The sequence below is a fragment of the Pseudaeromonas paramecii genome (assembly GCF_039540575.1).
In the GTDB taxonomy this organism is placed as follows: domain Bacteria; phylum Pseudomonadota; class Gammaproteobacteria; order Enterobacterales; family Aeromonadaceae; genus Pseudaeromonas; species Pseudaeromonas paramecii.
This window is the reverse complement of sequence record NZ_BAABFC010000004.1, coordinates 1-54546: the sequence shown is the minus strand read 5'-3', so window position 1 is coordinate 54546 and position 54546 is coordinate 1. Positions and strand designations below refer to the sequence as shown.

The 54546-nt window shown below is 62.8% G+C and carries 57 protein-coding genes, 1 tRNA gene and 1 pseudogene; 30 read left to right on the top strand and 29 right to left on the bottom strand.

The window, feature by feature from the left end; all coding sequences use genetic code 11:
* Positions 1-737 precede the first annotated feature (737 nt).
* The 7 genes from ABD847_RS04005 to ABD847_RS03975 form a co-directional block, all read right to left on the bottom strand.
* On the bottom strand, positions 738-1268 hold the full coding sequence (locus ABD847_RS04005; protein WP_345010281.1) for an REP-associated tyrosine transposase: 531 nt from the start codon (positions 1266-1268) through the stop codon (positions 738-740).
* A gap of 114 nt (positions 1269-1382) precedes the next feature.
* Positions 1383-1862 carry a hypothetical protein gene (locus tag ABD847_RS04000; protein WP_345010277.1) on the bottom strand — a complete coding sequence of 160 codons (480 nt, stop codon included), beginning with the start codon at positions 1860-1862 and terminating at the stop codon, positions 1383-1385.
* Between the two features lie 581 nt (positions 1863-2443).
* On the bottom strand, positions 2444-3046 hold the full coding sequence (locus tag ABD847_RS03995) for a dual specificity protein phosphatase family protein (RefSeq protein ID WP_345010275.1): 603 nt from the start codon (positions 3044-3046) through the stop codon (positions 2444-2446).
* Positions 3043-3861, bottom strand: a complete 819-nt coding sequence (locus tag ABD847_RS03990) for an inositol monophosphatase family protein (protein ID WP_345010273.1) — start codon at positions 3859-3861, stop codon at positions 3043-3045. Before ABD847_RS03990 ends, ABD847_RS03995 begins: the two co-directional genes overlap by 4 nt.
* Positions 3862-3932: 71 nt before the next feature.
* Positions 3933-5036 (bottom strand): ABC transporter substrate-binding protein, encoded by a 1104-nt coding sequence (locus ABD847_RS03985; RefSeq protein ID WP_345010272.1) that lies wholly within the window; start codon positions 5034-5036, stop codon positions 3933-3935.
* Positions 5037-5038: 2 nt separating this feature from the next.
* Positions 5039-6193: an ABC transporter ATP-binding protein gene (locus tag ABD847_RS03980; RefSeq protein WP_345010271.1), complete on the bottom strand. Its 1155-nt coding sequence runs from the start codon at positions 6191-6193 to the stop codon at positions 5039-5041.
* Positions 6193-8040, bottom strand: a complete 1848-nt coding sequence (locus tag ABD847_RS03975) for an ABC transporter permease (protein WP_345010269.1) — start codon at positions 8038-8040, stop codon at positions 6193-6195. Before ABD847_RS03975 ends, ABD847_RS03980 begins: the two co-directional genes overlap by 1 nt.
* Before the next feature lie 266 nt (positions 8041-8306).
* On the opposite strand from ABD847_RS03975, the gene ABD847_RS03970 reads away from it, so the two are divergent.
* A complete protein-coding gene (locus ABD847_RS03970) occupies positions 8307-9623 on the top strand; it encodes an aminotransferase class III-fold pyridoxal phosphate-dependent enzyme (RefSeq protein WP_345010267.1) in 1317 nt (438 codons plus the stop codon).
* A 54-nt stretch (positions 9624-9677) separates the two neighbouring features.
* On the opposite strand, the gene ABD847_RS03965 is transcribed toward ABD847_RS03970, so the two are convergent.
* Positions 9678-10664: a YeiH family protein gene (locus tag ABD847_RS03965; protein WP_345010265.1), complete on the bottom strand. Its 987-nt coding sequence runs from the start codon at positions 10662-10664 to the stop codon at positions 9678-9680.
* A gap of 94 nt (positions 10665-10758) precedes the next feature.
* Between ABD847_RS03965 and ABD847_RS03960 the strand changes: the two genes are divergently transcribed.
* A complete protein-coding gene (locus ABD847_RS03960) occupies positions 10759-11637 on the top strand; it encodes a LysR family transcriptional regulator (protein ID WP_345010263.1) in 879 nt (292 codons plus the stop codon).
* A gap of 7 nt (positions 11638-11644) precedes the next feature.
* Here ABD847_RS03960 and ABD847_RS03955 read toward each other — a convergent pair whose 3' ends face one another.
* The gene (locus ABD847_RS03955) at positions 11645-12778 is read right to left on the bottom strand and encodes a glycerate kinase (protein WP_345010261.1); all 1134 of its coding nucleotides are present in this window, start codon (positions 12776-12778) and stop codon (positions 11645-11647) included.
* Positions 12779-12916: 138 nt separating this feature from the next.
* On the opposite strand from ABD847_RS03955, the gene ABD847_RS03950 reads away from it, so the two are divergent.
* On the top strand, positions 12917-13249 hold the full coding sequence (locus ABD847_RS03950) for a hypothetical protein (protein WP_345010259.1): 333 nt from the start codon (positions 12917-12919) through the stop codon (positions 13247-13249).
* Positions 13250-13350: 101 nt separating this feature from the next.
* On the opposite strand, the gene modA (ABD847_RS03945) is transcribed toward ABD847_RS03950, so the two are convergent.
* The 6 genes from modA (ABD847_RS03945) to ABD847_RS03920 all read right to left on the bottom strand — a co-directional run bounded on the left by modA (ABD847_RS03945) (position 13351) and on the right by ABD847_RS03920 (position 18616).
* Positions 13351-14094 (bottom strand): molybdate ABC transporter substrate-binding protein, encoded by a 744-nt coding sequence (gene modA / locus ABD847_RS03945; protein ID WP_345010257.1) that lies wholly within the window; start codon positions 14092-14094, stop codon positions 13351-13353.
* Positions 14095-14121: 27 nt separating this feature from the next.
* Positions 14122-14859: a molybdate ABC transporter substrate-binding protein gene (modA, locus tag ABD847_RS03940; protein ID WP_345010255.1), complete on the bottom strand. Its 738-nt coding sequence runs from the start codon at positions 14857-14859 to the stop codon at positions 14122-14124.
* Positions 14860-15177: 318 nt separating this feature from the next.
* Positions 15178-16248: a molybdenum ABC transporter ATP-binding protein gene (gene modC / locus ABD847_RS03935; RefSeq protein ID WP_345010253.1), complete on the bottom strand. Its 1071-nt coding sequence runs from the start codon at positions 16246-16248 to the stop codon at positions 15178-15180.
* Positions 16245-16922: a molybdate ABC transporter permease subunit gene (modB, locus tag ABD847_RS03930; protein WP_345010252.1), complete on the bottom strand. Its 678-nt coding sequence runs from the start codon at positions 16920-16922 to the stop codon at positions 16245-16247. The genes modC and modB overlap by 4 nt, the downstream gene beginning before the upstream one ends.
* Positions 16919-17764 (bottom strand): ModD protein, encoded by an 846-nt coding sequence (modD, locus tag ABD847_RS03925; RefSeq protein ID WP_345010251.1) that lies wholly within the window; start codon positions 17762-17764, stop codon positions 16919-16921. Before modD ends, modB begins: the two co-directional genes overlap by 4 nt.
* A 15-nt stretch (positions 17765-17779) precedes the next feature.
* Positions 17780-18616, bottom strand: coding sequence for a TOBE domain-containing protein (locus ABD847_RS03920; RefSeq protein WP_345010249.1), 837 nt, complete (start codon positions 18614-18616; stop codon positions 17780-17782).
* Positions 18617-18802: 186 nt separating this feature from the next.
* Between ABD847_RS03920 and ABD847_RS03915 the strand changes: the two genes are divergently transcribed.
* Entirely contained in the window at positions 18803-19231 is a 429-nt protein-coding gene (locus tag ABD847_RS03915) for a TOBE domain-containing protein (protein ID WP_345010248.1), read from the top strand.
* Positions 19232-19754: 523 nt separating this feature from the next.
* On the opposite strand, the gene ABD847_RS03910 is transcribed toward ABD847_RS03915, so the two are convergent.
* From ABD847_RS03910 to ABD847_RS03900, 3 genes are read right to left on the bottom strand one after another with little or no spacing between them, the layout of a single operon-like run.
* Positions 19755-20135, bottom strand: coding sequence for a SirB2 family protein (locus ABD847_RS03910; RefSeq protein WP_345010247.1), 381 nt, complete (start codon positions 20133-20135; stop codon positions 19755-19757).
* Positions 20132-22018 (bottom strand): monovalent cation:proton antiporter-2 (CPA2) family protein, encoded by a 1887-nt coding sequence (locus tag ABD847_RS03905; protein ID WP_345010245.1) that lies wholly within the window; start codon positions 22016-22018, stop codon positions 20132-20134. Before ABD847_RS03905 ends, ABD847_RS03910 begins: the two co-directional genes overlap by 4 nt.
* Positions 22019-22615 carry an NAD(P)H-dependent oxidoreductase gene (locus ABD847_RS03900; protein ID WP_345010243.1) on the bottom strand — a complete coding sequence of 199 codons (597 nt, stop codon included), beginning with the start codon at positions 22613-22615 and terminating at the stop codon, positions 22019-22021.
* A gap of 148 nt (positions 22616-22763) precedes the next feature.
* Between ABD847_RS03900 and ABD847_RS03895 the strand changes: the two genes are divergently transcribed.
* From ABD847_RS03895 to fabR, 4 genes are all read left to right on the top strand, one after another.
* A complete protein-coding gene (locus ABD847_RS03895; protein ID WP_345010241.1) occupies positions 22764-24812 on the top strand; it encodes a S9 family peptidase in 2049 nt (682 codons plus the stop codon).
* A gap of 86 nt (positions 24813-24898) precedes the next feature.
* Positions 24899-25189 carry a DUF406 family protein gene (locus ABD847_RS03890; RefSeq protein ID WP_345010239.1) on the top strand — a complete coding sequence of 97 codons (291 nt, stop codon included), beginning with the start codon at positions 24899-24901 and terminating at the stop codon, positions 25187-25189.
* A 142-nt stretch (positions 25190-25331) separates the two neighbouring features.
* Positions 25332-26765, top strand: coding sequence for an MltF family protein (locus ABD847_RS03885; RefSeq protein WP_345010237.1), 1434 nt, complete (start codon positions 25332-25334; stop codon positions 26763-26765).
* A 156-nt stretch (positions 26766-26921) separates the two neighbouring features.
* A complete protein-coding gene (fabR, locus tag ABD847_RS03880; RefSeq protein ID WP_345010235.1) occupies positions 26922-27536 on the top strand; it encodes an HTH-type transcriptional repressor FabR in 615 nt (204 codons plus the stop codon).
* Between the two features lie 1310 nt (positions 27537-28846).
* Here the strand turns inward: fabR and ABD847_RS03875 are convergent.
* Entirely contained in the window at positions 28847-28999 is a 153-nt protein-coding gene (locus ABD847_RS03875; RefSeq protein ID WP_345010233.1) for a hypothetical protein, read from the bottom strand.
* A 253-nt stretch (positions 29000-29252) separates the two neighbouring features.
* Between ABD847_RS03875 and ABD847_RS03870 the strand changes: the two genes are divergently transcribed.
* From ABD847_RS03870 to ABD847_RS03855, 4 genes are all read left to right on the top strand, one after another.
* On the top strand, positions 29253-29495 hold the full coding sequence (locus tag ABD847_RS03870; RefSeq protein ID WP_345010231.1) for a YecH family metal-binding protein: 243 nt from the start codon (positions 29253-29255) through the stop codon (positions 29493-29495).
* 85 nt (positions 29496-29580) lie between these two features.
* The gene (locus ABD847_RS03865) at positions 29581-30375 is read left to right on the top strand and encodes an AraC family transcriptional regulator (protein ID WP_345010229.1); all 795 of its coding nucleotides are present in this window, start codon (positions 29581-29583) and stop codon (positions 30373-30375) included.
* 71 nt (positions 30376-30446) lie between these two features.
* Complete coding sequence (locus ABD847_RS03860) at positions 30447-31082, top strand: LysE family translocator (protein ID WP_345010227.1); 636 nt, start codon at positions 30447-30449, stop codon at positions 31080-31082.
* A gap of 70 nt (positions 31083-31152) precedes the next feature.
* A complete protein-coding gene (locus ABD847_RS03855; protein WP_345010225.1) occupies positions 31153-31737 on the top strand; it encodes a YhgN family NAAT transporter in 585 nt (194 codons plus the stop codon).
* A 6-nt stretch (positions 31738-31743) separates the two neighbouring features.
* Here the strand turns inward: ABD847_RS03855 and ABD847_RS03850 are convergent, their stop codons facing one another.
* Positions 31744-32037, bottom strand: coding sequence for a DUF1145 domain-containing protein (locus ABD847_RS03850; protein ID WP_345010223.1), 294 nt, complete (start codon positions 32035-32037; stop codon positions 31744-31746).
* Positions 32034-32630, bottom strand: coding sequence for a 16S rRNA (guanine(966)-N(2))-methyltransferase RsmD (gene rsmD, locus ABD847_RS03845; protein ID WP_345010221.1), 597 nt, complete (start codon positions 32628-32630; stop codon positions 32034-32036). Before rsmD ends, ABD847_RS03850 begins: the two co-directional genes overlap by 4 nt.
* Before the next feature lie 318 nt (positions 32631-32948).
* On the opposite strand from rsmD, the pseudogene ftsY reads away from it, so the two are divergent.
* The 5 genes and pseudogenes from ftsY to can all read left to right on the top strand — a co-directional run.
* Positions 32949-33890, top strand: a pseudogene (gene ftsY, locus ABD847_RS03840) (signal recognition particle-docking protein FtsY); the annotation flags it as partial.
* Between the two features lie 3 nt (positions 33891-33893).
* Complete coding sequence (gene ftsE, locus ABD847_RS03835; protein WP_345010219.1) at positions 33894-34562, top strand: cell division ATP-binding protein FtsE; 669 nt, start codon at positions 33894-33896, stop codon at positions 34560-34562.
* Entirely contained in the window at positions 34559-35518 is a 960-nt protein-coding gene (gene ftsX, locus ABD847_RS03830) for a permease-like cell division protein FtsX (RefSeq protein ID WP_345010217.1), read from the top strand. Before ftsE ends, ftsX begins: the two co-directional genes overlap by 4 nt.
* A 278-nt stretch (positions 35519-35796) precedes the next feature.
* Positions 35797-36651 (top strand): RNA polymerase sigma factor RpoH, encoded by an 855-nt coding sequence (gene rpoH, locus ABD847_RS03825; protein WP_345010215.1) that lies wholly within the window; start codon positions 35797-35799, stop codon positions 36649-36651.
* 100 nt (positions 36652-36751) lie between these two features.
* Positions 36752-37417, top strand: a complete 666-nt coding sequence (can, locus tag ABD847_RS03820) for a carbonate dehydratase (protein WP_345010213.1) — start codon at positions 36752-36754, stop codon at positions 37415-37417.
* Between the two features lie 41 nt (positions 37418-37458).
* Here can and ABD847_RS03815 read toward each other — a convergent pair whose 3' ends face one another.
* Positions 37459-38487 carry a porin gene (locus ABD847_RS03815; RefSeq protein ID WP_345010211.1) on the bottom strand — a complete coding sequence of 343 codons (1029 nt, stop codon included), beginning with the start codon at positions 38485-38487 and terminating at the stop codon, positions 37459-37461.
* A gap of 225 nt (positions 38488-38712) precedes the next feature.
* Between ABD847_RS03815 and glpX the strand changes: the two genes are divergently transcribed.
* Both glpX and ABD847_RS03805 read left to right on the top strand, forming a co-directional pair.
* Entirely contained in the window at positions 38713-39720 is a 1008-nt protein-coding gene (glpX, locus tag ABD847_RS03810; RefSeq protein WP_345010209.1) for a class II fructose-bisphosphatase, read from the top strand.
* A gap of 131 nt (positions 39721-39851) precedes the next feature.
* Positions 39852-39928: transfer RNA gene (locus tag ABD847_RS03805), tRNA-Pro, on the top strand.
* A 106-nt stretch (positions 39929-40034) separates the two neighbouring features.
* Here the strand turns inward: ABD847_RS03805 and ABD847_RS03800 are convergent.
* Positions 40035-40202 (bottom strand): hypothetical protein, encoded by a 168-nt coding sequence (locus ABD847_RS03800; protein ID WP_345010207.1) that lies wholly within the window; start codon positions 40200-40202, stop codon positions 40035-40037.
* Positions 40203-40344: 142 nt separating this feature from the next.
* Here ABD847_RS03800 and ABD847_RS03795 point away from each other — a divergent pair, with 142 nt between their 5' ends.
* From ABD847_RS03795 to ABD847_RS03785, 3 genes are read left to right on the top strand one after another with little or no spacing between them, the layout of a single operon-like run.
* Positions 40345-40794, top strand: a complete 450-nt coding sequence (locus ABD847_RS03795) for an Rrf2 family transcriptional regulator (RefSeq protein WP_345010205.1) — start codon at positions 40345-40347, stop codon at positions 40792-40794.
* A gap of 37 nt (positions 40795-40831) precedes the next feature.
* Entirely contained in the window at positions 40832-42208 is a 1377-nt protein-coding gene (gene rmuC, locus ABD847_RS03790; RefSeq protein ID WP_345010326.1) for a DNA recombination protein RmuC, read from the top strand.
* 6 nt (positions 42209-42214) lie between these two features.
* The gene (locus ABD847_RS03785; RefSeq protein ID WP_345010203.1) at positions 42215-42400 is read left to right on the top strand and encodes a hypothetical protein; all 186 of its coding nucleotides are present in this window, start codon (positions 42215-42217) and stop codon (positions 42398-42400) included.
* Positions 42401-42420: 20 nt separating this feature from the next.
* Here the strand turns inward: ABD847_RS03785 and ABD847_RS03780 are convergent, their stop codons facing one another.
* Genes ABD847_RS03780 through def form a run of 5 tightly spaced genes read right to left on the bottom strand, consistent with a single transcriptional unit; the run spans position 42421 to position 48042 of the window.
* Positions 42421-43863: a TrkH family potassium uptake protein gene (locus ABD847_RS03780; protein WP_345010201.1), complete on the bottom strand. Its 1443-nt coding sequence runs from the start codon at positions 43861-43863 to the stop codon at positions 42421-42423.
* A 1-nt stretch (position 43864) separates the two neighbouring features.
* Complete coding sequence (trkA, locus tag ABD847_RS03775) at positions 43865-45241, bottom strand: Trk system potassium transporter TrkA (protein ID WP_345010199.1); 1377 nt, start codon at positions 45239-45241, stop codon at positions 43865-43867.
* A gap of 5 nt (positions 45242-45246) precedes the next feature.
* Positions 45247-46539: a 16S rRNA (cytosine(967)-C(5))-methyltransferase RsmB gene (rsmB, locus tag ABD847_RS03770; protein ID WP_345010197.1), complete on the bottom strand. Its 1293-nt coding sequence runs from the start codon at positions 46537-46539 to the stop codon at positions 45247-45249.
* A 39-nt stretch (positions 46540-46578) separates the two neighbouring features.
* Positions 46579-47520, bottom strand: a complete 942-nt coding sequence (gene fmt / locus ABD847_RS03765; RefSeq protein WP_345010196.1) for a methionyl-tRNA formyltransferase — start codon at positions 47518-47520, stop codon at positions 46579-46581.
* Between the two features lie 9 nt (positions 47521-47529).
* A complete protein-coding gene (def, locus tag ABD847_RS03760) occupies positions 47530-48042 on the bottom strand; it encodes a peptide deformylase (RefSeq protein WP_345010194.1) in 513 nt (170 codons plus the stop codon).
* Positions 48043-48146: 104 nt separating this feature from the next.
* On the opposite strand from def, the gene ABD847_RS03755 reads away from it, so the two are divergent.
* The 8 genes from ABD847_RS03755 to ABD847_RS03720 all read left to right on the top strand — a co-directional run bounded on the left by ABD847_RS03755 (position 48147) and on the right by ABD847_RS03720 (position 53723).
* Complete coding sequence (locus ABD847_RS03755) at positions 48147-49223, top strand: LysM peptidoglycan-binding domain-containing protein (RefSeq protein WP_345010192.1); 1077 nt, start codon at positions 48147-48149, stop codon at positions 49221-49223.
* A 17-nt stretch (positions 49224-49240) separates the two neighbouring features.
* Positions 49241-50326: a DNA-processing protein DprA gene (gene dprA / locus ABD847_RS03750; RefSeq protein ID WP_345010324.1), complete on the top strand. Its 1086-nt coding sequence runs from the start codon at positions 49241-49243 to the stop codon at positions 50324-50326.
* 2 nt (positions 50327-50328) lie between these two features.
* Complete coding sequence (locus ABD847_RS03745; protein ID WP_345010190.1) at positions 50329-50802, top strand: DUF494 family protein; 474 nt, start codon at positions 50329-50331, stop codon at positions 50800-50802.
* Between the two features lie 50 nt (positions 50803-50852).
* On the top strand, positions 50853-51422 hold the full coding sequence (locus tag ABD847_RS03740) for a DNA topoisomerase family protein (RefSeq protein WP_345010187.1): 570 nt from the start codon (positions 50853-50855) through the stop codon (positions 51420-51422).
* A gap of 49 nt (positions 51423-51471) precedes the next feature.
* Entirely contained in the window at positions 51472-51975 is a 504-nt protein-coding gene (gene purE, locus ABD847_RS03735; protein WP_345010185.1) for a 5-(carboxyamino)imidazole ribonucleotide mutase, read from the top strand.
* A 38-nt stretch (positions 51976-52013) separates the two neighbouring features.
* On the top strand, positions 52014-52574 hold the full coding sequence (gene tsaC / locus ABD847_RS03730) for an L-threonylcarbamoyladenylate synthase type 1 TsaC (RefSeq protein WP_345010322.1): 561 nt from the start codon (positions 52014-52016) through the stop codon (positions 52572-52574).
* 70 nt (positions 52575-52644) lie between these two features.
* Positions 52645-53466 (top strand): shikimate dehydrogenase, encoded by an 822-nt coding sequence (gene aroE / locus ABD847_RS03725; RefSeq protein WP_345010183.1) that lies wholly within the window; start codon positions 52645-52647, stop codon positions 53464-53466.
* Complete coding sequence (locus ABD847_RS03720; protein WP_345010181.1) at positions 53463-53723, top strand: DUF1488 family protein; 261 nt, start codon at positions 53463-53465, stop codon at positions 53721-53723. The genes aroE and ABD847_RS03720 overlap by 4 nt, the downstream gene beginning before the upstream one ends.
* A 3-nt stretch (positions 53724-53726) precedes the next feature.
* Here ABD847_RS03720 and ABD847_RS03715 read toward each other — a convergent pair whose 3' ends face one another.
* Positions 53727-54269, bottom strand: coding sequence for a gamma carbonic anhydrase family protein (locus ABD847_RS03715; RefSeq protein ID WP_345010179.1), 543 nt, complete (start codon positions 54267-54269; stop codon positions 53727-53729).
* Between the last annotated feature and the right edge of the window lie 277 nt (positions 54270-54546).

The following is a 54546-nucleotide window of genomic DNA, read 5'->3' as shown; positions in this document are numbered from 1 at the left end:
AGGTAGTAATCGAAATAAAATGGAAAGAAATATATTGTGTGGTTTTTTTGCACACCTAACTCATTGGTGAAACTGAGAACTGCTTTGAACTTCTCGGTCGGGCAACCAGTCGTCGGCTCTATATCTATTTCGAATGACCGTCGTGCTACCGTATCCATTAGCTCAGTGATTTTATTTTCTTTCCATAGGGATATTAACTCGGATGACACTCTAGGTCCTGCGTCTATGTTGACGTGCTCCTGGTTTATGTCGTAGCGAGGCTCTGTGGCATACTTATACCATCTACCAATTTTTACAATATGACTGATATCGCCATTTTGACGCACAAAGTAGCTATCACTTACATTGAACGTAACATTGTGCTTAGACCACAACCAGATTTCATAGCGGGAGTTCCCATATTTGCAAACCTTGCCTTTATCAGATATCGGCTTGTCGTGATAGGTAAAGAATTTAATGTACAAGTCATCCCCGAGATATATTACTGGGTAGGGCTCATGACCAGACTTGACGATTCCCATACTCGCCGACTCTTGTGGCTGGGTAGCGTAACTGCTGGCAATCCGACGGCTGGTAGAAGGGACGCAGGCACACACTAAGCACAACGCGGCCACCATGCAGATAATTCTAACCATTTGATTGTATCCCTTTGCCATATTTAGATCCGTTCTAAGGTTGATTGCCATGGAGGTGACAAGCTCTGTAGGTGCGATTAGCGTAGCGTAATCGCACGCATGTTAATGGTTAAACTCCGGCCCACCATTTTCAACGCCGCCCCAATCAGCAGAGTATACGCCGGCGGCAACATGGCGATGAAATGACGAATAGGGCCAATCCTTGACCTTGGCGACCAACCCATGTTTTAACGGGTTGATATGGATGTAGTCCAGATGCTGCCGGTAATCGGTCTCGTCACGAATCCAGTGTTCCCAAAAATGGCGTTGCCAGATGCCCCGCTCGCCCGCCGCTTGGCGTATCTGCGAGATGTATTCTGTTCTTGGCAAGGCGCGGGAGAAACCGCTTTTAATCAGGCGCCACCGCAGGCTGTAGTCGTTATCCCCTGGCGGCAGTGTCCAGAGGGCGTGCAGATGATCCGGCAGCACAACCCAGCCATCGATATGAAATGGATGTTTGGCCTTCACCTGGCGCACCACCTCCCTTAGGGTGTCGATTTCCTGCACCAATAATGCGTTGGCCCGGCGCTCCAGCAGATTGACGGTAAAGAAGTAGGTCGCGCCATCGATTTTGACTCTGCGGTAGTTGGCCATTTCTTTGCCGCCATCTGGGTTGGTGAGTCATGGGCGTGCCCATGGTGGTTGTTTTTGCGCGGGTGCGTGCGCATGTGCCCGGGCGATTACGCTACGCTAATCGCCCCTACGGTCCTAATCGCCCTTACTCCCAATTTTCATGCGTTTTTTCCAGGCAATGTTGGCATTGATTACTTTTGCAGTTACTTTTTCATTAAAATGCGTTACCCACTGAAAAAGATACAATGGAATAAATAGCGCAAATGGGACTAGTTGTTGTTTTATCCCTGCGTCGTCTTGTCTTGGATATAGTAAAAATATAACAAATGAAAATACCATGTAGATCATTGTTATTGTCTCTAAGCTCCAGTATCGGGCTATAATCCAGTTAACTTTTACTTCATGTTGCCTATTGTTTTTGACTGTCTTCAGCATCAGGATTTTAAGTCTCATAGACAACCTATATGCATAGGTCGGGATTTTTGTGGAGACGTTTAGGACGGCTCTAGGTATCCAATTGAAAAGGAGTTTTGTAAGAAGAGTTCCTACAAGAACGAAAAATACTCCAGTAAACCACCAAGATGGATCATTCAGGTTTTTCAAGATTTGTTCCATGAGATTCCTGCTCGTTTAATTTTATTAACTCTACATATCTGCGATTAGCGATAGCGTAATCGCACGGATAAATAGGCCGGTTTCCATATTCTATCAGCGTCCTATCCTATCTGGCTTTGTGCCATCTGGCACCCAGGTTCTTCACGTTTTGCCTTCAAGATCAGGCCGGATAAACCCATCGGCCAGCAGGCGGAACTGCTTAGGCTAACGGGATCAGGCTCCCCTCTGTCTGGCCGAGGAGGTCGCGGTGGGCGGGGCGGCGAGGCAGGGAGCCGAGCCAGTCATCATGATGCCGGGGCCAAACCGGAGAGGGACGGGATTGAGTATCCCGGCCCGGTTTGGCGCGAGGGCAGGGAAGGCCCGAGCGGAGTGCGTAGCCAGGGACGGCGCAGCGGGTGTTGATGACGAGCCCCAAGCCCGGTGCCTCCGCAAAGTGGCAGGCAGGAATGGCTCGATGCCGGTCAAGGCGCAACGGACAACTACAAAATTGAAATCACAGCCCAAGCCCAACGATGACGACAAGGTCGTAACGGCCCAGCGTAAACCACCCCCATCCACCCGGTCGGCGGCGATACGCCCCCTCACAACCCCTGGTCGGCCAGCACCCTCAGCATGCGGTCGGCCTGTTCTATGGCCTGGATCAGGCTGGGTTTGGGGGTTTCGAACCACTCCTCGGGGCGCAGTTCGCGGCGTTGGCGGATATGGTCGATGGCGGCCTGCAGGCTGGGGTAGTGCTCTGGTTGCTGGTGGTGCAGGTAGAGGGCGGCGAGGGCCACGGAGCGGCTGCGGCCGGCGCGGCAGTGCAGCAGCACATGGCCGCGCTCCCGGCAGGGGTAGCTGGGTTTGTCCGGCAGCTGCTGGCAGAAGGCACCCTGCAGCAGGTAGTAGCCGGCCAGCAGCATGGCGGCGGGATTGCCCGGGCCGTCCACCAGCCCCAGCTTATAGCTGCGAATGGCGCCGTGGCCGCCGGCCAGCCGCTCGGCCTCGGGCAGCAGGTAGGGCGCCTGCACATAGTTGATGTCCAGGTTCACCGCGCAGTTGACCACGGCCTGTATCCCCAGTTCCCGCAGCAGGGCCAGATCCCGGGCGGCCTCGTCGCCCCCCAGGTAGAGGTGTTCGCCCTGGGGGCCTATGGCCTCGGCGATGAGGTGAGCGGGGGCGCGGACAAAGTGGGGGGCCGTCATGCAGGGCTCCTTGGGGCAGAGGGTGAGGGGAGGCCGGCCTGGTGGGCCAGGGCGGCGGCGAAGGGGGGCACGGCGGCCAGCACAGGGCCGCCGGCGGCCCAGTCGGCCTGCTCCACCGGATCCCGGGTCAGGCCGCCGGCCTCGCGGACCAGCAACAGGCCCGCCAGGCAGTCCCAGGGGTGCATGTGCAGCTCCAGATAGCCATCGGTGCGGCCGGCGGCCACATAGGCCAGGGCCAGGGCGCCGCTGGCGCCGCGCCGCACGTTGGCCCCCAGCCCCAGCAGGCCGCCGAGGGTGCTGAGGTAGTGCTGGTTGGGCACCCGGGTGTTCCAGCCCAGCTCCAGGTTGGCCTGGGCAAACTCCCGGGTGCCGGCCACCCGCAGGGGCTGATCATTGAGCCAGGCCCCCTGGCCCTGGGCGGCGTGGAACAGCTCGTCGTGCAGGGGATCGTAGATCAGGCCCAGCCGGGTTTGCCCGCCGCTGACGAAGGCCAGCACGCAGCAAAAGTGGGGTATGCCCCGGGCGAAGTTGGCGGTGCCGTCGATGGGATCCAGCACCCAGGTGGCGTCGCCCGGGTGGCCGCCCTGCTCCTCGCCCAACAGGCTGTCGGCGGGAAAGGCGGCCTGCAGGCGCTGGCGCAGCAACCGCTCCACCGCCAGATCGGTCTGGGTCAAGAAGTCCTGGGGGCCCTTGAAGGCGATGTCGTCGGCCTGGGGGCTGAGGAAGGCGCGGCGTGCCAGGGCGCCGGCCTCGCGGATCAGGCGCTGGGCCGTCTGGTAGCGGGCCGCCAGGGCCGGGGAGAGGGTCTGTGACATGGGGTCTCGTGTGCCGAAAAAAGTGAGGCGCGGGGGCGAGCCCGCGCCGGGACTAGGTGCCTGGTGCCGGGTTAGCGGCGGAAGTTGAGCTGCCACAGATCGGCCCAGCGCTGCCGGCTGTCGAAGTCCGCCAGGGCCGAGTCGGCCTGGTACTGCAGCAGCTGGGGCAGCAGGGGATGGATGCCGGAGGCCTCCTGCGGGTGCGGCGGCACGCTGGCGTTGCCGGAGATCTTGCCGTCCACCGTCTGATTGCGGATGCCCTCTTCGGTCATCAGGTAGTGCAGCAGCAGCCGGGCCGTGTTGGGGCTCTTGGTCTTGGTGGCAATCAGGCCGTAGGCCGGGGTGCTGATGCCGACGAAGGGGCGGATGCCGGCGCAGATCCCCAGGTGCAGCTTGCCGCTGGCCACATCCCGGTACTTGGCGGTGGAGATGAGCCCCATGAAGGGGGCCGCCTGGCCGGGGGCGCCCACCGCCTCGCTGGCCGCGCCGTCCGAGTCGGTGGGCAGGGGGGCGTTCTTGGCCAGGGCGGTGACCCAGGCCTGGGTCGCGGAACCCTGGCTGGCATCGAAGGGTTTGCCGTAGTAGGCCTGATAGGCGGCGGCCATCTCGCCATCGTGGTGCTGTTCGAGCTGATTGAACCAGTCCAGGTAGGCGGCCTTGGTGAGGGGATCCTGCAGGGTGACCCGGCGCTGCCAGGTCGGCTCGGTGAGGGCCCAGACGTTGTCGATGGGGCAGTGGGCATAGACCTGGGTGTTGTAGGTCCAGACGGTGGGATCGCCGTACACCAGCAGGGGATTCTGGGCCTGGGGCGGGATCTGGCCGGCCAGATCCGGCGGCAGCCAGCTGGTCACCACCCCCAGGGGGATCAGCTGGGCCACGGCGGCGGTGGGGTCGCCGGTGAGCACCACATCCCCCTGGATGTTGCCGGCGCGGTACTCCCGCAGCAGCTTCTCCATCTGGGCGGCGCCATTGATCTTGAGGCCGGCGGCCTGGACGCCGTAGCGCTGGCTGAACTGCTGGGCCGTCTCCACTATCTTGCCGGAGGGGGCATAGACGGTGATGGGGCCCTCCTGACGGGCGGCCTGGATCAGGGCGTCCAGATCGAAGGGGTCGGCGGCCAGGGCCGGGCCGGTGGCCAGGCTGAGGGCCAGCAGGTGGCGGGGGCGGATCTTCATGATCAGGCAATCTCCATGACAGGCTGAGAACAGGGTGTGCGTGGGGTCGGCGCGGCCGGCCGGGGGGCGGCCAGGCGGCGTCCTTGTGAGTCGAACAGGTGCAGATCCTCGGCGCGGACTCGTAGCCAGAGGCTGGCGCCTTCCGCCCAGCTGGGCGGCGTCTGGGTACACAGGTGCAGCCGGTCGCCGGCCACCGTCAGCTCCAGGATCCAGCTGCCGCCGGTGGGCAGCAGGCTGGTGAGGTGGGCCGAGAGCAGCAGGGCGGGATCCGCCAGATCCGGTTCCCCGCCCAGCACCTGGATGCGCTCGGGGCGGATGCCCACGGCCTCGATGCCCGGTTGCCAGCGGCCACAGGTGCCCAGGTAGCGGGTCAGCTGGCTGGCCAGGGGGCTGGGCAGGCTCAGCTCCACCAGGTTGATGGGCGGGGTGCCGACAAACTCCGCCACGAAGCGGTTGGCCGGGGTCTCGTAAATCTCGTGGGGGGTGCCCAGCTGCTGCAGTTGACCGTCCTTCATCACGGCGATGCGGGTGGCCAGGGCCATGGCCTCCCACTGATCGTGGGTGACGAACAGCATGGTGGTGCCCAGCTGGCGATGGATGCGCTTGAGTTCGGTGCGCATCTCCAGCCGCAGGCGGGCATCCAGGTTGGAGAGGGGCTCGTCCAGCAGCAAGATCTCCGGCTGCACCGCCAGCATGCGGGCCAGGGCCACCCGCTGCTGCTGGCCGCCGGAGAGCTGGGCCGGGTAGCGGTGGCGGTAGGCCTCGATGCCCAGGGTCTGCAGCACCTGATCCAGGGTGGCGCGGCGGCGCGGGGCGTCCTGCTTGCGCAGCTTGAGGCCGAACTCGATGTTCTGAGCCACCGTCAGGTGGGGCCAGAGGGCGTAGCTCTGGAACACCAGCCCCAGGTTGCGCTGCTCCGCCGGCACGAAGCAGCCCCGGGCCCGGGAGTCCACCAGGCGATCCCCCAGGCGGATCTCGCCCTCGGAGAGGGACTCCAAACCGGCGATGAGCCGCAGTGTGGTGCTCTTGCCGCAGCCGGAGGGGCCCAGCAGGCACATGAATTCGCCCTCCTCGATCAGGAGATCCAGATCCGCCACCGCCGGGGCGGCGCCGGGGTCGTAACGCTTGCTGACGTGGTGCAGTGCTATGTCGGGCATCAGTGGCCGAGTCCTTCTGCCAGGTTGGTGTGGGTGAGGCGCTGGGTGAGCAGGGTGCCGACGAGGGCCATCAGGCAGACCAGCAGCACCACCGCATTGGCGGCCTGGGGATAGTTGTAATCCAGCAGGCGCAGGGCGTAGGTGGTGAGCACATCGGTAGAGGGCACCGCCAGTATGACGAACAGGCTGAGGCCGTTGATGCCGGAGATGAAGGGCAGCAGCATGCCGCTGACCAGGGCCCCCTTCTGGATGGGGATCACCACCCGGATCAGGCGCTGCCACCAGCCGGCGCCGGCCATCTGGGCCGCCTCTTCCGGATCCTTGCCCAGCTGCAGCATGGCCGACAGGCCGGCGCGGGAGGCGTAGGGCATCTCGTCGGCGATGAGGGCCAGGATCAGCAGGGTGACGGTACCGTAGAGGGCGGGCAAGGGGCCCCGGGGCTCGGCAAACAGCGACAGATAGGCGGCGGCGAAGGCCACCCCCGGCACCAGATAGGGGAAGAAGGTGAGCTGGCGCAGCAGCAGGCCCAGGGGCCGCCAGGGGCTGCGCACCACCACATAGCCGGTGAGCAGGCCCAGCAGGCCGGCGGCGATGGCCGCCGTGCCGACGATCCATAGGGTGTTCCAGGCGGCGCGCCACAGGTTGGGGCTCAGCAGCACGCCGTGGCGCTCGGCCACGAAGGGCAGATCCCGCCCCAGCCAGAAGTCCAGGGTGAAGTTGGCGAGGCTGAAATCCCCCGGCACCCGCATCAGGGTGGAGAGCAGCAGCACCAGCAGGGGCAGCAGCACAGAGACGACAAACAGCAGGCCGGCTAGCCCCAGGGCGGGCCAGCGCCAGCGCCCCAAGGGGTGGCGGCGGTGCAGGCTGCCCTTGCCGCCCACCGTGATGAACTTGCGCGCCTCCCGCAGCAGCAGGGCGTCCAGCCCCAGGGAGAGCAGCCCCAGCAGCATGATGGCGCCGGCCAGCACGGCGGCGCTGCCGGTCTGGCGCAGGGCTATGCTGCGAAACAGCGAGGTGGACAGCACGTTGTAGTTCACCGGCAACCCCAGCACGTAGGAGACGCCGAACTCCCCCAGCACCTTGGCGAAGATCAGCAGGCAGGCGGAGAGCAGGGCCGGCAGCAGCAGGGGCAGCAGGATGCGCAGGGCTATGGTGAGGCCGCCGGCCCCCAGGATGCGGGCCGAGTCTTCCAGCTGGGCGTCCAGGCGGCGCAGGGCATTGCCCAGCAGCAGTATCACGAAGGGGATGTAGTTGAGGGCCAGGATCAGGGTAATGGGCAGCTCGCCATAGGCCAGCCAGTCCGGCGGCTGCACGCCCAGGGTCTCCAGCCAGCCGGGCTGACCGCCGATGCTGCGGTTGCGGAACAGGGCCAGCCAGGCCATGGCGAAGGTCCAGGCCGGCAGCATGTACGGCACTATCAGGGCGGTGGCCAGCCAGCGGCGGGCCGGCAGATCGCTGCGGGTCAGCAGCCAGGCCAGCAGGCCCCCCACCAGCAGGCAGAGCAGGACCACCCAGAGGGCGATGCGCAGGGTGTGGCCCAGGGGCGTCCAGAACTGGCTCTGGGCCACGGCGGAGAAGAGGGTGCGTTCCAGGTAGTGCCAGGTCCAGGCGCCGGTATCGGCCCCCAGACGGCGCTCGTCGCCAAACTGCACCTGCACCCCGTCCAGCAGCAGGCTCACCACAGGCACGGCGATGAAGTAGCCAAACAGCAGCAGCAGCCCCAGGCCCAGCAGGCTGGTGGGATTTTGCCGCAGCTGCTGCCCCTGATAGCGCAGCCGGTGCCAGTGTTGGCGCAGCGGATAGCCGACACGCCGCCAAAGTGGCAGGGCCGGGGACAGACTGGTCACAGTAGACTCCCGAATTGGTTGCACAGCTGTGCAATGGTTCGGATCCTAGGGGGGCAATGTGACAGGGGCATCACCAGCCTATGACAAGCCGGTGACAGCAAGATGACGGCGGGGCCAGCCTCCCTGGCGTGCATCTTGCTTGGATGTGCTGCAAGCGGCGCTCGGATCCGGGGATTTGGCAAGTAAATGGGATCTGAGGCCGATAAAGGCGCCAACATTGTTTGCTAGGTTGGCAGGATCCACTGTCATTCATCTAGGACCTTCCCATGCGTTACCCCGCCCCCCACAGTCAGGCCATGCTGGACGAGCTGGCCCGTTACGTCATCGCCGAACCCAAGCCCTTCGTGGTGGATCTGGCGGCCAGCCGCGGCATCTGGCTGGCCACCGTGGATGGCCAGCGCATCATGGACTGGTGCGGCCTGTACGGCGCCCGGCTGCTGGGCTACAACCACCCGGGCCTGTCTGAGCCCGACTACCAGGCCCGCCTGCTGCTGGCCGCCAACAACAAGATGGCCAACCCCGACTTTCTCACCCCGGAGTGCCTGGCCTACTACCGGCTGCTGCACCGTCTGGCCCCCCGCTGCCTGGCGGACAAGCCGGTGGAGGTGTACGTGGTGAACTCAGGTGCCGAGGCGGTGGAGAACATGATGAAGTACTTCATCAACCTGCATCAGCAGAAGCTGCACGGCCAGGGCAAGGCGGTGGGGGCGCGGCGCTTCGTCTACTTCGATCAGGCCTTCCACGGTCGTACCGTGTTCGCCCTCAACGTCACCCAGCTGAGCAACGATCCCCTGGCCACCCGGGACTATCACGGCCTGACGCCGGGCAACCTGCAGCTGCCGTTCCCCGCCTGGGACGACCGCTTAAGTGATGCGGACAACGAGGCGGCCATCGACGACTGCCTGGCGCGGCTCCAAGGCTATCTGCGGGAGTATGGCGACGAGATCGCCGGCCTCATCCTCGAGCCCTTGCAGGGGGCGGGGGGCCACCGGCTGGCGGCACCGCGCTTCTACCGGGCCCTGTCCGAGTTGTGTCATGAGCACGGGATCAGCTGGGGGCTGGACGAGGTGCAGACCGCCGGCGGCCAGTGCGGGGCGGTGTTTTGCATCGATCTGTTCGACATCCCGTACCCGCCCCAGGCGGTGTCCACCGCCAAGAAGTTCGGCAACGGCATCCTCTACATGCAGCAGTCCATGCAGGACGTGGGGGTGCTTGACTCAACCTGGGGCGGCACCCTGGCCGACATGGTGCGCTTTGTGCAGGAGTGGCACATCGTCGAGCGCGAGAGCCTGTTGGCGGCGGTGCCGGACAAGGCGGCGCGCCTGGTGGCCGGCCTCAAGGAGCTGGTGGCCCGCCATCCGGAGCGCCTCGGCAACGTGCGGGGCCTGGGGCTGTATCAGGGCTTCAGCCTGGTGCACCCCGAGGACAAGGGCCGGCTCATCGAACGGGCCCTGGAGCAGGAGGATCTCTTGCTGCTGGGAGCCGGCCAGTCCAGCATCCGCTTCCGTCCGCCGCTGGATGTGTCGCTGGCGGAGATAGATCAGATGCTGGCCAAGCTCGACCGGCTGCTGGGGCAGCTGTAAGACGGCCAAATAAAAAACGCACCCGGTCGGGTGCGTTTTTTGTTGGTGGCGGGCTTAGCCGATCAACAGCCGGTTCAGGCCATAGCCGCCCACCATCAGCAGCACAAACAGGCCGGCGGCCAGCAGCAGGGGCTTGACCCCGGCGGCCTTGAGGGTCTGCCAGCGGGTGTGCAGTCCCAGGGCGGCCATGGCCATGGCCAGGGTCAGTTGGCTGGCGATACCCAGCCCCTGGTGCAACATGCCGGGCATGGTCACCCAGGTGTTGACGCCGGCGGCCAGGATGAAGCCCAGCACGAACCAGGGGATGGTGATGCGGGTGGTGCCGGTCTGTTCACCGCTATGGCGGCGGCTCAGGTAGGCGCTCAGCAGCATGATGAAGGGGGCCAGCATCATCACCCGGATCAGCTTGACGATCACGGCGTTCTGCAGCGCCTCACCCCCCACCGACTGGCCCGCCGCCACCGCCTGGGCCACCTCGTGGATGGTGCTGCCGATGTAGATGCCGTACTGTCCCTGGCTCAGGTGCAGGGCGTGGTAGAGGTAGGGATGGCTGAACATGGCCAGGGTACCGAACAGCACCACGGTCGCCACCGCCACCGTGATGTCCCGCTGCTTGGGCTTGATCACCGACTCCGCCGCCATGATGGCCGCCGCGCCGCAGATGGCGCTGCCCACCGAGGTGAGCATGGCCAGATCCGGCTCCAGCTTGAGCAGGCGGATCCCCACCCAGGTCCCCACCAGAAAGACGCTGGCTACCACGATGGCGTCCACCACCAGGGCCTGCCAGCCCACCGCCACCAGCTGGTGGAAGTTGAGGCCGAAGCCGAAGAGGATGATGCCCAGACGCAGCAGCTTCTGCTGGCTGAAGCGGCTGAAGGCCTCCTCGCCGGCGGAGGGGGTGCGGCGTAGCAGGTGGCCGGCGGCGATCCCCAGGACGATGGCCAGGGGCAGGGCGCTTAGGCCCAGCTGGGCGACGGCGGGCACCTGGGCCAGCCCCAGGGCGGTGAGGGCGATGAGGGGGAGCAGCAGATAGAGGTTCATAAGCAAGACTCCATAGGGAAACTGTGGGCATTGTCCCGGCGGCAAGAACTTAAGTAAAATGGATGCTTCTTAAGTCGATCATTAGGTAAATCGAATGATAAACCTGACCCTGCGCCAACTGCGGCTGTTCGAGGCCATCGCCCGCCTGGGCACCCTGACCCGGGCGGCCAACGAGCAGGCCATCAGCCAGTCGGCGGCCAGCCAGGCCATCAAGGAGCTGGAAAGCGGCCTGGGCTATGGCCTGTTTCACCGGGTGGGGCGGGAGCTGGTGCTGTCGGAGGCGGCCCAGGCGGTGCTGCCCCGGGTGCAGCAGCTGCTGGCCCTGGCGGATGGCCTGGGGGACCCCAGCGGTGCGGCCATGGGCGGCCCCTTGCGGCTGGCGGCCAGCGTCACCATCGCCAGCTACCTGCTGCCCTGGCTGCTGGCCCGCTTTCTGGAACAGCATCCTGCGGTGGAACCGGCGGTGCGCATCAGCAACACCGCCGGGGTGATCCGCGAGCTGGAGCAGGGCTGGGCCCTCCTTGGGCTCATCGAGGGGCCGGCCCGGCACAGTCAGCTGCAGCTGACCCCCTGGCGCACCGACCGGCTGGCGGTGTTCTGCCGGCCGGATCACCCCCTGGCCGGCCAGGCGGCGATCGGTCTGGCGGAGCTGGCCCAGGCTCGCTGGGTGGTGCGGGAGGAGGGCTCCGGCACCCGGCGGGTGCTGGACGAGGCGGCGGCAAAGCTGGGGCTGCCGTTGACGGTGGCCCTGGCCCTCAACCGTCAGGAGGCCATCAAGCAGTCGGTGAAGGCGGGGCTGGGGATCGGCTGCCTGTCGGAGCTGTCGGTGGCCCAGGAGGTAGCGCGGGGTGAGCTGTGCCTGCTGGCGACCCCCTTGCCCCTGACCCGCACCTTCAGCCTGGTGAGCTGGCCGGACGAACGCCAGCCGCCCCTGGTGCGGGCGCTGCTGAGCTTCTTGCAGGCCGAGGGTTAGGCCGGGCTCAGCGGCCCAATGCCCAGACGGCGGCCAGATTGCGGGCGGTGCGCCTGAGGTTTTCTTCGGCGCAGAGCAGCGCCTCGGCCAGCTCCATGGGTCTGTCCACTATGGCAAACAGTGCGGCTATGCCCTCGGCATAGAGGGCCTGGTGGCCCGGTCCCAGGCAGCCCGCCAGGGCGATGACCGGCACCCCTTTGGCCTGGGCCAGGCGCGCCACGCCCAGGGGCACCTTGCCGTACAGGGTCTGGCCGTCCAGTCGCCCTTCGCCGGTGATCACCAGATCCGCCCCCGCCAGCACCGAGTCCATCTCCAGGGCCTGCAGCACCAGCTCGATGCCGGGTGTCAGCTGCGCGCCCAGCAGGCCCGCCAGGGCCGCCCCCATGCCGCCGGCGGCACCGGCACCGGGCAGCTGCGCCACCTCCCGGCCCAGTTGGGATTTGATGCAGGCGGCGTAGTGGGCCAGGTTGGCATCCAGCTGGGCCACCATCTCCGGCGTGGCGCCCTTCTGCGGGCCGAACACCTGGGAGGCCCCTTGCGGGCCGCACAAGGGGTTATCCACGTCGCAGGCCACCTGCAGATCCAGCGTAGCCAGCCTAGGATCCAGCCCGCTCAGGTCGATGCTGGCCAGGTCGGCCAAGGCGCCGCCGCCAGGCCCCAGGCTGGCCCCCTCGTCGTCCAGCAGTCGGCCCCCCAGGGCCTGGATCAGGCCGGCGCCGCCGTCGTTGGTGGCGCTGCCGCCGATGCCCAGGATGAGCCGGCTCACCCCCAGATCCAGAGCGAGTCGGATCAGCTCACCTGTGCCGTAGCTGGTGGTGAGCAAGGGATTGCGCCGGGCCAGCGGCACCAGGGGCAGGCCGGAGGCGGCCGCCATCTCCATGACGGCGCAGCGCCCGCCGCCCAGCAGGCCGAAGACGGCGGTCACCGGCTCCCCCAGGGGCCCCGTCACCACCGCCTCCCTGAGCTCGCCGCCGCTGGCCGCCACCAGAGCCTCCACAGTGCCTTCGCCGCCGTCGGCCAGGGGCCGCAGCAGGTACTGGGCCTGGGGCAACACCTGGGCAAAGCCTGCGGCTATGGCCCGGGCCACCGCCGGCGCCGCCAGGCTCTCCTTAAAGGCATCGGGGGCTATCACTATCTTCATGGCGACTCCGGTTGGGCTGAGATAAGGCGCAGGCCCAGTGTAGCCCGGTCAGATCCCTTGCAGGGTGATGGGACGCGGGCTTTAATGCTTGTTCTCAAATGAAAATGCTGGAGGCGGTCGGTGTCTTGGTGCGCGGGTTTGTTTTTGTTGGTCGCCCTGCTGCATGGCGTCTGTACCTGGCAGTTCTTGCTCATCTGGCGCCGGCAGGTGGCCGGCCACTGGCGGGCGTGGGGCTCGCCGGGTTTTTGGGCCCTTTACCTGATGCAGCTGAGCCGGTTCTGGCCGCTGGTGGTTGGCCGGGCCTGTGAGGCCTGCGATTGCGAGGCGCTGCTGCGTCAGCGGAACCGGCTGCGTGTTTGTCTGCTGTTGATGGCCCTGCTGATCCTGCCGTTGGTGCTGCAGGCCAAGGGACCGCCCATCGACCTGACACCGCCGTCCATCCGCGTTCGTCTGCCGCCGATACGGTTTTAACGAGTGGCGCGGCTGAATCCATCTATCTCACGTGGGACTAAATATCTGGTTGGCGGGACGCATCAGCTGGCCACCGGCGTCCTGCCGGTGGCCGGGGTTCGTCAGAGCATGTAGCCGTATTGCAGGATGATGGCCTTGGCCTGATCCCCCTTGAGGAAGGCCAGCAGGGCACTGGCGGCGGGATTGTCTTCCCCTTTTTTGAGCAGGATGGCGTCTTGGGTCAGGGGGCTGTAGAGATCCGTGGGCACCACCCAGGCGGAACCCTGGCGGAGCTGACCGTCCTGGTAGATTTGGGACAGGGCCACGAAGCCCAGCTCGGCATTGCCGCTGGCCACGTACTGGAAGGTCTGGCCGATATTCTCCCCTTCGACTAGCTTGCCGCTGACGGCGTCGGTCAGCCCCAGCTTGGCCAGCACTTCCAGGGCAGCGGCGCCGTAAGGGGCCGTCTTGGGATTGGCCACCGCCAGGTGGGCGAAGTCACCCTTGAGGGCCGATTCATCCTTCACCGCGTCGGCCTTGGGGGACCAGAGGGCCAGCTTGCCCTTGGCATAGGTGAATTGGCTGTCGGCCAGGGCCAGGCTGGCGGCGGCCAGCTTCTTGGGGGTCTTGCTGTCGGCGCTGACAAATACCTCGAAGGGGGCACCGTGTTGCACCTGGGCAAACAGCTTGCCGGTGGAGCCGGAGACCACCACGGCCTCATGGCCGGTGGCGGCCTTGAACTGGCTGGCAATGGCCTGCATGGGGGCAAGGAAGTTGGCGGCGACGGCCACCTGGACCTGGTCCGCCAGGGCCGGCAGGCTCAGGCATAGCAGGGTGAAGGAAACGATCTGACGCAATGTACGCATGTGACACTCCTTGTGGACAATAAAAAATCAGATGAGATAACCGTGATCCTGCATGATGGCGCGGGCCGCCGGGCTCTGCAGGTAGTGCAATAGATCCTGGGCGGCGGCGTTGGCGGCGCCGCGGCTTAGCAGTATGGCCTGCTGCGCCAGGGGGGCGTGCAGGCTGGCCGGCACCCGCCAGTAGGAGCCGGGGGCAAAGTGGCCACCCTCATAGATGAGGGACAGACTGACGAAGCCCAGCTCGGCGTTGCCGGTCTGGATCTGCTGGAAGGTCTGTAAGATGTTGCCGCCTTCCACCAGCTTGGGGGCCAGTTGCTCGGCCAACCCCAGCTTGGCCAGCACCGCCATGGCGGCGGTGCCATGGACCGCCACCTTGGGATTGGGCAGGGCCAGGTGGGCGAAGTGACCCGTCTTCAGCACGGCTCCCTCCTTGTCCACCAGGCTGGGATCGGTGGAGTAGAGCACCAGCTCGCTCCTGGCGTAGGTGAGGCGGCTGTCCGCCACCCCCAGGCCGTCGTCCGCCAGCTTGGCCGGCACCAGGCTGTCGGCGCTCAGCAGCAGGTCGAAGGGGGCACCGTGCTTGATCTGGGCATACAGCTGGCCCACGGCGCCGTAACTGACGGTGATCTGGTGGCCTGTCTCGGCGCTGAAGCGCTGGAGCAGGGGCTCCATGGCAGGTTTGAAGCCGGCGGCCACCGCCACCAGGGCCTCAGCCGCCTGGGCCTGGCCCCACCACAGCAGCAGAAGAAAAAGCAGGCGTTGCATGGGAAGTCCTTCTTGTCGTTATGTGCCTCACTGCACAAGGCATGTGATTGCATAAGCTATGCCCGAACTGTACGGTCCTGAACTTAATCCATGGTGTCTTCGTAATCAATTGATTAATAAATGTATTGTTTTATGGCGCGCCCAAGATTCCCTTGTCTTGTCTGGCCACTCAACTCGTTGTGTTGTCATGCGCACAACGAAAGTGAAGGGATCGTCACACTAGCCCGACAATCGCGCGCTTAACGCCGCACGCCAGCCTGGGCGATACGCATAAAAAACGGCACCTTATGGCGCCGTTTTGTTTTTGTGGATCCGCCGCTACAGCAGGGCCACCGCCTTGATCTGGGCCCACAGCGCCATGCCCGGCGCGAGGGCCAGCTGGTGGGCGGAGCGGGCCGTGATGCGGGCCAGCAGGGGCGTGGGTCCCAGGGCCAGCCGCACCAGCACATGGCCCGGGGTGTCCGCCGGGGCCAGGGCTTCCACTGTGGCCGGCAGCAGGTTGAGGATGCTGGAGTCCGCCGCCCGGGTCAGGGAGAGGCTCACATCCCGGGCATGGATGCGGCAGCGCAGGGGCGTGCCCAAGGGCTCGCGGCGCTCGGCCACCCACAGCTCGCCACCGGGTACCGTCAGCTGCGAGAGGCCGTCATCGGCGTGACCGGCCAGCCGGGTGGTCCACACCACCCCCACGTCGTCGGCGAAGGCCGGCGGCAGATCCAGCCGCGCCAGTGTCTCTGTGAGGGGGCCGCTGGCCACCACGCTACCCTGGTTGAGCAGCACCAGGTGATCCGCCAGCCGGGCCACCTCGTCCGGCGCGTGGCTGACGTAGATCAGCGGGATGGCCAGCTCCTGATGCAGCCGCTCCAGGTAGGGCAAGATCTCCTGCTTGCGCTTGAGATCCAGCGCCGCCAGGGGCTCGTCCATCAACAGCAGGCGCGGGGCGCACAGCAGGGCCCGGGCGATGGCGGCTCGCTGGCGCTCACCGCCGGACAGGCTGTGGGGCGTCCGATCCAGCAGGGGACGGATACCCAGCAGTTCGGCCGTCTCTTCCAGGTCGCCCCGGGGGACACCGGCGGCCAGCCGGCGGCGGCCGTAATCCAGGTTCTGCCGCACGCTCAGGTGGGGGAACAGGCTGGCCTCCTGGAACACGTAGCCGATGGCTCGCCGATGGGGCGGCACAAACAGGCCGCGGCTGTCGTCCTGCCAGATCTCGTCCCCCACCTGCAGGCGGCCGGGCAGCTGCTCCAGGCCGGCGATGGCCCGCAGGCAGCTGGTCTTGCCGGAGCCGGAGGGACCGAACAGGGCGCTGATGCCTTCACCGGGCAGGCTCAGGGCCACATCCAGGGTGAAACCGTCCCGCACCACGCGAAACTGCGCCTCTATCTGACTCATGGCCGGCCTCCGTGGCGCGGTTGGCCGAAGCCGTAGATCAGCAGCAGCCCCAGGGCGGCGAACAGCACCATGCCGCCGGCCAGCCAGTGGGCCTGGGCGTATTCCAGCGCCTCCACATGGTTGTAGATCTGGGTGGAGAGCACCCGGGTCTTGCCGGGGATGTTGCCGCCTATCATCAGCACCACGCCGAACTCGCCGATGGCGTGGCAGAAGCCCAGCACCCCGGCGGTGATGAAGCCCGGACGGGCCAGGGGCAGCACCACCGAGCAGAAGGTGTCCCAGGGGCCGGCCCGCAGGGTGGCGGCCACCTCCAGGGGGCGGGGGCCGATGGCGGCGAAGGCGTTCTGCAGCGGCTGGACCACGAAGGGCAGGGAGTGCACCACGCTGCCCAGCACGATACCGGTGAAGGTGAAGGGCAGGGTGCCCAGCCCCAGCGTCTCGGTCAGGCGACCCAGGGGGCCGCTCGGGCCCATCAGGATCAGCAGGTAGAAGCCCAGTACCGTGGGGGGCAGCACCATGGGCAGGGTGGTGAGGGTGCTGATCCAGGGGCGCCAGCGGGAGGCGGTGGTGGCCAGCCACCAGGCCAGGGGGGTGGCCAGCAGCAGCAACAGGCTAGTGGCCAGCACCGCCATCTTCAGGGTGATGAGCAGGGCCTGCCAGTCCATCGGACTCATAGGCTCGCCTCGGTGGCCGGGGTGAAGCGCACCTGCACATCCCGCGGCTTGGCCCAGTAGGGCGCCGAGGTCACCAGCAGATCGGCGCCGGCGGCGGCATAGGCTTTGGCGTTGCCGGCATTCACCCCGCCCGCCGCGGCGATGAGCGGCCGGCGGCCCAGCTCCTGGCAGAGGGCCAGGCACTGGGCCACCTCGCTGGGGGAGAACTTGTCCAGCTGCAGCATCTCGGCGCCGGCGGCGATCCAGGTGCGGGCGTCGTCCAGATCGTGCACCTCGACGCTGCGGCGTTGCTCCGGGTGCTGGCGGGCCAGCCGGGCCAGGGTGACCTCGGGCGCCTCGGCCAGAAACTGGCGGTGTTCGGCGAACAGCAGCAGGCTCTCGGACAGCCCCAGGCGATGGACGATGCCGCCACCGGCCCGCACCGCCTTGACGCTCATGGCCTTGCTGCCCGGGGTCTGCTTGCGGGTGCAGGCCACCGGCACGCCGCCGGCCGCCGCCACTATCTCGGCGGTGGCGCTGGCCAGGCCCGCCGCCCACTCCAGCAGGATCTGGCTGGCCTTCCACAGCTTGAGCAGGGTGACCGGCGTCCCCTGTACCGCCAGCAGCAGGGTGCCGGGGGGGGCGACCTGGCCGGAGGGGGCATGCAGCGCTGGGCTCAGGCCGTGCAGCTCACACAGGCGTGCCACCTCTTCGGTACCGCAGACGGTCATGGCCACCCGGGCGTAAAAATGCATCCAGGCCGGGGCCGGGCTCAGGGGCAGGGCCTGGCTGGTGAGATCGCCATAGGGCACGTCGTCGGCCAGCAGGGCCTGCAGTTGGTTATCGCTGAGTACTACATCCATGTGAGGAACGTCCTGTTAATCGTGACTGCACAGTAACACGGCCGAGGCCTTGAAGGCGCCGCAGGCGGCCATGCCTTCGGTGAGGCCCAGTTGATCCACGCTTCCCCGGGTGATGACGGCACACAGGTGCTTGCCGCCGGGCAGGGCCAGCACCACCTCGCTGTTCACCGGCCCGTTGTGGATGCGGGTGATCTCGCCCCACAGCTGGTTGCGCGGCGATAGCCGCAGCCCGGCTTCGGTCACCAGCAGCACAGAGTGGGACTTGATCAGGGCGTACACCTCGCCGCCCAGCTGCAGCCCCATGCTTTCGGCGGACTCCCGGGTGATCACCGAGTGGATCTGCTGCCGGTCATCCAGCTCCAGGCTCACCTCGAAGTCCACGGGACCGGTGCGCATGGCCACCACGGTGCCGATGAACTGGTTGCGGGCACTGCTCTTCAAGGAGAGGCGGCGGATCAGGCGGCGCAGATCCCGCACCTCGGCGGGGCCGCCGGCGGGATCCGGCTTGGGCAGGGCCTGTTGCAGCCTGGCCAGGGTCTGCTGGTATTCCGCCTCCATGGCACGAAACAGGGCCACTATCTGCCGACCATAGGGGGTGAGCTGGGTACCGCCGCCCTGCTTGCCGCCTGTGGTGCGGATCACCAGAGGCGACTCGGCCAGGTTGTTCATGTCATCCAGGGCATCCCAGGCGGCGCGGTAGGACAGCGGCAGGGATTTGGCCGCCTGGCTAAGGGAGCCCAGCCGGTCGATGGCCTCCAGCAGACGGATGCGGGTGTCCCCCAGGAAGGGGCCCACCTCGGTACAGAGTTTCAGCTCCCCCAGCAGACGGGGTGGTTGGGAAGATGTCGACATGTTGTGTCCTATATAACGGGTTTGGCGGTTTTACTGCAAAACCAATAAACCGGGTCGCTATGCTGGTAATCATATGGCGCCAAGGCGTAGTCTCCCCTTGAAGTCACTTGATTTCGATATGTTTTTCTCAGCATAACGCCGGTGGCGTCCGTGCATCGCTTGCGCATTCTTCACAAGGAGTTCCCCATGAGCATCAGCGCCCGTAACGTATTTGAAGGCAAAATCAGTGCCATCACCGAAGGCCCGGTTCATGCCGAGGTGAGTCTGACCACAGACGGTGGCGACACTATCGTCGCCGTGGTCACCGAGACCAGCGTCAAGACCCTGGGGCTGGCGGTGGGTAAGGTCGCCAAGGCGTTCGTCAAGGCGCCCGGCATCATGGTGCTGGCGGACGAGAGCGGCCTGCGTTTCAGCGCCCGCAACCACTTAAGCGGCAGCGTTTCCGCCGTGGTGCCCGGCGCGGTGAACAGCGAGGTGGTGGTGACCCTCCCCGGCGGCAGCCAGGTGAAGGCGGTGGTGACCAACGAGGCGGTGGCCGAGATGCAGCTGACCGCCGGCAAGCACGCCAGCGTGCTGTTCAAGGCCAGCCAGGTGATCCTGGGCGTACCGGTCTGAGTGGTTAGCCCCAGAAGGGGCTGTTTCAAGTGAGGGGTATATCACCTCTGTGCTTTTTATCGGCTCTGGTTGTTTCGAGTCGTCTGTTGTCCGTCCCGCCCTTGCCCGCTTCTGTGCTTTTTCATGGTTCGGCTTGGCGGTGGCGGGCCAAGGGGGACTGTGCCGTCCCCCTTGGCAATCCCCGGCAATCCCTACCCGCTGACCCTTCGGGTTCCCTCGTCCAGCGCCTCGGCTTATCGGTCGTTATCGACGAGTTCCCGACACGGCGATAACTCGCTCGGCTTCCCTGCCTCGCGACCGAGCCGCGGCGCTCTCCTCAGTCAGCGGCAAGGGATGGGATAGGGTTAGCAAACTCCTGAGATCCGTCTGATACAGAGCAGAGCGTTGTTTGGGATACGGATAAACAGCCTGGACTGGCGAAGTCATATACCCGCATTGTCTTGATGGTGGCGCCCAGGGTTATTCATTGGGGCGGAACAAAAACGGCGCCGAGGCGCCGTTTGTTATTTGGGATGCAAGGGGGTTAGGCCCAGGGCAGCACCTGCTTGGTGACCGCCACCCCGATGATATAGCCGACGCTGGCCAGGGCGGCCAGCCCCCAGCCCAGGCCGGCCAGGGAGCGACCCCGGGCCAGGGCCTTGTGGCCGAGTATGATGTAGAGTAGCAGGGCCAGCACCTTGGCGGTGAGTACGCTGCTGTTGACGAAGGGGTAGCGGTGGATCTGCAGCACCATGGCCACGGCGGCACTCAGCAGCAGGGTGTCGTTGATATGGGGCAGGATGCGCAGCCAGCGGCGGCGGCGCCAGTTACCTCCCAGCAGGCCCGTCAGCCAGCGGCCGGCGAACAGCAGCAGGCTCACGACAACAAACAACACGTGGGCATGTTTTAGGGCAAGGTAACTCATCTGGGCTCCTTTGGCTCATTCTCGGGTGGATCATCGGGGTGGGGTTGGCGGGTCTGCTCCTCCAGATCGTTCTCCCAGGCAGACATCAGCTCGCTGCGTCTGTCCTCCTGGTTGGCTCTGAGCATCTCCGCCAGTATGTGGCGATACTGCACGCTCTTGGTGATGTACATGTTCTCGTCGTCGAGGAAGGCGGTCTGCTCCCGCAGCAGCTTCTCGTCATGCTGCTTGAAGGTCTGGCCGGCCCGCCAGGCCTGATTGGCGCGGATGCCCAGGGACTGCAGGGCCGCCACCCCCAGATCCACCGCCGAGCCCACCGTCTCCCGGTAGATCATGTCCACCCCCAGCTGCAGCAGCTGGTGGGCATGGGGCCGGTCCACCGCCCGCACCAGCAGCTTGAGCTGGGGGAAGTGCTTGTGGGCCAGCTCGCACACGGCGACAGACTTGGCCTGGTTGCTCACCGCCACCACCAGCAGGCGGGCCTTGTGGGCGCCGGCGGCGTAGAGCAGATCCAGCCGGTCGGCATCGCCGTAGAACACCTTGTAGCCGTGCTTTCGCAGCATCTCTATGTGGCCCACGTCGTTGTCCAATACCGTGGTGCCGATGCCGTGGGCATGCAGCAGGCGGCCGACGATCTGCCCGAAACGACCGAAGCCGACGATGATCACCGGGTTGTCGTTGTCGTCTATGGTGTCGGCCTCCGGGGCCTCCTGCTCCCGCTGCCAGCGGCCCTGGATCAGCCGCTCGTTCAGGATCAGCAACAAGGGAGTCAGGGCCATGGAGAGGGCCACCACCAGGATCAGGGTATCGGTGAGGGCGCGGGAGAAGAGGTTCACCTGGCCGGCGTAGGAGAAGAGCACGAAGGCAAATTCGCTGCCCTGGGCCAGGGAGAGGGCGAAGGTCCAGCGGTGGCCCGGGGTCAGACGGGAGATGCCCCCCACCCCCTGCAGCACGGCGAACTTGATGAACAGCAGCAGCCCCAGCAGCCCCAGCACCATCAGCGGCTGCTCGGCAAACAGGTCAAAGTCGATGCCGGCCCCCACCGAGATGAAGAAGAGGCCCAGCAGCAGCCCCTTGAACGGCTCTATGTTGGCTTCCAGCTCATGGCGGTACTCGCTCTCCGCCAAGACCACCCCCGCCAGGAAGGTGCCCAATGCGGGGGAGAGCCCCACCCATTGCATGGCCAAGGTGATGAGGATGACCAGCAGCAGGGCGGCGGCGACGAAGATCTCCCGCATGCCGGATTGGGCGATGAAGCGGAACACGGGGCGCATCAGGTAATGGCCCCCCAGCACGATGCCGAAGATGACAGCGGCCACCAGCAGGCCATCCTGCCAGCCGCCCACCGTATTGCTCAGCTCCGCCGGCGCCTGGGTGGCCAACAGGGGCAGCAGGGCCAGCATGGGAATGACGGCGATGTCCTGGAACAGCAGCACGGCGAAGCTGGTCTGGCCCGCCTCCGTCTTCAACAGGCGGCGCTCGTTGAGGCTCTGCAGCACGATGGCGGTGGAGGAGAGGGCCAGTATCATGCCCACGGCCACCGATTGGCGCCAGGAGAGGCCCAGCACCAGGGCCACCACCCCCACCACGGCGGTGGTGAGCAGCACCTGACTGCCGCCGGCCCCCAGAATGGGGCCCTTGAGCTGCCACAGCAGGGCCGGTTTGAGCTCCAGGCCGATGAGAAACAGCATCAACACCACGCCGAACTCCGCCACGTGCATCACGTGGTTGGCGTCCCCCACCAGATTCAGCAGGAAGGGGCCGATCAGCACCCCGGCGATCAGGTAGCCCAGCACGGAACCCAGCCCCAGGCGACGGGCGATGGGCACCGAGATGACGGCGGCGCTCAGGAAGATGAAGGCGCTCAGCAGCAGACCATGCTCCATTTACAGCACCTCCAGCAGATCGGTGAGGGTATGGGCCTGCTGGCACTGGGCCAGGGTGAGCCGATCTTCCTGCAGGGCCAGCAGCAGCTGGCGGAGCTGGCGGGTGACCACCGGCAGGTGCTCGCCGTCCGACAGGCTGTGATAGGCATAGACCACGAAGGGCGGCAGCCAGTGCATGCCGCACAGCCAGGCACTCTGCTTAAAGGGCAGCAGGTAGTCGGTGATGGGATGGCGATTGTGGCCGTGGGGGTCGTAGGACTCGCGGCTGCCGCCCGTGGTGATCACCGACAGCAGCAGCTTGCCATGCAGGGCGCGGCCCTCGGGGCCGAAGGCGAAGCCGTATTCCAGCACCTGATCCATCCACTCCTTGAGGATGGCGGGACTGGAATACCAGTAGAAGGGGTGCTGGAAGACGATGATGTCATGCTCCCGCAGCAGGCGCTGCTCCCGGGCCGGGTCGATGAACATGCTGGGATACTGCTGATAGAGGTCGTGTATCGTCACCCCTTCCATCTGGCGCAGGGTGGCCAGCAGGGCCTTGTTGGCCACGGAACGGTTGAAACTGGGGTGGGCGAACAGGACGAGCACTTTCTTCATCGACTTAGGGATCCGGGTCTACATCTACTTGATCACGCTAGCAGGAATTGCCCGGCTTGCCTACCGCAGCCACCGGTTGCGCTGGGGTTGTCGGATGACCTTTGCTAGCATGAGCGCCTTGTCTCTCCTCCCCAGCAATGAGTGCCGTATGACTCGAATTCAACCGCCTCTGGCCCCCCGCCACCCCCATGTCCACGAGCAGCACGGTGACCTGCGCCAGGACCCCTGGTTCTGGCTGCGGGACGACAGTCGTCAGGACCCGGAGGTGCGGGCCTATCTGGAGGCGGAAAACGCCTACAGCCAGGCGGTGCTGGCGCAGACGCAGCCACTGCAGCAGACCCTGTACGACGAGATTGCGGGCCGCTTGCAGCCCACCGAACTGTCGGTGCCCTATTGGCTGCGGGGCTTCTGGTATCGCCACCGCTTCGAGGCCGGCGCAGAACACCCTATTTACGAGCGGCTGCCGGATCTGGAGGCCAAGCCCGAGCTGCTGCTGGATGCCAACGTCCAGGCGGCGGGGCAGGCGTTTTATCAGCTGGGCAGCCTGGCGGTGAGCCCGGACAACCGCCTGCTGGCGGTGAGCGAGGATCTGGGGGCGCGGCGCCAGTACCGCGTGCAGGTGCGGGATCTGGCCGATGGCGAGTGGCGGTCGGATGTGCTGGAGAACACCAGCGGCGAGCTGGTGTGGGCGGCGGACAGCCGGCAGCTGTTTTATGTCACCCTGGATGAGGAGACCCTGCTGCCCTGCCGGCTCTGGTGCCATACCCTGGGCGAGCCCCAGGCGCAGGATCGCCTCATCTATGAGGAGACGGACGACAGCTTTTACCTGAGTCTGGATCTGAGCCGCTCAGAGCACTTTTTGCTGATTTGCCTGGAGAGCACCCTCACCACCGAAGTCTGGTGCCTGCCCACGGCGGCCCCCGAGGGCCAGCCGCTCTGCCTGCTGCCGCGCCAGGAGGGCCACGAGTATTACCTCGACCATCTGGCCGGTCACTGGATCATCCGCTCCAACCGCGATGGCGCCAACTTTGGCCTCTACCGGGCGGCGGAGGCCAGCCCAAGCCAGTGGCAGACCCTGCTGGGGCCGGAGGACACCGTGCTGCTGCAGGACTTCGAGCTGTTCGACAGTGCCATTTTGGTGGAGGAGCGGGTGGCTGGCCTCACCCGGTTGCGCCAGCTGGACGCCCAGGGGCAACCGGTACGCACCCTGCAGTTTGCCGATGCCGCCTACGTGACCTGGCTGGGCTTCAACCCATGCCCCGGCAGTGGCGAGTGCCGCTACGGCTACAGCGCCATGACCCGGCCGGCCGGCCTCTACGCCCTGGACTTGGCCAGCGGCGCGCAACGCCTGCTCAAGCAGCAGGTGGTGCTGGGCCATTTCGATGCCGAGGCCTACACCAGCCAGCGCCTGCTGCTGCCGGCCCGCGACGGTGCCCAGGTGCCGGTCTCCCTGGTCTATCGTCGGGATCTGGCGGATCTGCGTCAGGCCCCCCTGCTGGTGTACGGCTACGGCGCCTATGGCCTGAGCGAGGATCCCGAGTTCGACGCTGCCCGCCTGAGCCTGCTGGATCGGGGCTTCATCTATGCCATCGCCCATGTGCGCGGTGGCGAGGAGCTGGGGCGCCACTGGTACGAACAGGGCCGGCTGGAGTCCAAGGCCAACAGCTTTAACGACTTCATCGATGTGACCGAGGGGCTATTGGCCGACGGCCTGGGGGATCCCAAGCGGGTATTTGCCTTGGGCGGCAGTGCCGGTGGCCTGCTGGTGGGGGCCGTGATGAATCAGCGCCCGGATCTCTACCTTGGGGTGGTGGCGGCCGTGCCCTTCGTGGATGTGCTCACCAGCATGCTGGATGAGAGCCTGCCGTTGACCGCCGGCGAATACGACGAGTGGGGGGATCCGCGGGAGGAGGAAGACTATTGGCGCATCAAGTCCTACAGCCCCTATGACCAGGTCAAGGCCCAGGCCTATCCCCACCTGCTGGTGGTGAGCGGCTTCCATGACTCCCAGGTGCAGTACTGGGAGCCGGCTAAGTGGGTGGCCAAGTTGCGGGCCCATAAGACCGACTCCAACTGGCTCTTGCTGTGCATGGATATGGAGGTCGGGCACGGTGGTCAATCGGGTCGTTATGCCCAACTGAAGGATTTGGCCCGGGAGTATGCCTTTATGCTTCATCTGGCCGGCATCAGCGGCTAAGATGACACACAGGCTGTGCGGCCTTATCTTCTGGGCCCTGGTGCAGGGCTGACGGGCCGTTCGACGGTAAAGCGAAGGAGAATGTCATGTCCGTTACCGAACAAGTTCAAGAGTGTTGCGATGCCTGCGGCTGCTACGCCGAGGTGGGAACCATCATCGGCGAAGGGGATGAAACCCTGCTGCTGCCCATTGAGGCCGACAGCGAGCAGGCCGCCCTGGCGCGGCTGGATCAGTACGCTGCTCTGGCCAAACAGGTCTGTGACGCAGTGGTGATCCAGCAGCAATGGCAGGCCGAAACTGGGGTGCTGAATGCGGCCCTGCAGTTCACCTGCACCGCCGAAAAACTGATCTTCGAGATGCGCGCCCGCGCCATCTAATCCGCCCAAATCGGGGCCCGTTCGGGCCCTGATTGTCTATTTTTACCCCTCTTTACACCCACACCCCCCCTTTTGTTCAGCTTCTGTTCAGCTTGCCTAGGGTTAAATGCGCCGCTTTCGAGGGCCGAAACGCGGACATTGTATGAACCGATACCGACGATTGACCCTGTTGTTGCTGCTAGTGCTGGCCACGCCGCTGTGGGCCATGCCGCTGGACCAGGCGCCCCGCATCATCAAGGGGGATCTGGAACAGCTGCTGGACGAGCGGGTGTTGCGGGTGCTGGTGGCCTATGACAACGCCTACTACTTCCTCAACCAGGGGATGCAGGATGGGCTGAGTGTGCAGCAGGCTCGTGCCTTTGAGAAATGGCTGAACAAGCGCTATTTCCAAGGACAAAAGCTCAAGCTCAACGTGGTTTTCATCCCGGTGCGCAGCGATCAGCTCTACAGCATGCTGGCCGATGGGCAAGGGGATCTGGTGATCGCCAACAGCACGGTCACCGAGGCGCGCCGCGCCCTGGTGGACTTCTCCGAGCCTGTCTATCAGGGCATCCATGAGTGGCTGGTCAGCGGCCAGGGCATGCGCCCCTTGACCCGGCTCAGTGAGCTGTCTGGCAAGCGGGTCTGGGTGCGGCGCAGCGCCAGCTATTACGACAGCCTGCTGCGGTTGAACGAGCAGCTGGCGGCCCAGGGCTTGGCGCCCGTCTACATCGAGACGGTGGATGAATCCCTGCAGGATGTGGATCTGCTGCAACAGGTGAGCGAAGGTCGTCTGCCCTACACGGTGGTGGACAGCCAGAAGGCCGCCCTGTGGCAGGGGACCTTCCACAACCTGACCCTGCACAAGGCGGTGAGCCTGCGGGAGAATGGCGAGCTGGCCTGGGCGTTTCGCAAGCAGAGCCCGCAACTGGCCGAGGCGGTGAATGCCTTCCTGGTGAACTACCGCCAGGGCACCAGCCAGGGGGAGGCCCTGTACCGGCGCTATCTTTCCCAGCCGGTTCAACTGGCCCGCCGGCACGCCGCCAGCACGCCGGATGATCTGGGCTGGCGGGATGGTCGCTATGCCCGCTACGCCCCCCTGTTCCAGAAGTATGCCGATAAATATGACTTCGACTGGCTGCTGCTGCTGGCCCAGGCCTACCAGGAGTCCAACCTGGATAGCGGTGCCCGCTCCAGTCAGGGGGCCGTGGGCCTGATGCAGGTGATGCCGGCCACCGCCCGTCACCTGAAGGTGAGCAATATCGGCTCGGCCGAGAACAATATCCTGGCGGGGGCCAAGTACCTGGCCCAGCTGCGGGATGAATTCTTTACCGATCCGGACATGGATGATCTGAACCGCTACTTCTTCACCCTGGCGGCTTACAATGCCGGCCCGAACCGCATCGCCGGCCTGCGGGCGGAAGCGGCCAAGCAGGGGCTGGATCCCAACGTCTGGTTCGACAACGTGGAGCAGCTGGCTGCCAGCCGGATAGGCAGTGAGACGGTTCGCTATGTCACCGACATCACACTGCGTTACGTGGCCTACCGGCGCAGCTACGAGCTGATGGCAGAGCGGCGTCTGGCTCAGCGTCAGTAGACCCGCAACGAGTCCTGAAGACGGCGGCCCCTGGGCCGCCGTCTTGTTTCCGGCTCTCCAGATGTGGTCGGGACAGTAAAAACTGTCAAGCCTTGCTGCCGGCCTCACCAGAAACGAGTATGATCTGCGCTCTTTTGCGGGCAGGAGAACGACGAGATGGGCATCAGAGCAGAGCAGAAGGAGAAGACCCGGCGATCCCTGATCCAGGCCGCCTTTCGCCAGCTCAGCGCCGACAGCAGTTTCTCCAACTTGAGCCTGCGGGAAGTGGCGCGGGAGGCGGGCATTGCCCCCACCTCCTTCTACCGTCATTTTCGCGACATGGAAGAGCTGGGGTTGACCCTGGTGGACGAGGCGGGCCTCACCCTGCGTCAGCTGATGCGTCAGGCGCGCCAGCGCATCGCCACCGGTGGCAGCGTCATCCGCACCTCGGTCCTCACCTTCATGGAGTTCATCGACAAGAACCCCAACGCTTTTCGGCTGCTGTTGCGGGAGCGCTCCGGTACCTCGCCGGCCTTTCGTCAGGCGGTGCAGCGGGAGATCCAGCACTTCATCGCCGAACTGGCGGAGTATCAGCAGCGCCAGACCGGCTATCCCCAGGAGGTGGCCTTCATCCTGGCGGAGGGCATGGTGACTCTGGTGTTCAGCTCAGGTGCCGAGGCGCTGGACATGAGCGAGCCGGAACGGGCCCTGCTGGCCGAACGCCTGATCTGCCAGCTGCGGATGATTGTCAGCGGCGCCGCCGTCATGCAGGCCGCACCGTCCGCCCCCTGAATTCCACCCCGTCCATCTGTAAGACATTTGCCCTACCTATTGTGCGGAAAAACGTTTTTCTGCGGCACGCCTCTGGCGCATGCTTTTTTATCGCATTGATAATTAATAATATTTCTAGGTGAGCAAGTCGAGGGGGCGTCAGCGGCAGGTCGGCTGGGGCTTGTGAGCCAGGCTGGAAACCTTAGTATTAAAGCTGTCGGACGCACTGAAGAAGTCAGTCAGGAAGATTGGCTGCCAGGGTAAGGCGCAAGGATTACCACAGGATGTGGTCAGGGACACCTCCTCAGGAGGGAGAGAAAGACCGTCAGGATGACGTGTCTGGCCAGGATGGTAACCAGGATGGCCCAAGGGATTGGGAACAGGACAGACTAACGGAATAGCTTAGTCAGGGATTGCAGGGAGCAATGCCGTTCAGGGACTAGAGCGACAAAGACCTTCGGGGGCGACGTGAGTCGCCCCCGTTCTTTTTTGTCCGTCCGGCCGATTCCGCTGCGGGATTGCCCGGCGGATTTGCCATGGCAGCGTGTAGGATATTTGCCATGGCGCGTGTGGGTAAAAACGTTTTTCTCGCGTAGCATTTTATGCTGACAATTAAGATAATGCATTGATTTTATTGTAAATGAATCCTTCGTTTTCGTGGTGGCTCCTGTCGGCGGCAGGGGCGAGGGACTTGTGAGCCAGGTCTAAATCCTTAGTATGGGTCTTGCCGGGACGCACTGAAGTCAATCAGGAAGATTGGCTGCCAGGGTAAGGCGAAAGGAACACCACAGGATGTGGTAAGGGACACCTCCCAGGAGGGAGAGAACAGGCCGTCGGGATGACGTGCTTGGCCAGGATGGCAACAAGGACACCCCAAGGGATTGGGAAGTGGAAAGACTAAAGGAGTAGCTTAGTCAGGGATTGCAGGGAGCAATGCTGTTCAGGGAACAGAACGACTAAGACCTTAGGGGGCGACGCAAGTCGCCCCCGCTCTTTTATGGGCGTCCGAACAAGTCCGGGCGCCTTTTCTCTCTCGGCGCTAAGCCATTTCTCTTCTTTCATGAGGCGCTATGGGCTGTTGGGTGACGGTATCCGCTGACCCTGGTCTGTGTCTTTTCTCTTTAATCCATCCGGTGCCTTGTCGACTTGGCTGTTCGAGCGGTTGGGCTTGGGCCCGGCTGGTATTGGGGAGATTGAGCCGGTCGTCACAGGCCCGATAGTCAAACAGGCAGGCGATGGGGGCTAGAGGCCCCTCGACACAGGGGTGAGGCCGATGGCCAGGAGTGTACCGCCTCGGTCTGACTGGGTGACTCAGATCGCTCTGTGTTGCGTTAGTCCGGCTGACATTCGGATTGCAGCTGGGTCAGGCTCTGGCGCTCCGCCTGGGACAAGCCCATCTCCTCACAGGCTTCGTCGAAGCTCATTCCCAGATGACACATCATGATCTCGATGGCGGGTAGATAACTGTAGATGCCGTGTTCCATGCTTCCTCCTGCGACTGTGGGGCAAGGATTGCCCGAATGGCGTAATAGGTAATCAGGCTGCCGGTTGGCGAAAAAGTTTCATCCTTGGGCGCAGTTTGCCGGCAGGCTGTGAGCCGGATCGCCAAAATCGGGGACATGCGTGCTGTTTTTATCGGCCAGGGGGGGTGACAGACGCTAGAAGATGCGTAATATATGCATCTATTGTGTCTTTTTTCATCTTGCCTGTCTTTAATTGCACCCATGAGGAGTCACCATGAGCGAATCCATTCACGGCCACGAGGTCATGCATATGATGCTGGAGCTGGGCGGCAGCTTCTCCAAGCAAAGCCTGCAGGCGGCCATTGAGGCGAAATTTGGTGCCGAGGCCCGTTTTCACACCTGCAGTGCCGAGGGGATGGATGCGGCGGCGCTGATCGACTTCCTGCAGGTCAAGGGCAAGTTTGTGCCCCAGGGCGAGGGGTTCAATACCGAGGCCGAGCGCATCTGCCAGCATTGAGACCCTGGGGTGACGTCCTCCTGGCTGGGCGTCACCCTGCAATAACATACAAGGCGCGCTTGCCCTGTCGTGTTATAGATAGTCCATGACCACCCAAACCATTCATTACTGGCACTCTCCCCTGTTACCCGGGGTGGAGCTGTGTCGCTCCCACCATACGAACTTCAGCTATGGCCGGCATGTCCATCTGGACTACCACATCGGCCTGGTGCAGCAGGGCTGTCAGCAGTTCATCCATAAAGGCAATCGTCATCAGCTGGTGGCGGGCCGCCTATCTACCGTGAATCCGGATGAGGTGCATGATGGCCTCAGCCTGCTGCCGGAAGGCTATCAGGTGCGGGTCTTCTCCCTGCCGCCAGCCGCACTGGCCCGCTGGTTACCCGAGGGGCGGGAGCGCTTCTTTCATGCGCCCCTGCAGCAAAGCCAGTCGCTGTACGCTGGTTTCGCCCGGCTACACACCTATCTCGAGTCGCCTCATGCCGAGGCGCTGCAGGCCGAGGGCTGGCTGATGAGCCTGCTGGCGGAGCTGTTCTGCCTGCCGGCGGCGGGGACGGCCCTAGCCGATCCGCAGCTGCGCTGCTTGCGGGACTATCTGCTGGCTCACCTGGACCAGCGGCACACCCTGGCCGATCTGGCGGGCCTGTTGGGCCTGGAGCGCTTTGTCTTTCTGCGCCAGTTCAAGCAGCGCACCGGCATGACGCCCTATGCCTGGCTCAAGCGCCTGCGGCTGGAGTGGGCCAAGGGGCAACTGGGCCTGGGACGACCGCTGGCCGAGGTGGCGCTGGCGGCTGGCTTTTTCGATCAGAGCCATTTTCATCACGGTTTCCGCCAGGCCTACGGCCTGACTCCCGCCGGCTATCGCCAGCAGATCCGCGCCTGAGTCAATAAGTTACAAGCCCGGCCCAGGCCGCTCAGACAGACTGAGGCCGTCATCCATTAGCGGAGTCTGTGATGTATCTGAGTCTGTTTGTCGGCCTGGGGGCCGTTCACCTGCTGGCCCTGGCCAGCCCGGGCCCTGATTTTGCCCTGATCTTGAGGACTTGCCTGTGTCGTCCCCTGGCGTTGGGGGCTGCCCTCGGCATTTCCCTGGCCATCTTGCTGCACGCCCTGTTTAGCCTGACCGGTCTGAGCCTGCTGCTGACCCAGGCTCCCGGCCTCTTTGCCCTGGTACGCCTGGTCGGCGCCCTCTATCTGCTATGGCTGGCCAAGGGCGCCTGGCAGGCGGCGAGTCTGCCCGCCGAGGTCGGCAGGGTGGCGGCGGGGGAGTCTGGTTCCTGGCGGCGGGGTCTGGGCTGGGGTCTGGCCACCAACCTGCTCAATCCCAAGGCACTGCTGTTTTTTGTCGGCCTGGTGGCGGCCATGGTGCGGCCCGAGGTGGGCCTGCCGGTGCGCATCGGCTTGGCGCTGGAGCTGTTTGTGCTCTCCGGCCTGTGGTTTGGGCTGCTGGCCTGGGGTCTCTCCACTCGGCGGGTACAGGCGGGCCTGGCCAGGCTCTATGGTCCCCTCCATCGGTTGTGCGCCGGGTTGTTTGCGCTGCTGGGGGCCGGGTTGTTGTGGGAGCTGCTGGCGGCGGGATGGCCGGTCTGATGGCTGTCAGTCAGAGGGCTTTCTGCTATAGTCCGCCGACATTTTATCGGGTCAACAAGCGAGATTTCGAATGGATATCATCACGGCGGCGGTCATGCTCTTCCTGATCATGGATCCGGTCGGCAATTTACCAGTGTTTCTGTCTATGCTGCGGACCCTGCCGGCCGAGCGGCGCCGCAAGGTGATGATCCGCGAGCTGCTGATCGCCCTGGTGGTGATGATGCTGTTCCTGTTTCTGGGTCAGGAGCTGCTCAACCTGCTGAATCTCAAGCAGGAGGCGGTGAGCATCGCCGGTGGCATAGTGCTGTTCCTCATCGCCATCCGCATGATCTTCCCGGGGCAAGGCAGTATCACAGGGCTGCCGGAGGGGGAGGAGCCCTTCATTGTGCCCATGGCCATTCCCATGATGGCCGGCCCCTCGATCCTGGCGGCCCTGCTGCTGCTGGCCCACCAGTATCCGCATCAGATGGGGGAATGGACCCTGGCCCTGCTGATGGCTTGGGGGGCCAGCGCCGTGATCTTGATGTTCTACGAACAGCTGCACAAGTTGTTGGGGGAACGTTTGTTGCGGGCCATGGAGCGCTTGATGGGCATGTTGCTGGTGATGATTTCGGTGCAGATGCTGCTGGACGGCGCCCAGCAGTACCTGCACTAGTCCGCCTTAGGGCTTGGGGGGGCGGGATTGGCTGGCGGCCAGCAGGCGATCCCGCAACTCCAGCATGGCGAAGAAGCCAAACAGCAGGAGCGACAGGTAATCCCAGCGGCGCAGGGGCATCACATCCTTGGCCACCAGCGTCATGATGGCAGCCTGGATGCCATGCACCAGCAGCACCAGCACGGCGAACACCGGCAGCAGCAGGCTGAGCTTGCCGGGCAGGGGATGCAGGGTGAACCAGACGGCGCCACACCAGAACCCCAGAATGATGATCTTGGCCAGCCACAGCACTAGCTTCATGCGCGTTCCTCTCGCAGATAGAGTTGATAACAGACCTGGCCGGCCTGCTTGTCCTTGATCAGTTGCCAGTTGGCCGGCAGCTCAGGTGCCGCGCCTTCCCGCTCCCGCTCCAGATAGATGAGCGCCTGATCCGCCAGCCAGCCGCCTTGCTCCAGCTGCTGACAGATCTGGGGTAATAGATCCTGGCGAAACGGCGGATCCAGAAACACCAGGTCGAACGGCTGGGCCGGGCCGCTGAGCCACTGGCGGGCATCGGCCTGGCTGGAGCCCAGCTGTTGCAGGTTCTGCTGCAGCTGGCGGGCGGCACCAGGGTCCCGCTCAATCATGATCACACAGTCGGCGTAGCGGGAGAGTGCTTCAAATCCCAGACTGCCGCTGCCGGCAAACAGGTCCAGACAGCGGCTGCCCCGCACGTCGCCGGCCAGCCAGTTGAACACAGTTTCCTTGACCCTGTCCGTGGTGGGGCGCAGCCCCTCCACATCCCGCACCGGTAGCTTGCGTCCCTTCCATTGTCCGCTGATCAGGCGAATGAATCCGCTGCGTCCGCCACCGGCGGTTGGGGCGGCAGCCCGTTGAGGTTTACGAGGAGGCATCGCGTTTCTTCATCTAAAAAAGTGATAGTATAAGCGCCCTATTTGTGACCTAAAGCCTAGGGGGCGGCTAGTGTAGCAGCCCCGCCAGTCAAGTGAGTACGTTTAATGGCCAAGAAAGGATTTTTCTCCTGGTTGAGCGGCGGCAAAGCGTCGGAAGAGCAGGCGAACACCCCGACCGAGCCCGAAGTGGTGGTTCCCTCCTCGGCACCGACGTCTGACGTCAGTGAGCCGGAGGTCGACGTGCCGGCGGCGCTCCAGGCTGACGCCGAGCAAGAAAGCACTGTCGAGGCGCCGGCCCTGGATCCGGCCCTGCTGGTAACCCAGGACAAGCCCAAGCGCGCCGGCTTGTTCAGCCGATTGGTGCAAGGGCTCAAGCGTACCCGGGAGAACCTGGGGGCGGGCTTTGTGGCGCTGTTTCGTGGCAAGCAGCTGGATGACGAGCTGTTCGAGGAGCTGGAGACCCAGCTGCTGAGCGCCGATCTGGGGGTGGCCACCACCAGCCGCATCATGGACAAGTTGACCTCTCAGGCCAGCCTGCGGCAGCTCAAGGATGCCGAGGCCCTGCTGGAGCTGCTCAAGCAGGAGATGAACGCCATTCTGCAGCCGGTGAATCAGCCCCTGGTGATCGAGGGTCAGCACAAGCCGTTCGTCATCCTGATGGTCGGGGTCAACGGCGTGGGCAAGACCACCACCATCGGCAAGCTGGCCAAGCAGCTGCAGGCCGAGGGCAAGTCGGTGATGCTGGCCGCCGGGGACACCTTCCGGGCGGCGGCGGTGGAGCAGCTGCAGGTCTGGGGGGAGCGCAACCAGATACCGGTGATCGCCCAGCATACCGGGGCCGACTCGGCCTCCGTCATCTATGACGCCATCGAGGCGGCCCGGGCCCGCAAGATAGATGTGGTGATCGCCGACACCGCCGGTCGGCTGCAGAACAAGAATCACCTGATGGAAGAGCTGAAGAAGATAGTCCGGGTGATGAAGAAGCTGGACGTGGAGGCGCCCCACGAGGTGATGCTGACCCTGGATGCCGGCACCGGCCAGAACGCCATCAGTCAGGCCAAGCTGTTTGGCGAGGCGGTGGGCCTGACCGGCATCACCCTCACCAAGCTGGACGGCACCGCCAAGGGCGGGGTCATCTTCGCGGTGGCGGATCAGTTCGGCATCCCCATCCGCTTCATCGGCGTCGGTGAGGGGATCGAGGATCTGCGTCCCTTCCAGGCCGACGATTTCATTGCGGCCCTCTTCAGCCAGGAAGCCTAAGCCATGATCCGATTCGAGCAGGTCAGCAAGGTGTACTCCGGCGGCCATCAGGCCCTGCAGAAGGTTGACTTCCACCTGCGCAAGGGGGAGATGGCCTTTCTCACCGGCCACTCGGGGGCCGGCAAGAGCACCCTGCTCAAGCTGATCAGCGTGATGGAGCGTCCCAGCGCCGGGCGCATCTTCTTCCACGGCCAGGATGTCTCCCGCATCGGGCGACGGGACATTCCCTATATCCGCCGCCAGATCGGCATCATCTTCCAGGATCACCGCCTGCTGATGGACCGCTCGGTGTTCGACAACGTGGCGCTGCCGCTGGTCATCGACGGTTATAGCCAGCAGGATATCCAGAAGCGGGTCTCCGCGGCCCTCGACAAGGTGGGTCTGCACGACAAGGCGGCCTGTCTGCCCCTGATGCTCTCCGGCGGCGAGCAGCAGCGGGTGGGCATCGCCCGGGCCATCGTCAACAAGCCAGCTCTGCTGCTGGCGGATGAGCCCACCGGCAACCTGGATCCGGATCTGGCTCGGGACATCATGCAGTTGTTCCGCATGTTTAACGATGTGGGGGTCTCTGTGCTCATCGCCACCCATGATCTTGGGCTGGTGGCGCGCAGTGGTCAGCGTACCCTCAGGCTGCACGAGGGGCGTCTGGTGTCCGATGGGGAGGTCGCATGAACCGCAAGCGTCACACCCAGGGCTGGCTTCGCACATTGCGTCAGGCGCTCTATCATCACCGTCAGGAGGCGCGCCGCAGCCTGGCCGACATCTGGCGGGCTCCCTTCGCCTCCTTGCTTACCCTGGCGGTCATCGGCGTCAGTCTGGCCCTACCGGCCACCTTCTGGGTCATGTTGCAGAATACCAGTCAGGTGACCAGTCAGTGGCAGGAGGGGGGGCGCATCACCCTGTTCCTGCACAAGTCGGTGAACGACAGCGGCATTGCCCAGCTCACCGAGCAGCTCAACGGCGATCCGGCCATCGCCTCGGTGCGCTACATCTCGCCCGAGGCCGGGATGAAGGAATTCGCCGCCCTCTCGGGGTTTGAGGATGCCCTGAGTCTGCTGAGCCAGAACCCCCTGCCGCCTGTGCTGGAGCTGGTGCCTGCCGAGGCCCAGCGTACCGCGGCGGCGGCGGAACAGCTGCTGGCGCGTCTCTCCGACCTGCCGGAGGTGGAGCAGGCCAAGCTGGATCTGCAGTGGCTGGGACGGCTCAACCGCATCAGCGGTCTCATCCGTCATGCTCTGTTGTCGTTTGGTGGCCTGATGCTGATCGGTGTCTTGCTGACCGTGGCCAACACCATGCGCCTCAATATCCTGGGGCGGCGGGCCGAGATCGAGGTGATGAAACTGGTGGGCGCCACCGACGCCTTCATTCAGCGCCCCTTCCTCTACATGGGCCTCTGGTATGGCCTCATCGGCGGCATGCTGGCCTGGTGGCTGACCGAGGTGCTGGTGCTGTGGAGCGAGGCCCAGGTGCAGGCTTTGGCAGCCTTGTACCACAGTGATTTTCGTCTGAGCGGGCTGGGGCTGGGCGACAGCCTGGGCTTGCTGCTGCTGTCGGCGCTGTTGGGCGTGGTAGCGGCAATGATTTCCGTCTGGCGCCATATTCGCCAGATCGAGCCGGCCAATCCGTAGACGACGAGACATTTTTGAAAATATTTCCATACTCAATGGAACTTTTGCGGCAGGCTGACACTCTTACTAAGTGAGGGTTAATTCTGAGTTTTGGAGATTCGCTTCTCTTTGACTTGGCCGCATGGATCGTCGCAAAGCCAGACATATCATGCATTTCGGGGGGACTTGAGGGTTCCCCCCTTTTTTTGTATATATGCTTATCCACAACGGCGCCGTCGCATGGGCGGAGTAACAGCCAGTCTGGCCGGGGCGCCTGGTATGGTGAGGTAGCAATCAAAATGGGTACAGCAATAGCGATGCAGAACAACCTGATCCTGGTTCCACAAGGTAGCCTCGAGGGCTACATCCAAGCCGTGAACACCATCTCGGTGCTGACGGCCGAGGAGGAGCGGGCGCTGGCTGAGCGGTTGCAGCAAGATGGCGATCTGGATGCAGCCCGCCAGCTGGTTATGTCTCATTTGCGGTTCGTCGTGCACATAGCGCGCAGTTATGCCGGCTATGGCCTGCCCCAGGCCGACCTGATCCAGGAAGGCAACATTGGCCTGATGAAGGCGGTCAAGCGCTTCGATCCCAGCGTGGGGGTGCGCCTGGTCTCTTTCGCCGTGCACTGGATCAAGGCCGAAATCCACGAGTACGTGCTGCGCAACTGGCGCATGGTCAAGGTGGCCACCACCAAGGCCCAGCGCAAGCTGTTCTTCAACCTGCGCAAGGCCAAGAAGCGTCTGGGCTGGTTTACCCAGCAAGAGGTGGAGGCCGTGGCGGAGGAGCTGGGGGTCTCAGCCCGCGAGGTCACCGAGATGGAGGCCCGCCTGAGCGGCCAGGATCAGGCCTTCGACGCTCTGGACGACGACGAAGGCGAGAGCTTTGCCCCCGTGCATTATCTGGAGGACAAGTCCTCTGACGTGGCGGCCAGCTTCGAACACGACAACTGGGAGCATCACGCCATGCACCGGCTGTCCAATGCCCTGGAGGCGCTGGATGAACGCAGCCGGCATATCATTCAGGCCCGCTGGTTGGATGATAATAAGCTGACGTTGCAGGAGTTGGCGGATCACTATGGCGTGTCGGCGGAGCGGGTTCGCCAGTTGGAAAAGAACGCCATGAACAAATTGAAAGGCGTGCTGGAGGCCTAGGCACCAGCCGTGCAAAAAAGAGGTCTCGTAGCGAGGCCTTTTTTTTAGCCCGAGGGCCGGGATTGGCCGTCGGATCCCATTAGTTGAGGAGACAAGATCCATGCAGCTCTTGAGTCATCTGTTTGAACAAAACCGCCTGTGGGCGGAGAAGATCAAGGCCGAAGATCCCACCTTCTTCGAAAAATTGTCGGCCCAGCAGGCGCCGGAATACCTGTGGATCGGCTGCTCGGACAGCCGGGTGCCGGCCAACGAGTTGCTGGGCCTGTTGCCCGGCGATGTGTTCGTGCACCGCAACGTCGCCAACCTGGTGATCCACACCGATTTTAACTGTCTCTCCGTGCTGCAGTACGCGGTGGACGTGCTGAAGATCAAACACATCATCGTCTGCGGCCACTACCGCTGTGGCGGTGTAATGGCCGCCATGCGCAATGCCGAACATGGCCTGATCGACAACTGGCTGCGCAACATCAAGGATGTCTACTTCAAGCACCGTGAGCAGATCGAAGCCATCGAGAGCGAGGAGGAGCGCCAGGACTTCCTGTGTGAACTCAACGTGCTGGAGCAGGTGGCCAACGTGTGCCACACCACCATAGTGCAGAATGCCTGGAAGCGGGGCCAGGAGCTGGCCATTCACGGTTGGATCTATGGTCTGAAGGATGGTCTGCTGCGGGATCTGGACATCACCTTAAGCGGGGTGGATCAGATCCCGGACGTCTACCGCTCCTCCAAGGAGATCGTCAGCCAGTACCACAGTAGCGGTAAATAGAAAAAGGCCCCGTAAGGGGCCTTTTTTGTGGTGCGTCAGACTTAGAAGTCGTAGCGTGCGGCCAGCTGGAAGTCATCCTTGTAACCATCCAGTTGGTTGAAGCGGTATTCACCGATGACGCGCAGCTGCTTGTTGAACTTGTACTGGGTGCCCAGGGTGAAGTAGTCGACGGTGTCGGTGGAGGTACCGGAGACATCCTTATCGCCCTTGTTGTAAACGGCCATCAGACCGACACCATTGGCAAAGTTATAGCCCACAGCGGCTTCCAGACCGGTATTGTCGGTGCCACTCTTCAGGAAGTCAGTGCCGTCGGCGTAGTTGATGGCTGCGTACAGGGCCTTGTTGTCGAACTTGGCACCGATTACCCAAATCTTGGCATCGTCACCCACGTCACGTTGACCCAGGGTGTAGGCGGCGCCCAGGCTCAGGCCCATGTCCAGGGTGTAAGACGCGGCCAGACCGTAGGCGGCGGCATTGCTCTTGTCGCTTTGATCTTCGGTATTGGAACCGTCGAACTTGTAGTTGGCTTCCAGACCGAAACCACCGAATGTGCCGGCATACTTCAGTACAGACGCGGCGCGGTCGGTGGCGAAGTTGTCGGTGCCGTCGCCCATGGCTTCGGCGCCGTAGCCATCAGACAGGGCCACGTCGGTCCAGTCTGCGATGGATGCGAAAGAACCCTTTTGACGACCGAAGGTGACGGTGCCGGCATCGGCCTTCACCCCGGCGAAGGCCAGACGGGTGCGCAGGTTGCCGCTGTTGTCCTTCACGGTCTTTTCGCTGTCACCGATGTTGAACTGGGCTTCGTACTGGGCCAGGGCAGACAGGCCGTTGCCGATGTCGCTGGTAGCCTTGGCACCAAAGCGGATGAATTGGTTGGCACCGATCTTGGCGCTGTGATCCTTGATGCTGTCACCGTCAGAGTTGACTTCGTCCTTGGTGCCGAAGAAGTGACCGGCATAGACACGGCCATACAGGTCTACGACATTGGCATCAGACTTGAATACTTCGGCAGCGTGGGCGCTGGTGGCGGCCAACAGGGCGATGGCAACGGCACTGAACTTTTTCATCTTATTTCCTTAATGATGTGGGTCACGCAAAAGAGGGTTAATGCGAGGGCAGATGCTAGGGGGTGGTCATGACACTTGGGTTACATGGTTGTGAAGCTTTTATGGTTGTGCCTGGGTGGCATAGGCCACCTGAGATACCCAGATTGGCCGGACTAAACAGGGGCGCAAAGGTTTTGCCCTGTGATAAAATGCCGCGTCCAACCGCAGATGAGGTTAAACGAACAAATGAGACGTGAACTGGCGATTGAGTTTTCCCGCGTGACCGAAGCGGCCGCCCTGGCTGGCTACAAGTGGCTGGGTCGTGGTGACAAGAATGCCGCCGATGGTGCCGCCGTGGCCGCGATGCGGTTCGTGCTCAACCAGATCGAAATCGATGGCGAGATCGTCATCGGGGAAGGGGAGATCGACGAGGCGCCCATGCTGTATATCGGTGAGCGGGTCGGTTGTGGCGGGGACGGCGTGGACATCGCCGTGGATCCCATCGACGGCACCCGCATGACCGCCATGGGGCAGAACAATGCCGTGGCCGTATTGGCCGCTGGCGACAAGGGCTGCTTCCTCAAGGCGCCGGACATGTACATGGAGAAGCTGATTGTCGGGGCCAAGGCCAAGGGCGTCATCGATCTCAATCTGCCGTTGGAAGAGAACCTGCAACGGGTTGCTCAGGCGCTGGATAAGCCGCTGAGCCGGCTGACCGTCATTACCCTGGCCAAGCCCCGTCACGAAGCCGCCATCACCATGATGCAGCAGATGGGCGTGCGGGTCTTTGCCATTCCCGACGGCGATGTGGCCGCCTCCGTACTGACCTGTCTGCCGGACAACGAGGTGGACATGCTCTACTGCATCGGTGGCGCGCCGGAAGGGGTGGTTTCGGCCGCCGTGGTTCGTGCGCTGGACGGTGACATGCAAGGGCGTCTGTTGCCGCGTCACGAGGTGAAGGGCGATTCCGAAGAGAATCGCCGCCTGGGGGCGGAAGAGCTGGCGCGCTGTCAGAAGATGGGCATTCAGGTGGGCCAGGTTTACCGGCTGGAGGAGATGTCCAAGACCGACAACGTCATCATCTCCGTCACCGGCATCACCAAGGGCGATCTGCTGGAGGGCATCACCAGTGACGGCGTGCTGGCCACCACCGAGACCCTGCTGATCCGCGGCAAGTCCCGCACCATACGGCGCATCCACTCCACCCATTATCTGGAGCGCAAGGACGCCGAGATCCAGCAACTGTTTCGCTAAGTTGCCGGCCTGGGCGGCGGTGAACGCCGCCTTGGTGATTAATTGCGCGATCGCGCTGATGCGGGGCGCCAAGCACCAAAAAACACTTGCATGGTTCCAGGGCTTTCGGTAAATTCACGCCCCGCAGACAACGGCGTGTAGCGCAGCTTGGTAGCGCACTTCGTTCGGGACGAAGGGGTCGGAGGTTCGAATCCTCTCACGCCGACCAAATCAGAAAAGGGGTTAGCCTAGGCTAGCCCCTTTTTACATTGGTGCTCTTTTTAAATTGGTGCTGTCAGCGGATGGTTTTTGATTGGTGGTGGCGTCGCCGGGTATTAGTGTTTCCCTGGCCCGCTCTTGAGATCCAGCATCAACATCAGCATCAGCACCACCCCGGAGATCAGGGGGCCGTAGCTGAGATAAAGCTCGCCATAACCTGCCAGGAACAGGCACAGCGGCAAACCGATGACCAAGAGCAGGGTGCTGGAAAGGAAAAACCACATAGTATCTTCGGAATTGTTAGTAACTGCGCTTTGTACTGCCGGCCACATTATATCGATTAACTTTGTGATATAAAGAGCCCTTCTGTTGTCCTAACCGGGGCTGCCCCGGGTACGCAAATTCTTCATGCCGGATTGATAGACCATGCAATTGACCCTGTTCACCGATTACGCCCTGCGCACCCTTGTCTATTTGGCTTTGCAAGAGCCAGGTCGGCTGGCCACCATCACTGAGGTGGCGGAGACCTTTCAGATCTCCCGCAATCATGTGGTGAAAATCGTGCATCAGCTGGGGGTCAAGGGCTATGTGGAGACGGTGCGCGGCAAGCATGGTGGCATCCGTCTGGCCCGGCAGGGTGAGGCCATCAGCCTCAAGGATGTGGTCAGCGACATGGAAAATCTCACCTGCCTGATGGATTGCAAGCGCGAAGCCTGCCTGCTCACCAGCGGTTGCCGTTTTCAGGGGATACTGCGCAAGGCGCTGCGAGCCTTCCTGGATGTGCTGGATGAATTTACCCTGGCGGATCTGGTCAAGGACGAGCAGCGGCTTTGCGGTTTGCTGAACCTGCCGATCCCCACCCGACAACTGGACTGATCTTGCCCGCCGGGCGCCGGAGCTGCCCATGACCCTGATGTCTGATATCCCCTTCTGGTGGCCCTTGCTGGGGCTGCTGCTGTTGCTGTGCTTGTTACTGCTGTGGCAGCTGCGCCGTCAGCAGCTGGCGGCCGTGCTGGCACAAGCCCAGCTGGCGCAGCAGGCTGAGCGGCTGCAAGAGCTGCAGGCCGAGCGCCAGCAGTGGCAGGAACGTCATGAGCAGCAACAGTTGCAGCTCATGCGACTCAATAGCCGGGTCAAGGAATATGAGACCCTGCTCCACGCCGAACGCCAGCACCATGCCGAACGATTGCAGCAGCAGCAGGACGCCGAGGCCAGGCTGAGCGAGCAGTTTGAAAACCTGGCCAATCGTCTGTTCGAACAAACCTCCGTGAACTTCCGGCAACTCAACCAGGGGCAGCTGGATCTGCTGTTGGGGCCCCTCAAAACCCAGCTGGAGGGATTTCGCCGCCAGATGAGCGAGACCCATGCCGAGGAGTCCCGCCAGCGCCATGGTCTCAAATTCGAGCTGGAGCGGCTGGCTCAACTCAACCAACAGATGAGTGAAGAGGCGGCGGCCCTGACCCGGGCACTCAAGGGCGACAGCAAGCAGCAGGGCAACTGGGGCGAGGTGGTGCTGGCGCGCATCCTGGAGGAGTCCGGCCTGCGGGCCGGTCATGAATACGAGCTGCAGGTGGCGGCCACCAGTCGGGATGGTCGCCGTTATCAGCCGGACGTGGTGGTGCACCTGCCGGAGGGTAAGGATGTCATCATAGATGCCAAGGTGTCCCTCACCGCCTACGAGCGCTATTTCAATGCCGAGGAGGAGTCGGCGCGGGCGCAGGCCCTCAAGGAGCACCTGGCCTCGGTGCGCGGCCACATCCGTGAGCTGGGGCGCAAGGATTACCATCAATTGCCGGGCCTGCGCAGCCTGGATTACGTCCTGCTGTTTGTCGCCGTGGAGCCGGCCTTTCTCGTCGCCCTGGATGCTGACCCGACTTTGGTAAAATTTGCACTGGATAACAACATCTTACTGGTGAGTCCGACTAATTTGATGGTGGCGTTGCGCACCATAGACAACCTGTGGCGCCAGGAGCGGCAGCACCAGAATGCCCGATTGATTGCCGAGTACGCCGGGCGCCTGTACGAAAAGTTTCGCCTCTACTGTGAGGAGATGCTGGCGCTGGGCGGAGCACTGGGGCGGGCGCAAGAGAGTTATGACAAGGCCATGCAGCGGTTGGCGGGGGGGCGTGGCAACCTGGTCAGCCAGGCAGAGCGTCTGCGGGCGCTGGGCGTGGAGGTGAGCAAGCCTCTGCCGGAGCGGCTTTGCGAGCAGGCGGGGCTGACGGAGGAGCCGGATGATGGGCTCAGCCTGTCTGTACCGCTGGAGAGTCCCGCGCAACAGGAGGAGTAATCAAGCATGCAGCAAGCGGATGTTGCCGTGGCAACGCAGCCGTCCCAGTCCAGTGCGTCAGGATTGGAGGCGGTGTTGACCCAGGACAGTCGGCACCATTGTGATTATCATCCCCAGCGCCTGTGTCCCAATGCCTCGCAATCGGGGCGCCTGTGTGACCATTGTCCCGAGCTGGCACTTCACACCGACTAACAATAGCCAATCTCCCCCCGCTAGTTTTTCCAGAACGAGGGAAAGAACAGCACGGCTACCGTCAGGATCTCCAAACGGCCCAACAGCATATCGAAACTCAGCACCCACTTGGCCGCCGCCGGCAGGCTGGCGAAATTACCTACCGGGCCAATCAGATCCCCCAGCCCGGGCCCCACGTTACTGACCGCCGTCACGGCGCCACTGATGGCCACCAGGGGGGGCAGATCCAGCAGCCCCAGAATGGCGGCGCTGACGATGATCACCGTGAGATAACTCAGGACAAAGGCGACGATGGAACGGACGATGGCATCGTTCACCGGGCGACCGTTGTATTTTTGCGGAAAGACGCCGGAGGGGTGCATCAGCTGGCGAGCCTGCTTCTGAAACAGGGCCGCGGCCACCTGGATGCGGAAGATCTTGATGCCACCAGCGGTGGAGCCGGAGCAGGCGCCAATCAGCATTAAAAACACAAACAGCACGCTGGTGAAGTGGGTCCAGGCGCCAAAATCGGTGAGGCCATAGCCTGTGGTGGTGAGCACGGAGATGATGTTGAAGGTGCTGATGCGCAGGGCATCCTGAAAGCTGAAGGTCTCCTTATGCCATAGCCAGAGAGTCATCATGCCGCTGACCACCAGCACCAGCCAGAAGAAGCCCCGTACCTGGGCGTCCCGAAACAGCACATTCTGCCGGCGGCGTAGGCTCTGCACATAGAGCAGGAAGGGCAGGCCACCGAGGAACATGAACAGGCTGGCGGTCCATTGGGCGCTGTGGGAGAAGTGGGACATGGAAGCGTCTGAGGTGGAGTAGCCGCCGGTGGACAGGGTTGTCATGGCGTGATTGAGTGCCTCAAAGGGCGTCATGCCACTCAGCCAATAGGCGACGAAACAGAGGAATGACAGGCTCAGATAGACGATGACGATGTTCTTGGCCACGTTGGCCGCTCGCGGTGAGTCCTTGTCCGACTTATCCGACGATTCCGTCTGGAACAGTTTCATCCCCCCCACGTTCAGGTAGGGCAGCACGGCCACCGCCAGCACGATGAAGCCCACGCCCCCCAGCCACTGTAACAAGGAGCGCCACAGCAGGATGCTGGGCGCCATCGAATCCAAGCCAGAGAGCACGGTGGAGCCCGTGGTGGTGACGCCCGACATGGTCTCGAAGTAGGCGTCGGTGAAGCTGATCTGGTTGATGAACACGAAGGGCAGGGCGCCGAACACGCAGGCCACCGCCCACACCATGCTGGTGAGCACGAACATGTCCCGTACCTTGAGGCGAAACTCGGCCTTGTGGCCGTAGTGCAGGCAGATGAAGGCCGCCACGTGGGTGATGATCACCGAGGCGAGAAACTCGGCAAGCCCCGGGGTGCCGCTGAAGAAGGCCAGCAGGGTGGGCAGCCACATGAACAGGGCCAGCTTGGAGAGGGTCAGCCCTATGGTGAAGATGATGGGTTTGAAATTGATCATGTCACAAGAAGAAGGGGCTGGGTTGGAACAGGCGCTCGACTTCCGGGATGTGTTTCTTGTCCACCAAGAACATCACCACATGGTCATCCTGTTGAATCACGGTGGAGTCGTGGGCAATGATCACCTCGTCGCCCCGCACCACGGCACCTATGGTGGTACCCGGCGGCAGCTTGAGCTCGCCGACGGAGCGCCCCACCACCTTGGAGGTGTTTTCGTCACCGTGGGCGATGGCCTCGATGGCCTCGGCAGCGCCGCGCCGCAACGAGTAGACATTGGCGATGTCGGCCCGGCGCACGTGGGTGAGCAGGGCGGAGATGGTGGCCTGCTGGGGCGACAGGGCGATGTCGATGCTGCCGCCCTGCACCAGATCCACGTAGGCGGCCCGCTGGATGAGGACGATGGCCTTGCGGGCTCCCAGCTTCTTGGCCAGCATGGCCGACATGATGTTGGCCTCATCCTCGTTGGTCACGGCGATGAAGACGTCAGTCTGATCGATGTGCTCTTCTTGCAGCAGCTCCTGATTGGCGGAGTCGCCACAGAAGACGATGGTTTCCTCCAGCATCTCGGAGAGCTGTTCGGCCCGCTCCGGGTTGCGTTCGATGAGTTTGACGTTGTAGCGGGTCTCCAGCTGGCGCGCCAGGCCGGCACCCACGTTGCCGCCGCCGACGATCATGATGCGGCGATAGGGGTTTTCCAGTCGCTGCAGCTCGGACATCACCAGCCGGATATGGCCGGCGGCGGCGACGAAGAAGACTTCATCATCGGCTTCTATGATGGTGGTGCCCTGGGGGCGGATGGGCCGGCCCTGGCGGAAGATGGCGGCCACCCGGGTCTCGATGTTCGGCATGTGCTCTTTCAAAGTGGCCAGGGCATTGCCCACCAGCGGGCCACCATAGTAGGCCTTGACCGCCACCAGCCCCACCTTGCCGCCGGCAAAATCCACCACCTGTAGGGCGCCGGGGTATTCGATCAGCCGGCGCAGGTAGTCGGTGACCAGTTTTTCCGGTGAGATGAGGTGATCCACCGGGATGGCGTCGTTGTTGAACAGCGTCTCCTGCTCCGCCAGATAGGCCTGGGAGCGGATGCGGGCCACCTTGTTGGGAATGTTGAACAGAGAATAGGCCACCTGGCAGGCGATCATGTTGGTCTCATCGCTGTTGGTCACCGCCACCAGCATGTCGGCGTCTTCGGCGCCCGCTTCCCGCAACACCCGGGGGTGGGAACCGGCACCTTGCACCACCCGCAGATCGTATTTGTCCTGCAGTTCGCGCAGCCGTTCAGTATCTGTGTCGATGAGGGTGATGTCGTTGTTTTCACCCACCAGGTTTTCGGCCAGTGTGCCGCCCACTTGGCCAGCGCCGACGATGATGATCTTCATGTTGATTACCGTTTGATCAGCTTGGCGTAGTAGAAGCCATCCATGTTCCCCTCCCCAGGCAGCAACTGCCAACCAGGGCGATCCGGGCCGCCATCCTGGGGCAGGGCCACCAGCTCGGCATCTGGGGTGCGTGCCATAAAGGCCTTGATCTGCTCACTATTTTCATCCGGCAGGACGGAACAGGTCGCATACAGGAGGGTACCGCCCGGCTTGAGTTTGCACCAGAGCGCATCGAGAATTTTGCCCTGCAGGATCACCAGTTCGGCAATATCCTCGTTGCGCCGTAACCATTTGATATCCGGGTGGCGGCGAATGACTCCGGTGGCGGAACAGGGGGCATCCAACAGGATGCGATCGAAGGCCGGACCGGACCACCAGGTCTGTGGGCGGGAGGCATCGCCGCAAATCACCTGGGCGGTGAGCTGCAGGCGTTGCAGGTTATCCTTCACCCGCTCCAGGCGTTTGGCGTCGCTATCCAAGGCGACCAGGCCGGCCAGTGCGGGCTGCCGCTCCAGCAGGTGCGCCGTCTTGCCACCGGGGGCGGCACAGGCATCCAGCACCCAGTCGCCGGGTTGGGGATCCAGCAGGCGGGCGGCTTGTTGCGCTGCGCCATCTTGTACCGATACCCAGCCGTCGGCAAACCCGGGCAACTGGCTGACGTCACAGGGCTGCGCGAGGCACAGGCCCTCGCTGCCGGGATCTTCCCCGGCAACCGCTATGTCCTGTGCCGCCAGCAGGGCCCGATAGCTGACTCTGTCATGATGACGACGGTTGACCCGCAGCCACAGCGGCGGGCGCTGGTTGTTGGCGTCGAGTATCGCCCCGTATTGTTTCGGATAGGCGGCCTTGAGCCGCTCAATCAGCCACTTGGGATGGGCAAAGCGACTGGTGGGTTTTTGATCCACCGTCTGCTGCAGGGCGTCGGCCTGACGCTGCACATTGCGCAACACACCGTTGAGCATGCCGCGGAAGGTCTCGCCTTTGAGCAGACGGCAGGCGGAGACGGTTTCCGACAACGCGGCATGGGGCGGAATGCGGGTGTAGAGCAGCTGATAGATGCCCACCAGCAACAGATAGTGCAGTTGGCGGTATTTGCCCTTGAGCGGCTTGCTCATCAGCGCGGCGGCGATGGCCTCCAGGCGGGAGAGCCAGCGCAGGCTGCCAAAGCAGAGCTCCTGCAGCAGTGCCCTGTCTTTGGCCGCCAGTTGTTGCTGGGCGGCGGGTAGCACGGTGGAGAGGGAGACTCCCTGCTCCACCACCTCAAAAAGCACCTTGGCGGCTTGCGCGCGAGTTTTCATGATGGATCCTGTCTCAGCCGGGTATGGTTCCCGGCCAGTTCATGCCAGTTGGGTCTGCGGGAGGAACCACTCCCGGCGGGAGTTGAGCAGTTCGTGGGCTTGCATCGGCTTCTTGCCCGGGGGTTGCAGCCGAGTCAGGCGCAGTACGCCGTCGCCCGTGGCGACCTCAATGCCAGCCTTGCCAACCCGGACTATGGTGCCGGGTTGGGCGTCCTCGTGGGGCAGTACTTCCGAGTCCCACACCTTGATGGTGTGCTCGCCGCAGGGGAAGTGGCTAATGGGCCAAGGGTTGAAGGCGCGGATGGCGCGCTCCAGGGCCGCCGCAGGCTGTTGCCAATCCAGTCGGGCCTCTTCCTTGCTGAGCTTTTGCGCGTAATTGGCCTGCGTGTCATCCTGCGCTACAGCCGTCAGTCGTCCAGCCAGTAAGCCGTCCACCGCTTCCAGCAACGCGGTCGGGCCCAGCCCGGCGAGCTTGTCATACAGGCTGGCGGAGGTCTCATCGCTGGCGATGGGGCAGGTGCGGGTCAACAGCATGGGACCGGTATCCAGCCCGATATCCATTTGCATGATGGTGACGCCAGTCTGGAGATCCCCGGCCCAGATGGCGCGCTGGATGGGCGCGGCACCGCGCCAGCGGGGCAACAGGGAGCCATGGACGTTGATGCAGCCCAGGCGGGGGGCATCCAGCACGGCCTGGGGCAGCAGCAGGCCGTAGGCCACCACTATCATGAGGTCGGCCTGCAGCTCGGCCACCACCTGACGGTCGGCGGCATCCTTGAAGTTGACGGGCTGATACACAGGGATCTGATGAGCTTGCGCCAGGACCTTGACCGGGCTGGGGGTTAGCTTGTTGCCTCGACCGGCCGGTCGATCCGGCTGGGTATAGACGGCGATGATGTTATGCCCGGCTTCCAGCAAGGCGGCCAGATGGCTGGCCGCAAAGTCCGGTGTGCCGGCAAAGATGAGCTTGGGTGCGTGCAAGAGGAAACCTTAGGCGTCGTGACTATCGAAACGGCTGAGCTTGGCCAGCTTCTGGCGCAGGCGTTGTCGTTTGAGCGGGGAGAGGTAATCGATGAACAATTTGCCTTGCAGGTGATCCATCTCGTGCTGCAGACAGATGGCCAGCAGATCATCGGCCACCAACTCGAAACTATTGCCGTCTTTATCCTGAGCTCGGATACGGATACGCTCTGCACGCGGCACCAGTGCACGGTAATCTGGCACCGACAGGCAGCCCTCCTCTATGCCGGTATCTCCTTCTTTAGATAGGATTTCCGGATTGATGAATACCTGAGGCTGATCGCGATTTTCTGAAATATCAATCACGATAATGCGTTGGTGAATGTTGACCTGTGTCGCAGCCAGGCCGATGCCCTCTTCTGCATACATGGTTTCAAACATATCATCAATTATCTGGTGGATGTCCCCATTGAATTGGGTGACCGGCTTTGCAATGGTACGCAGGCGTTCATCAGGGAAACGCAAAACTTCTAAAATCGCCATATTCGTTACGGAATAACTACACTAGTCTGTAAACATTGGCGTAATTCTAGTCAAATGTGCGGCAAATTAATAGTTACGTGACATCTTCAAGGACAGGGATAGTTATGAGATTGAGACAGATTGGATTCATTTTGTGCGGGGCGCTGCTTTCCTTCGTCGCTGCAGCACAGACCCTGGCCCTGAAAGAGAATCACCCCCAGACCTACGTGGTGAAGAAAGGGGATACCTTGTGGGACATTTCCGCCCACTTTTTGAAGAGCCCCTGGCTCTGGCCTCGCCTGTGGCAGGCCAACCCTCAGGTCAAAAACCCTCACCTCATCTATCCCGGTGATCTGTTGACCCTCATCTGGGTGGACGGTGAGCCCCGCTTGGTTCGCAAACCGACTATCAAGTTGTCGCCGACCATGCGTGTCGAACCCAAGGCGTCGCCTATCCCGGTGTTGAGCTTTGACGAAATCGGTCCCTTCCTCACCAGTAATCACGTGTTTGAGGCCGATGTCGACCTCGACAAGCTGCCCTATGTTCTGGGGGAAAATGAAAACAGCATTGCCATGCAAGAGGGGCAGACCCTGTTTGTTCGCGGGGCACTGCAACCTGGCGTGAGTTATGCCATCTACCGCCCGGGGGAGTTGTACAAGGATCGCGTAACCAAGGAGGCTCTGGGGCGAGAGGCGCTTCTTTCCGGCCTCGGTGTAGCGCAACAGGCCTACGCCGAGGATCGCAGCGTACTGACGGTGACACGCAGCTACCGTGAAATACGGCAAGGCGATCGCCTGATCCCGGTACCCAGCCAAGAGAGCCTGAATGCCTACTTTTCCCCCCAGCCTGGCACATTGCACAACGAGCAAGCCTATGTGGTGGATACACCTTACAAGGTGACCAGTGTTGGCAAGTTTGATGTGGTACTGATCAACCGCGGGGCGCGGGATCAGGTGCAGCCGGGGGATGTGTTCAGTGTGCTGCGGCCTGGTGCCAAGGTTGTTGATTCAGGCGCAAATGATGTCAGCTACCGGGAGTATGGTTCGGCTGGCGATAAGTTGTTTGCCTCCGACAGTGAAGTCCTGCCAAATGATCGTGTCGGCGAGGTCATGGTGATCAAGGTCTATGACAAGCTGAGCATGGCCTTCGTGATGAACTCCCAGAACATGGTGCGTAAGGGGTACGCTTTGGCCAATCCCTGATCATGACCCCCTGCCTGATGGAGGCCTGGCTTAGGCTGGTGAACCTGCCGGGAATAGGGCCAATAAGAGGCCGCCAACTGTTGGAGCGCTGCCCGATGGCCGAGTTGAGGATGGCCGATGCCGGCCAGCTTCGACAGTTAGGGTTGAGTGACCAGCAGATCGCTTGTTGGATAAGCCCGGATCAACGGAGGTTGACCCGGGCTTTTTCTTGGTTGGCGCAGGACAGTAATCAGTTGGTGACGCTGGATGATCCGGCATACCCTCTTATGTTGCGTGAGACAGTCGGAGCTCCTTTACTGCTGTTTGTACAGGGCCGCTGTGAAGCCCTCAGCGCCCCCTTGCTGGCAGTGGTGGGGTCGCGTCAACCGACCCCGGGCGGGCGACAGGCGGCACAATATCTTGGTAGCGACCTGGTTCAGGCGGGGCTTGGGCTTTGCTCGGGTTTGGCCTTGGGGATAGACGGCGTGGCTCACCAGGCGGCCTTGCAGGCACAAGGGCTGACGGTTGCTGTCTTGGGGACGGGGCTGGCACAGATTTACCCTCGTCGACACGTTGCACTTGCGCAGGCGATCCTGGAGCAAGGCGGTGCCCTGGTTTCGGAATTTTGGCCTGACGAAGGCGTGCGGGCGGAAAATTTCCCTCGCCGCAATCGCATCATCAGTGGTCTGAGTATGGGCACCCTGGTGGTGGAGGCGGCGGAGCAGAGCGGCTCACTTATCACCGCCCGTTTTGCCCTTGAGCAGGGGCGTGAGTTGTTCGCCGTCCCGGGGAGTTGGCAGAATCCGCAAGCCAGGGGGTGTCACAGATTAATTCAGCAAGGGGCAAAACTAGTCTGCTGTGCGGCCGATATACTGGAAGAGTTGGGGCATTTTCTGGGCAATCAGGACTTGCACGCACCCAGCCAGGCATCACAGGAGACACCGGCTCATTTGCCAACGGATAATTTGTTGGATAACGTAGGTTATGAGGCGACGGACATTGATACCATCGCCGCCTTGAGTCGGTATCCCATTGAACAGGTGATGGGGAAGTTGATCGAGCTGGAACTGTTGGGTTGGATCGCATCCGTTCCCGGGGGTTATGTAAGAACGCGGAGGGACTGACGATGTTTGATGTACTGATGTACCTTTTCGAGACCTATGTCCAGAGCGATGCGGATCTGATGGTAGACCAGGACGAGTTGGCTGATGAGCTGACTCGTGCCGGTTTTCATCAGGATGAAATTTACAAGGCTCTCTCCTGGTTGGAGCATCTGGCTGAATTGCATGATGAGGCCAAGGCGCCGGTGTTGTTGGCCAGCGATGCCGGCTCGTTCCGGATCTACACCCCAGAGGAGCAGGACAAGTTGAGCACCTCCTGCCGTGGTTTCTTGCTGTTCCTGGAGCAGGTGGGGGTGCTCAGTGCCCCGGCGCGCGAGGTGGTCATCGATCGCTTGATGGAGCTGGACTCTGCTGAAATCGAACTCGACGATCTCAAGTGGGTGGTGCTGATGGTGCTGTTCAACTTGCCGGGCAACGAGAACGCCTGTCACCAGATGGAAAACCTGTTGTTCGAGGAGCCCGCCGGGCTCATTCACTGACTCTGCCGGCACCGGCTGCTAGAATGCCGCCGGTTTTGTCGGAGGTGGTCATGTCCAAAATTGATCCCGATTTATTTCGTGCCGAGGCCCAAGCCCTGGCGCACTCTTACGGCACCTGTCCGCAATGCGGTGCCGAACTGGTGATGCGCCATGGCAAGCATGGCCCTTTCTTAGGCTGCTCAGCTTACCCCGCCTGTGATTATGTTCGCTCGCTGAATGGTCAGGGGGGCACCGTGGCCAAGATCCTCGAGGGGACCCATTGCCCCGACTGTGGGGCCGTGTTGGTGATCCGCAAGGGGCGTTATGGTCTGTTTATCGCCTGCAGTCAGTTTCCTGATTGCCGCCATGTTGAGCAGGAGTCTGAGTCGGTGGAACAGCTTGACGCTGTGCCTTGTCCGGCCTGTCGCAAAGGCCAGCTGGTGTCCAGACAGTCCCGTCAGGGCAAGACGTTTTATGCCTGCGATGCCTATCCTAAGTGCAAATTTGTGGTCAATGATCCGCCGGTCGCCCAGCCTTGCCCGCAGTGTGGCTGCTCCATCTTGCTCAGACGGGAGGGGCAATCGGGCACCTATTTGTGCTGCCCGCAAAAAAACTGTACCTACCGTAGTGACTCACTATAATGCGCGCAAAGGTTTTTCTGTCGACCACGCAAGATGAAGGATGATCGTCATGTCTCAACCGTTTGTAGCTATTTTGATGGGCTCCGACTCAGATTTTCCGGTAATGCAAACCACACTGGACGTTCTGAAGTCTTTCGATATTCGCTACGAGGTGAAGGTGACCTCTGCGCACCGCACTCCCGCCGCGACTCACGCCTATGTGACGGATGCCGAACAACGTGGCTGTAAGGTCTTCATCTGTGCCGCCGGTCTGGCAGCGCACCTGGGTGGGGCGGTTGCCGGTATTACGACCCGCCCCGTGATTGGCGTGCCCATCGATGGCGGCCCGCTCAAGGGGCTGGATGCTCTGCTGTCCACCGTGCAGATGCCCGGAGGTGTGCCGGTAGCGACCGTGGCCATCGGCAAGGCGGGGGCAAAAAATGCCGGTTATCTGGCCGCGCAGATGCTGGCGGTGGCCGATGATGAGCTGGCCGCCAAGGTTAAAGCCGAACGGCAGAAGAATGCCGAAGAGGTCATGGCCAAAGATGCTGCCTTGCAAGCCCAGCTGAAATAACTAAGATGAGCGGCAGTAAAACCACTGCCGCTTTTCTTATGACCTCATCCTATCTCGATGCCATTTCTCATCTGACCTCTGGTCATGTCATTGCCTATGCCACCGAGGCCGTCTTTGGTCTGGGGTGTGATCCGGACAATGAAGAGGCTGTCAAAAAACTGCTGAACATCAAGCAGCGTCCTGTTGATAAAGGCTTGATCCTGATTGCGGCAGATTGGTCGCAACTGTTGCCCTATGTCGCCAGTGAACAGCTCTCCGCCCCTGCACTGCAAAAGGTTTTGGCTAGCTGGCCTGGTCCTTTTACCTGGATCATGCCAGCCCAACCGACCACACCGCGCTGGCTCACCGGACGCTTTGATTCTCTTGCGGTGCGGGTCACCGCTCATCCGCAAGTGCGCGCCTTGTGTCAGGCCTATGGCAAGCCTCTGGTGTCGACCAGTGCCAACTTAAGCGGTGAGGCGCCTTGCCGGAATGTGGCCGAGGTACAGGCTCAGCTAGGAGTATGCGTGGATTACGTTTTACCGGGTGAAGTGGGCGGCGCTACCAATCCTTCGCAAATTCGCAATGCCCTCACCGGCGAGGTATTGCGCCCGGCGTGAGCCTCTTTCTTGTCTGGTGGAGCGAAAAGGCGTTTAATCCCCCTAGACAGGAATCAGAGCAGGAACGCACATGGATCGCTATGCCGTATTTGGCAATCCCATCGGTCACAGCAAATCACCTTTTATTCATACCCTCTTTGCTCGGCAAACTCAGCAACAAATGAGTTACGAAGCCATGCTGGCGCCGCTAGATGGGTTCCCTCAGGTGCTGGCACAGTTTTTTGCTGATGGTGGTAAGGGCTGCAACGTGACGGTTCCCTTCAAAGAACAGGCCTATGGATTGGTTCAGCAGCTGAGTCCACGGGCTAAGCTGGCTGGCGCTATCAATACCATACGGCGGACTGACGATGGTTTATTGCTTGGGGACAATACGGACGGTGCCGGTTTGGTGCAGGATTTGCTGCTTCATATCCCCAGCCTAGCTGGGCTGCGTATCCTGCTGCTGGGGGCGGGGGGCGCGGCCAGAGGGGTGATAGGTCCGCTGCTAGAACAGCAGCCGGCGAACCTCACCATTGCCAATCGTACCTTTTCCAAAGCTGAGCAGTTGGCCGAGCATTTTGCCCCCTTGGGCGCAGTGAGAGCGGCTACCTTCGAGGCGTTAACCGGTCCCTTTGATCTTATCCTCAACTCTACTTCGGCTAGTCTGGCCGGGGAGATACCGCCCATCCCCGCCGCATTGATCCATGAGGATATTGCCGTGTATGACATGATGTATGGGCCTGGTGAAACCCCCTTTAATCAGTGGGCGAGAGGACTGGGTGCGCGAGCCTGCATAGATGGACTGGGCATGCTGGTCTGCCAGGCTGCGGAAAGTTTCATGTTGTGGCGGGGCATTCGTCCCGGTACCAAGCAAGTTATTGCCGAGTTACGACGCAATCTGGGGGCAAGATGAATCAGGACATCCTGTTTAATGAAGGCGCGCAGTGGCATGCCGCCGAGCAGCGAGTGGAATTTACCGCGCAGCAGATGGGGGCACTCATCCGCTGCTTCATCAGTCATGGCCTCCTAGAACAATGGGCCGGCGAGCCTTTGCTCTCGGAGCAGGCCATCCTCAGCGCCTTCGAGCGCTTGCGCTTCGATATAGAGGAACGTGCCGAGGAGCTGATTGAGGCGCAGGAGTACGCAGAGGATGGCGCCATTTATCTCTGAGTATCAAGCCCCGTCCAGATACACATTCTTGAGTCGCACGTAGTTTTCCGCAGACAGGCGGAAAAAAGCCCGTTCGTCGGGTGTCAGCGGACGGACCTGGCGTACCGGTGAGCCCAGATAAAGATATCCCGACGTCAGCCGTTTGCCTGGCGGCACCAGGCTGCCTGCACCCAGTAACACCTCATCTTCTATGACAGCTCCGTCCAGTACGATACTGCCCATGCCGATCAGGCAGCGATCGCCGATGGTACAGGCATGCAACATCACCTTATGACCGACAGTCACCTCTGAACCTATGATCAAGGGCAAGCCAGCCGGATGAGCCTCAGACGGCCGCGATACATGCAGCACACAGCCATCTTGCACATTGCTGCGCTCGCCAATCTGGATGTAGTTTACATCGCCTCGCACGACTGTTTGGGGCCAGATGCTGCTGTCAATGCCGAGGCCGACCCGGCCTATGACTGTGGATGAGGGATCAATGTAGCAACCAGAAGCACATTCCGGGTGGTGTTCGGCAAAAGCGCGAATAGATGTATGAGTCATATGAAGGCGAGCTCCTGTTTTGAGCCGGCGCAAACGCCGATTTTGTGGATAAGTCTGTGGGCAAGCTGAACGTAAGCAGTGAGCGGCTTGTGACAAGGAAAAATACCTGAATTTTCGATAAAAATCCCTTGCCAGCCGGCGCGGCGTCCCTATAATGCGCCCTCGTTGTCAGGGCACAGCCCGGCAGCAGAGGAAAGCGGCGAGCAAATAGCGCTTGACTCAAAGCGGGAAGCGAGTAAGATGCGCATCCCACGACGCCGGCGAAACCGGGTCGAAC

Bases quoted from the DNA above. Each gene is read 5' to 3' on its own strand.
- ABD847_RS04005 (WP_345010281.1), bottom strand. From the start codon at position 1,268: ATGGCCAACTACCGCAGAGTCAAAATCGATGGCGCGACCTACTTCTTT.
- ABD847_RS04000 (WP_345010277.1), bottom strand. From the start codon at position 1,862: ATGGAACAAATCTTGAAAAACCTGAATGATCCATCTTGGTGGTTTACT.
- ABD847_RS03995 (WP_345010275.1), bottom strand. From the start codon at position 3,046: ATGACGGCCCCCCACTTTGTCCGCGCCCCCGCTCACCTCATCGCCGAG.
- ABD847_RS03990 (WP_345010273.1), bottom strand. From the start codon at position 3,861: ATGTCACAGACCCTCTCCCCGGCCCTGGCGGCCCGCTACCAGACGGCC.
- ABD847_RS03985 (WP_345010272.1), bottom strand. From the start codon at position 5,036: ATGAAGATCCGCCCCCGCCACCTGCTGGCCCTCAGCCTGGCCACCGGC.
- ABD847_RS03980 (WP_345010271.1), bottom strand. From the start codon at position 6,193: ATGCCCGACATAGCACTGCACCACGTCAGCAAGCGTTACGACCCCGGC.
- ABD847_RS03970 (WP_345010267.1), top strand. From the start codon at position 8,307: ATGCGTTACCCCGCCCCCCACAGTCAGGCCATGCTGGACGAGCTGGCC.
- ABD847_RS03965 (WP_345010265.1), bottom strand. From the start codon at position 10,664: ATGAACCTCTATCTGCTGCTCCCCCTCATCGCCCTCACCGCCCTGGGG.
- ABD847_RS03960 (WP_345010263.1), top strand. From the start codon at position 10,759: ATGATAAACCTGACCCTGCGCCAACTGCGGCTGTTCGAGGCCATCGCC.
- ABD847_RS03955 (WP_345010261.1), bottom strand. From the start codon at position 12,778: ATGAAGATAGTGATAGCCCCCGATGCCTTTAAGGAGAGCCTGGCGGCG.
- modA (WP_345010257.1), bottom strand. From the start codon at position 14,094: ATGCGTACATTGCGTCAGATCGTTTCCTTCACCCTGCTATGCCTGAGC.
- modA (WP_345010255.1), bottom strand. From the start codon at position 14,859: ATGCAACGCCTGCTTTTTCTTCTGCTGCTGTGGTGGGGCCAGGCCCAG.
- modC (WP_345010253.1), bottom strand. From the start codon at position 16,248: ATGAGTCAGATAGAGGCGCAGTTTCGCGTGGTGCGGGACGGTTTCACC.
- modB (WP_345010252.1), bottom strand. From the start codon at position 16,922: ATGAGTCCGATGGACTGGCAGGCCCTGCTCATCACCCTGAAGATGGCG.
- modD (WP_345010251.1), bottom strand. From the start codon at position 17,764: ATGGATGTAGTACTCAGCGATAACCAACTGCAGGCCCTGCTGGCCGAC.
- ABD847_RS03920 (WP_345010249.1), bottom strand. From the start codon at position 18,616: ATGTCGACATCTTCCCAACCACCCCGTCTGCTGGGGGAGCTGAAACTC.
- ABD847_RS03915 (WP_345010248.1), top strand. From the start codon at position 18,803: ATGAGCATCAGCGCCCGTAACGTATTTGAAGGCAAAATCAGTGCCATC.
- ABD847_RS03910 (WP_345010247.1), bottom strand. From the start codon at position 20,135: ATGAGTTACCTTGCCCTAAAACATGCCCACGTGTTGTTTGTTGTCGTG.
- ABD847_RS03905 (WP_345010245.1), bottom strand. From the start codon at position 22,018: ATGGAGCATGGTCTGCTGCTGAGCGCCTTCATCTTCCTGAGCGCCGCC.
- ABD847_RS03900 (WP_345010243.1), bottom strand. From the start codon at position 22,615: ATGAAGAAAGTGCTCGTCCTGTTCGCCCACCCCAGTTTCAACCGTTCC.
- ABD847_RS03895 (WP_345010241.1), top strand. From the start codon at position 22,764: ATGACTCGAATTCAACCGCCTCTGGCCCCCCGCCACCCCCATGTCCAC.
- ABD847_RS03890 (WP_345010239.1), top strand. From the start codon at position 24,899: ATGTCCGTTACCGAACAAGTTCAAGAGTGTTGCGATGCCTGCGGCTGC.
- ABD847_RS03885 (WP_345010237.1), top strand. From the start codon at position 25,332: ATGAACCGATACCGACGATTGACCCTGTTGTTGCTGCTAGTGCTGGCC.
- fabR (WP_345010235.1), top strand. From the start codon at position 26,922: ATGGGCATCAGAGCAGAGCAGAAGGAGAAGACCCGGCGATCCCTGATC.
- ABD847_RS03875 (WP_345010233.1), bottom strand. From the start codon at position 28,999: ATGGAACACGGCATCTACAGTTATCTACCCGCCATCGAGATCATGATG.
- ABD847_RS03870 (WP_345010231.1), top strand. From the start codon at position 29,253: ATGAGCGAATCCATTCACGGCCACGAGGTCATGCATATGATGCTGGAG.
- ABD847_RS03865 (WP_345010229.1), top strand. From the start codon at position 29,581: ATGACCACCCAAACCATTCATTACTGGCACTCTCCCCTGTTACCCGGG.
- ABD847_RS03860 (WP_345010227.1), top strand. From the start codon at position 30,447: ATGTATCTGAGTCTGTTTGTCGGCCTGGGGGCCGTTCACCTGCTGGCC.
- ABD847_RS03855 (WP_345010225.1), top strand. From the start codon at position 31,153: ATGGATATCATCACGGCGGCGGTCATGCTCTTCCTGATCATGGATCCG.
- ABD847_RS03850 (WP_345010223.1), bottom strand. From the start codon at position 32,037: ATGAAGCTAGTGCTGTGGCTGGCCAAGATCATCATTCTGGGGTTCTGG.
- rsmD (WP_345010221.1), bottom strand. From the start codon at position 32,630: ATGCCTCCTCGTAAACCTCAACGGGCTGCCGCCCCAACCGCCGGTGGC.
- ftsE (WP_345010219.1), top strand. From the start codon at position 33,894: ATGATCCGATTCGAGCAGGTCAGCAAGGTGTACTCCGGCGGCCATCAG.
- ftsX (WP_345010217.1), top strand. From the start codon at position 34,559: ATGAACCGCAAGCGTCACACCCAGGGCTGGCTTCGCACATTGCGTCAG.
- rpoH (WP_345010215.1), top strand. From the start codon at position 35,797: ATGGGTACAGCAATAGCGATGCAGAACAACCTGATCCTGGTTCCACAA.
- can (WP_345010213.1), top strand. From the start codon at position 36,752: ATGCAGCTCTTGAGTCATCTGTTTGAACAAAACCGCCTGTGGGCGGAG.
- ABD847_RS03815 (WP_345010211.1), bottom strand. From the start codon at position 38,487: ATGAAAAAGTTCAGTGCCGTTGCCATCGCCCTGTTGGCCGCCACCAGC.
- glpX (WP_345010209.1), top strand. From the start codon at position 38,713: ATGAGACGTGAACTGGCGATTGAGTTTTCCCGCGTGACCGAAGCGGCC.
- ABD847_RS03800 (WP_345010207.1), bottom strand. From the start codon at position 40,202: ATGTGGTTTTTCCTTTCCAGCACCCTGCTCTTGGTCATCGGTTTGCCG.
- ABD847_RS03795 (WP_345010205.1), top strand. From the start codon at position 40,345: ATGCAATTGACCCTGTTCACCGATTACGCCCTGCGCACCCTTGTCTAT.
- rmuC (WP_345010326.1), top strand. From the start codon at position 40,832: ATGTCTGATATCCCCTTCTGGTGGCCCTTGCTGGGGCTGCTGCTGTTG.
- ABD847_RS03785 (WP_345010203.1), top strand. From the start codon at position 42,215: ATGCAGCAAGCGGATGTTGCCGTGGCAACGCAGCCGTCCCAGTCCAGT.
- ABD847_RS03780 (WP_345010201.1), bottom strand. From the start codon at position 43,863: ATGATCAATTTCAAACCCATCATCTTCACCATAGGGCTGACCCTCTCC.
- trkA (WP_345010199.1), bottom strand. From the start codon at position 45,241: ATGAAGATCATCATCGTCGGCGCTGGCCAAGTGGGCGGCACACTGGCC.
- rsmB (WP_345010197.1), bottom strand. From the start codon at position 46,539: ATGAAAACTCGCGCGCAAGCCGCCAAGGTGCTTTTTGAGGTGGTGGAG.
- def (WP_345010194.1), bottom strand. From the start codon at position 48,042: ATGGCGATTTTAGAAGTTTTGCGTTTCCCTGATGAACGCCTGCGTACC.
- ABD847_RS03755 (WP_345010192.1), top strand. From the start codon at position 48,147: ATGAGATTGAGACAGATTGGATTCATTTTGTGCGGGGCGCTGCTTTCC.
- dprA (WP_345010324.1), top strand. From the start codon at position 49,241: ATGGAGGCCTGGCTTAGGCTGGTGAACCTGCCGGGAATAGGGCCAATA.
- ABD847_RS03745 (WP_345010190.1), top strand. From the start codon at position 50,329: ATGTTTGATGTACTGATGTACCTTTTCGAGACCTATGTCCAGAGCGAT.
- ABD847_RS03740 (WP_345010187.1), top strand. From the start codon at position 50,853: ATGTCCAAAATTGATCCCGATTTATTTCGTGCCGAGGCCCAAGCCCTG.
- purE (WP_345010185.1), top strand. From the start codon at position 51,472: ATGTCTCAACCGTTTGTAGCTATTTTGATGGGCTCCGACTCAGATTTT.
- tsaC (WP_345010322.1), top strand. From the start codon at position 52,014: ATGACCTCATCCTATCTCGATGCCATTTCTCATCTGACCTCTGGTCAT.
- aroE (WP_345010183.1), top strand. From the start codon at position 52,645: ATGGATCGCTATGCCGTATTTGGCAATCCCATCGGTCACAGCAAATCA.
- ABD847_RS03720 (WP_345010181.1), top strand. From the start codon at position 53,463: ATGAATCAGGACATCCTGTTTAATGAAGGCGCGCAGTGGCATGCCGCC.
- ABD847_RS03715 (WP_345010179.1), bottom strand. From the start codon at position 54,269: ATGACTCATACATCTATTCGCGCTTTTGCCGAACACCACCCGGAATGT.